The organism is Lampropedia hyalina DSM 16112, from assembly GCF_900129055.1.
Lineage (GTDB): Bacteria > Pseudomonadota > Gammaproteobacteria > Burkholderiales > Burkholderiaceae_C > Lampropedia > Lampropedia hyalina.
On sequence record NZ_FQUZ01000003.1, the window covers coordinates 57,358 to 115,028 of the forward strand.

Below are 57,671 nucleotides of genomic sequence, written 5' to 3' on the forward strand. Positions count from 1 at the left end.
GGGCACGGTGGAGAGCGTGTTCTCCCAGGCCACGGCCAGCGTGCTCAACGTCAATGATCTGCCTGAAGGCAACGTCACCATTACCGGCGACACCCGGCAGGGTGAAACCCTGACCGCCCGCAACGATCTGTCAGACCTCGATGGGATGCGTCTGGCACGCATCGGCTACCAGTGGCTGCGCGATGGCGAAATCATCGAAGGAGCCACGGGCAGCAGCTACACGCTCGCCCGCGCCGACGTGGGCAAGGCCATCAGTGTGCAGGCCAGCTACACGGACGATCTGGGCACCCGCGAGAGCAAGACTTCCGCAGCCACCGAAGCCGTCATTGCCACCCCTGGGCTGGAAACCAGCAATGCCGAATTCGTCGCCGACCTCTACCAGAACCTGCTGGTGCGCGAGCCTGATGCGGCAGGCCTGCAATACTGGCTGGAGCAGCTAGACGATGGCCGCATCACGCGCGCGGAACTGGCCGATGCCTTCAGCGAAGCCCCCGAAGCCCAGCAGTATGCCAAACCGGTGATTGGCCTGTACCTGTCGATACTGGGCCGCGTGCCGGATGCCGATGGTTTCCAGCACTGGGCACAGGCCTTGCGTGACGGGGGCTCGGTCGAACAGCTCAGCCTGAGCTTCCTGGAGTCGCAAGAATACGAGGAACGCTTTGGCAGCATTGCAGATGATGGCCAGTTCGTGGACGTGCTGTACGAGAAGATCCTGGGCCGTGAGGGCGATGGGCCGGGCGTGGCGTTCTGGAGCGAACAGCTTGCCAGTGGTGCGGACCGCATCGAGGTGGTCAGCGCGTTCCTGGCCTCTGCGGAGTTTGACGCGCAGGCCACGCTGAACACGCAACTGCTGCTGGGTTTCCTTGGCGAGAACGACCGCTTCCCCAGTGAAGAGGAGTTCCTGCAACTGCAAGACGGTGAGGGGGCGCAGCCGCAATCGGCAGCCGAGGAGCAGCAACTGGAGCGGCCACTGTCCGATTGGCTGTTCCAGGCCCTGTGGGCAGAGGGCGATGGGGAGCAGGAGCCGGGTGCGCAGGCGGGCGACGACCATGGTGCCAGCTTTGACGGCGCAGTGGTGGAGTTGAGCGGCCTGGGGCAGGTGGAGGACTGGGCTGTGGCCTGAGTTCCCGCACCTATCGGCTGCCATGCCGGGGTTGCCTCGGCATGGCAGCGTATCCAGAGAAGGTCATGCCCGCTGCATGGCAAACCCCTTGCCGCTTTCGGCCAGTTGCAGCAGCAGCGGGGCGGGTTGCCAGAACGCGGCATCGTCGTGCGGGTTGCGGGCGAAGCGGCGCATGGCCTGCACGACCAGGGGCAGGCCGATGGTATCGGCATGGTGCAGCGGGCCGCCGCGCCAGTAGGGGAAACCGTAGCCGTAGATGAAGACCAGATCGATGTCGCTGGCGCGCTGGGCAATCCCTTCTTGCAGAATGTGGGCGGCTTCGTTCACCAGGGCGAACACCAGCCGCTGGACGATTTCGTCATCGGCAATGGTGCGCGGGGTGATGCTTTGCGCTGTGCGGCTCTGGGTCAGCAGGTGGTGCACGGCATCGCTGGGATGGGGCTGGCGTTTGCGGTCGTCGGGCCGGTAGTCGTACCAGCCTGCATGGGTTTTCTGGCCAAGGCGATGTTGCTGCACCAGCAGGGCCGTGGCAGGGCTGTGGCGCAGGTCGGCTCGGGTACTGAGGTGGCGTTGCAGGATGGCCCAGGCAATGTCGTTGCCGGCGAGGTCCATCATGCGAAACGGCCCCATGGCAAAGCCGAAGGCTTCCATGGCGCGGTCCACCTGCTGCGGGGTCGCGCCTTCGTCCAGCAGCAGTCCGGCCTGGCGGCTGTACTCGAAGATCATGCGGTTGCCAATGAAGCCGTCACACACGCCAGCGACCACTGCGGTCTTGCGGATGGCCTTGGCCAGCGTCAGGGCGGTGGTCAGCACATCGGGGGCGGTGTGGGTGCCGCGCACCACTTCCAGCAGCTTCATGCGCGGTGCCGGACTGAAGAAGTGCAGGCCCAGCACATCCTGTGGGCGTTGGGTGGCGGTGGCAATGTCGTTCACATCCAGCGTGGAGGTGTTGGTGGCGAGGATGGCTCCGGGTCTGGCGTGTGCATCGAGTTGCGCGAAGACGGCTTTTTTGATGACTATGTCTTCGAGCACGGCTTCGATGACCAGATCGGCGGTGCGAATGGCGGCCAGTTCGCTGTGGGTGTGCAGCCGTGCCAGCGTCTGCGCCTGTTGCTCGGGGCTGATGCGGCCTTTTTGTTCCTGTGTGTGGTAGTGCGCCCGGATGGTGGCCATGCCGCGCTCCAGTGCCGCAGCCTGGTGATCGAGCAGCATGACGTTCAGCCCCGCATCCAGAAAAACGATGGCAATGCCACTGCCCATGGTGCCCGCTCCGACAATGGCGACGGATTCGATGGGTCGCGTGGGTGTGTGGGGTGGGATGTCGTGTACCTTGCCCGCCAGCCGCTCTGCCGCGAACAGGTGGCGCAGGGCATGGGATTCGGGGCTTTGCATCAGCCGCAGGAATATCGCCTGCTCCTGGGCCAGTCCGGTATCGAAGTCGGTGCTGCAAGCGGCGGCAATGGCATCCACCACGCACAGCGGTGCGGGCAGGTGGGGGCTGGTCTGGCGCACGGTATTGCGGGCGAACTCGAAATAGGCTTCGGCCTGGGGGTGTGCCGCGCGTCGGTCACGCAGGCGTGGCAGGGGGCGCAGCGCATGGATGGTGTGCGCCAGCTCTTCGGTGCGTGGCAGCAGCATGTCGGTCTGTGCCACGACGGCATCGAACAGCACCTGCCCTGGCAATGCGGCGAGGGCCTGGGCGGATACAGTCTGGCCGCTGACGATCAGGTTCAGTGCGCTTTCCACGCCGATGGCACGCGGCAGGCGTTGCGTGCCGCCCGCACCGGGCAGCAGTCCCAGCTTGACTTCAGGCAGGGCCACAGAGGCATTGCGCACGGCCACCCGGTAGTGGCAGGCGAGGGCCAGCTCCAGCCCACCCCCCAGCACATGGCCATGCAGCGCGGCCAGCACGGGCTTGCTCAATTCTTCGATGGTGGCCATCAGCGTGCGCAAATGGGGCTGCCGGTAGGCCTGCCCGGTCTCGAATTCAGCGATGTCGGCTCCTCCCGAAAACCCTTTGCCCGCGCCGGTGAGAATGACGGCCTGCACGGTGGCATCGGCTTGGGCCTGCTGCAATCCCTGCATGATGGCTTGCCGGGTCGCAAGGTTCAGCGCGTTGATGGGCGGGTTGTCCAGCGTGATGACCGCCAGTGGGCCATGCCGTGTGTAGTGTGCGGTCATGTCACAGCCTCCTTGTGGATATTGCCTGTGATGGCAAGACCATTCTTGCAGGATTGGTGAGACCGTGGGGATGGAAATGGCGGGGGGAAACCCTTGGGGCATGGAGAAACGAAAACGCCGGTGTCATGGCACCGGCGTGTGTGTGAGTCTCTGGGCGAGCCTGTTCAGCAGCGAGGCTTTCCCGGTGGTGCGGGGAACAGGCCGAGCGTGGCTTCGGGCATGTCCGTGCCGAAGCTGGCATCGGGGGGCAACTGTGCGCGTGCGTGCAGCAGCATGGATGGATGGCGGCGGATGCTGCTGCGCACCATGTCCGGCAGGTCGGCTGCTGGCTGCGGGTCGGCAGGCACGGGAATGTGCACTGCACCGATTGCATGGGCTTCCTGCCGGTGATTGTCGCCCTGGACGGAGCGTGTGCCGCTGCGCAGATAACGGGCGCGCATTTCGTTGCGTGGCAGAAAACGTGCCAGTTCCGTCAGTGCCATTTCATAGACACCGCGCTTGAACTCCACGACCACGTCCAGCGGCACCCAATAATCGTTCCACCGCCAAGCATCGAACTCGGGGTGGTCGGTGGCCCGCAGGTTCAAATCCCAGTCGTTGCCCATCAATTGCAGCAGAAACCAAATTTGCTTTTGGCCACGGTAATGGCCGCGCGAGTCGCGGCGGATGAAGCGGTCTGGCACCTCATAGCGCAACCAGTCACGGGTGCGGGCAATGATGCGCACATGGTGGGGATACAGCCCCACTTCCTCATGCAGCTCCCGGTACATGGCCTGTTCGGGCTTCTCGCCCCGGTCAATGCCGCCTTGCGGAAACTGCCAACTGTGTGTACGGATCCGTTTGCCCCAAAATACCTGATTCTTCTGGTTGAGCAAGATGATGCCGACATTAGGTCTGAAACCTTCCCTGTCAAGCATAATTGCACCTTCAATTGTGATTTCCTTGCATTATGCCCTGCCTGTCCTGTGTGGCAAATGGGCGCAACCCCCTAAAGCCCGAGAAAGCCCGAGTTTCCGCCATGAAAGCCTCCCAGTTCTTCGTCTCCACCTACAAGGAAGCACCCGCCGATGCGGAAGTCATCAGCCACAAGCTGATGGTGCGTGCGGGGATGATCCGTCGCCTCAACGCCGGCATCTACAGCTACATGCCAATGGGCCTGCGCGTCATCCAGAAGGTGCAGGCCATTGTGCGCGAGGAGATGAACCAGGCCGGTGCCGTGGAGCTGACCATGCCCGTGGTACAGCCGGGCGAGCTGTGGCAGGAGACTGGCCGCTTCGACAAGATGGGGCCGGAGCTGCTGCGGGTGCAGGATCGCCATGGGCGCGATTTCGTCATCCAGCCCACCAGCGAGGAAGTCGTCACCGACATTGCCCGCAGTGAGCTGCGCAGCTACAAGCAACTGCCCAAGAACCTCTACCAGATTCAGACCAAGTTCCGCGACGAACGCCGTCCGCGCTTTGGCCTGATGCGCGGGCGCGAATTCATCATGAAGGATGCCTACAGCTTCGACAAGGACAAGGACAGCGCGCAGATCAGCTACCAGACCATGCGCCAGGCCTACCGCAACATCTTCGACCGCTTTGGCCTGCGTTACCGCGCCGTGGCCGCCGACAGCGGTGCAATCGGTGGCGACCTGAGCGAGGAGTTCCAGGTGATCGCTTCCACCGGTGAGGATGCCATCGTGTATTGTCCCCAGAGCGAATACGCCGCCAACATCGAGAAGGCCGAGGCACTGGCTCCCGGCCAGCCACGTCCAGCCGCCAGCCAGCCATTGGTCAAGACCCCCACTCCCGGCCAAAGCACCTGCGCACAGGTGGCCGAGGGGCTGTCCATTGCACTGGCCACCACCGTCAAGTCGCTGGTGCTGGCCACCGATGTACAGGACGAGCAGGGCAACATCACCGGCAGCACCGTCTGGCTGCTGCTGGTGCGCGGCGACCATGACATGAACGAGGTCAAGGTCGGCAAGATCGCCGGGCTGGACAAGGGCTACCGCTTTGCCAGCGAGGCAGAGATTCTGGAGCACTTCGGCGCGAAGCCCGGCTATCTGGGGCCGGTGGGCTTGCGCAAGCCCCTGAAAATCGTCGCTGACCGCGATGTGGCTGTCATGGCCGACTGGGTCTGCGGAGCCAACGAAGTGGACTTCCACTACACCGGCGTGAACTGGGGGCGCGACCTGCCCGAGCCTGATGTGGTGGCGGACATCCGCAACGTCGTGGCAGGCGATCTCTCGCCCGATGGACAGGGCACACTGGAGATCGAGCGCGGCATTGAAGTCGGCCACGTCTTCTACCTGGGCACCAAATACAGCGCAGCCATGAACGCCACCTTCCTGGCGGAAAACGGCAGGCCCACGCTGTTTGAAATGGGTTGCTACGGCATCGGCATCACCCGCCTGCCTGCCGCCGCCATTGAGCAGAACCACGACGAGCGCGGCATCATCTGGCCCGATGCCATCGCGCCGTTCACACTGGTGCTGTGCCCCATCGGCATGGATCGCAGCCCGGCAGTGCGCGAAGCCGCCGAGAAATTGCACGATGCCCTGCTGGCCAAGGGCGTGGACGTGATTCTGGACGACCGGGGCGAACGGCCCGGAGCCATGTTTGCCGACTGGGAACTGATCGGCATTCCGCACCGGCTGGTGATTTCCGACCGTGGCCTCAAGGAAAACCAGCTCGAATACCAGCACCGCACCCAGACCGAAGCCGTGAAAGTGGCCGCCGATGACGTGCTGGCATTCCTGGCACAACAGGGCGTATTCCAGGAGCCGGGCGCGCAGGGCTGAGTGACCGTGCGGCAGGCCCTTCCCTCCAACCCATGACGACATCGCTGCCCGACTCCCGCCGCCGTACCGTGCTGACTGCGCTGCTGGCGGGTTCGTTGTGCGGCGGCCTGGGCGTGAGCGTGCGTGCGGCCCATGCCGGTGGGCAACTGGAAGAAGCACTGGTCGATTCGGTGCGGCTGGCCCTGAGTGCCGCCATCCGCCGTGCCGCACCACCGGAGCCGGTGTTTGCCGATGCCACTGCCGAGCTGCACTATCTGCGCTGGATGGCAGAGATGAGTGCGCGGCTGGAACGCCGGATGCCGAATGTGCTGATGCGGCACGAGTTCCTGCAAACCGTCTGGTACGAAAGCAAACGCGCCGGGCTGGAAACAGCCATGGTGCTGGGGCTGATCCAGGTGGAAAGCGGCTTTCGCAAACATGCCATTTCATCGGCAGGGGCGCGGGGTTACATGCAGATCATGCCGTTCTGGACGCGCGTGATCGGCGACGGCGACCCGGCCACACTGTTTCACATGCAGACCAATCTGCGCTTTGGCAACGTCATCCTGCGCCACTACCTCGACCGGGAAAAGGGCGACCTGTTCCTGGCCCTGGGCCGCTACAACGGCAGTCGCGGCCGCGCCACCTACCCGAATGCGGTGTTTGCCGCGCAGCGAAACTGGGGTTTCGCTGGTTAGGCCACGCCCTGGGTCGAATGGCACTTACTTAACGCCGTCATTCCGGCGCAGGCCGGAATCCAGTAACCCCTTGTGCCATTGGGCAATATCGGTGTTTGTTTCAATGTCGTCACTGGATTCCGGCCTGCGCCGGAATGACGGCAGTTTGGAATGAAAAGACAGTTGAAATAGCCGCATCCAAACGCCTACCCAAACATTCCGGACAGCAGTGGGTCAAGCCCGGAATGACGGGGAACAGGCTTAAGTAGGTGCCATTCTCCCTAGGTAAGGTCTGCAAAACCCGTTGCGCCGCCCGCATCCCGCCACTGGGTGCATCGCTGCGTTGGCTTTTGCGGTCAATAGCCCCGCTATTGACCGCAAAATCCGCCTTGCGCTGCATCCCATTGGCGGGCGCGGGCTTACCGCAAGAGTTTTGCAGACCTTCCCTGGCGTGGAATCCGCTCAGGCTGCCAGTGCATCCACGCCGGTGAGTTGCACGAATGCCCCATCGGTGCCCGCAGGATCCAGGGGCTGGAACAGGTCGGCTTCGCTGTCCTGCCATGCCTCCAGTGCGTCCTGGGTGTCCAGGTTCTGGAGCAGCCACCATGCGTCAGCGGTGTCGATGGTGTCGGCTGTGGTGGATGGGGTTGCTGCATGGTTTTCCAGCGTTTCCAGGGCTTCTGCCAGTTCCTGATTGCTGGGCAGGCGGCCTTCTTCGGTCAGGAAGCGCAGCACGGCGGTGGTGCTGTGTGGAACCTGGGTCTGGAACTCTGCCGATGCCACAAAGGCCTTGGTTACGTCGGTCAGGCTGCTGCCATTGTCCAGTTGCTGGAGCCAGAAAGCCAGTCCTTCGCTGTCGGCTGTACGCCCCAGGAGGTGCTGGTAGAGGTTATGGACGAATGCTTCCTGAACGTCGCCGGTGACAGGCTGGTTCTGGAATTCATCGGATGCCAGAATGGTTTCTGCCAGGGTTCCTGTGCTCAGGCCGCTGCGCAGGGCTTCTGACCAATACTGGTAGCCGCCTGCTTCCGGCACGCGCCCCAGCAGGGCGAGGTACAGGGCCACGACGGGCTTGAATTGCTGCTGCACTTCCGCCGAGTGGATGAACTGGGCAAAGACTTCGTCCCGACCGAGTTGGCCGCCTTCCAGGGCCGCACTCCAGTGGGCAAGGCCTTCGGTGTCGGGGTCGCGCTGGAGCAGGTTCTGGTAGAGGCTGTCCAGAAATTCTGCGTCGCTGTCGCCGTGGTTCTGCCCGAGGTTCAGTCCGATCAGCAGCGGGTTGTGGTCGCTGGAGCGGTAGGCATCGGATTGGTAGTAGTCGTTTCGCTGGTCGGCATTCTTGTATTCCTGGTTGTAGTCGAGCAGGCCGGGTTCTTCGGCATTGATCGCCCACTTCCATGAGCCGGTGATCTGCTGGGACAGGCTGCTGCTGGCGAGGGCATGGTCCAGCGAACCCCACAGGCCATCGAATGAGTAGGAGTGGCCTTGCGAGACTTTCTCGAATCCGTTGGCTTGCAGCCAGCTCAATGGGGTTTCTTGGCTGTAGGAGTTGAAGTCGCCTGCCAGCAGCACGTCGGGGTCGTCGCTGCCGGTGGGGTTGCCGTCCAGCCATGCCTTCAGTTGCTCGGCGGCTTTCAGGCGGGCGGCCACACTGCTGCCCTGGCCGTCGCCGCTGTCGGGGCCTTGCACACTGGTGGCACTGCCCTTGGACTTGAAGTGATTGGCGACCACGGTGAATTGTTCGCCGCTGGCCTTGGACTGGAAGGTTTGCGCCACGGGCACGCGGTTGCCGTAGGTGGCCGAGAAGGCATCGTACAGGTCGGTGTCGGGCACGGCGGCCTGGCCCACCAGCTCCACGGCATCGGTCTTGTAGAGGATGGCCACCATGATGGCATCGCCGCCTGCGGTGGCGGCCGTGCCGTTGCCAGTCTGGAACGGGCCTTTGACGAAGTCGTAGGTGCCTGCGCCCGCCTTGGCGTTGAGGGCATTCACCAGGGCCTGCAATGCACTGTCTGCGCCGTAGCCGTTGTTCTGGATTTCGTTCAGTGCCAGTACGTCGGCATCCAGCCCGAGGATGCCTTCGACGATCTTGGCTTCCTGGCGGGCGAATTCGCTGGCATTGCTGGCTCCACGCCCGCTGTGCGAGGTGCCCGCCGGTGTGGTGAAGCTGGTGGATCCCAGTGTGGTGAAGTAGTTGAGCACATTGAATGCACCCACCTTGATTTCGGCGTTGGCCACGGCATCGGGGATGTCGTTGGTGGTGGGGCGGTCGTCACCGGTGAAGTTCACGATGTCGGTGGGCTGGATGCGGTAGCTGGTTTCATGAACGCCTGCATCGGTGTCGATGAACTGATCGACGATGCCGACGATTTTCTCGACACTGTCACCGGCGCGCAGCGTGTTGTCGGCCGAGAGTGGTTGGCCGTTGCGTCCGTAGTGGCTGGCCGGGTTCTGCTGGCTGCTGAGGTCGTCCAGGATGATCTGGTCTTTCTGGATTTCGGCGTTGTAGGCATCAAAGCCATCCTGGTCCGGGGCATTGTGCTCGGTGAACTGGTACTGGATTTCGTCCGAGGTCAGGGTTACCTGACCATAGCGGCCCAGGTTGTAGTTGTCGGTGATGACGAGTGCGCCGCCATCGGTGGCGGAGGTGACTTCCACCCGCATGCCTTCGACGGATTCCCAGTCCATCAGGCTGGAGACCGGCAACCGGATGCCCACTGGCGCGGGCAGGTTGCCCGGGCCGCCGATGTTTACCACCTGGTAGTGGGCGGCCTGATTCACGATGAGCTGGGTTTGGCCCCGGTAGTCGCCGACGGTGCCGCTGATGCGCACGGTGTCGCCCACGCTGGCTTCGGAGAGGCCCGGAATCACCAGGCTGGTGCCGAAGTAGACGAAGATGCCTTCGGAGGTGCTGGCATCGCCGTCCGTGTCGTGGTCTTCTTCCTGCACATAGAAGCCACTGAGGCCGGGGGCATAGTGCGTCAGGATGCCTTCGATGGTGACACTGTTGCCATGCAGCGGCGAGGTGTCGCCGCTGCCTTGCACGGCGTGGATTTTGGTGATGCTCAGTTCGTCGTTGCGAATCACGCCTTCTGCGCTGGCACCAGCGATGTGAGTATCTGCACCAGGGTTGGTGAGGCCCACGGTGAAGCTTTCGTCCTGCTCGGCGGTGGTGTCACCTTGCACCTGGATGGTGATGGTTTTGCTGGTTTCTCCCACTGCGAACAGCAGACTGCCTGTGGGCCAGGTGTTGCCTGCAAAGTCCTCGGCTGAAGCCGGGTGGCTGCCCGTTCCGGTGACGGCCCAGTCCACGCTGCTGGCCAGTGTGGTGTCGCCTTTGCGGGTGACGGTGAAGGTGAAGTCGGTGCTGCCGCTGTCGCCTTCGGCCTTGTCGGCATCGGTGGCGGCGATGGAGAGCACGGAGCCGGTGTAGCTTTCCAGCTTGAAGTCATCGATGCGCCACTGCGAGGAGCTGCTGCCGCCTGTGCCGGAAGACTGGTACTGGAAGGCGAAGTACACGTTGCTGCCGCCGATGCCCGAGAGGTCGATCGCGCCCGAGTCCGTCCATTGCTGGCTGTCGGCGGGCGAGGAGGTGTAGTCCAGTTCCGTCCAGGTGGCGGTATCGGGGGAGCCGCTGCCGCTGTAGTCGCTGGAGTACAGCAGCTTCACTGCGGGGCCGTCCATGCCGTTGTCGGCAAAGCGCGTCCAGGTCTTGAAGCTGAGGTATTCCACGCTGGTGTCGTCCAGGTTGAATGCCTTGGAGATGAGCCAGTCGTTGGCGGCGGCGGCATCGCCGTAGCCATTGACTTCGGCAACACCATTGCCGTAGTACCAGGAGCTGGCTGCGTCGGCATCCACGCTGACCACGCTGAATTCGGCAAAGCCGCTGGCATCGTCGAAAGGCTGGTGGTAGCTGGGGGCATCGCCCACGCTGGCTTCTGGGGCACGGATGGCACCGGGCGAGCCGATGTTGTCGGGGCTGCCGGGTTGGGCGAATGCGCCGTTCTGTCCGGCCACGGCGGCGGTGTAATGCGGGTTGGCAGAGTCGATGCCGTCCCAGACCAGCGAAGCCGTCTTGCTGCCGCCCACAGCTTCCCCGGCGTGTCCACCGGCGGAGGTGGTGTCGCCACTCTGCACCAGGGGTTGCACTGTGGTGCCGTGGATGCTGAAGGCATTGGTGCCGTAGTTGATGCTGGCGGCCACGTTGCCGTTCGGGTCGAGCACGACCACGCCATCGTTGCCACCCAGGCCTGCGCTTTCTCCTGAAGCCGCTACCACGACCTGCACGGAGGCATCCAGCCCCCAGGCGGTCTTGAAGGCTTCGACGCTGCCATCGTTGATGACGACCAGCCGTTCGCCTGCCGCCAATGTCGTGTTGGCACCGAAGGTGGCGACCTTCGCGCCTTCCGAGTCCGTCCATTGCCAGCCGCTGAGATCGATGGGAGTATCGCCGTGGTTGTACAGCTCGAAGAAATCGGCAGGCTTGGCGTTGGAGTTCACTTCGGTAATCAGCAGCGCGGGGGGCGTGAATGGCGCGGCTGTCTGGAAGTTCAGGGTGTCGCTGTCGCTGATGCCGCCCCAGGCGTTGCCGTAGTGGTCGGTCACGGCACCGTCGCTGGCTTCGACGTAGTAGCCGCTGCCATGCGCCAGTGTGCTGGCAAAGTTCAGGGTGACGGTGTTGAAGGCCACGGTCAGCTTGCCGCTGTGGTGGGCCACGTCGATGCTTTCCACTACCGTGCCATCGGCCTGCTTCAGGGTGAAGCTGCCGACTGTGCCCAGCTTCACGCCTTCGTCGAAGCGCAGTACCAGCGGGGCTTGCGTGGCCACGTTGCCTGCATCATCGGCCGGGCTGCTGCTGGCCAGTACGGGGCCGTTGTGGTCACTGACCACACCGCCAAGCTGCACCCAGTTGCCGACGAATTGCTGCTCGCCTGCGGGCAGGTCTTTGGAGCCGCTGGTCTTGCCCTCCCATACGGTGTCGCCGTTGTCCTGCAACAGTTGCACCCAGGTGCCTTGTTCGGTGCTCAGCACATCGACGATGGTCTCGAAGCTGCCGCCGGTGGCATCGCGCAGTGCGTCCAGGTTCACGTCCAGTTCCACTGGTTCGCCGCTGCCGTCCCAGCGGAACAGGCGGAAGTCGTGGGTCACTTCGTCGCTCGCGCCACCGGCCGGGCCGGCCAGGATCAGGTAGCCACTGTCGTCGGCGGCTTTCTCGATGGAGCGAATGCCGCGCCCGCCGAGGTTGAGTTCGATCACCTGCTGGATGCCGCCGATGCCGGTGTCTCCCGCACTGGCTGTACTCAGTGCCAGTTCCACGATGATGGCCTTGTCGCGTGTCTGGGTGTCGGACTGTGGCGCACGAAAGCCCAGCAGCAGACCGTCGCCTGCCAGGTTCACGCTCAGACCTTCAATCGAGAAGCCATCCACGCGCTCCGGTGCCACACCTGCGCCAGAGCCTGTCGCAAAGCCGAACTTGCCACCGTTCTGGCTGTTGTCCCATTCCACCAGCGCGGCTTCCAGCCCCTCGGTCTTGCCGATCCAGTGGAACTGGGTGGCGGTGCCCGTGCCTTCGATCTTCACGGCAAACAGGTATTCGCGGCTGTCCTGTTCGTTGCCGCTCTTGTTGTTGCTGTGCGAGCCGCTGAAGTAATAGGTGTCGCCCACCAGCGTGCCGCCTTCGAGGTCGAGTTCACCGCCGTTGTTCAGGAAACCGCTGTAGTCCCACTCCACCAGGGCCTTGCCGCCTTCGCGGTGGTAGATGCGCAGTACGCTTTCCTCGTCATCGCCCACCACCATGTAGTTGGCATCCAGGGCCTGTGCGGTGGAGGTGTCGGAGCTGCCCCAGGCGGTGCCGTCCTTGGGCTGGAAGGCTTGCAGCGGGGCGTTCTCGCTGGCGAAGTCGATGCCCAGGTCGCTGCGGCTGCTGTGGGCGATGCCGCTGGCGGGCAGGGTGCTGAAGGCTCCATCCAGGAAGGTGAGGCCGATGTCGTTCAGATCGCTGTCGTGCGTCTCGGCCTGGCCGGTGAAGCGCAGTTCCAGGGTGTTGTCGCTGGTGCGTGTGAACTGGGCGGTCAGGCCGGCGGGCATCTTGTCGAGCTGGATGTGGCTGTTCAGGTCTGCGCTGAAGGTGTCGCCGTGGAGGGTGATGACGATGGCGCCATCGACCGAGCCATCGAAGGCGCGGGATTCGTTGAGCGTGACGGTGCTGAAGTGCAGCGACGGCTCGATGAAGTCGATGGACAGGTCGGTCTTGGTGGCGTTGAATACCTTGCTGGCCTGGCCGCTGGCAAAGGCCGAATCGGCGAATGCCACGCCCAGATTGGCAATGTCATCGGCATTCGCATGGGCGGCGGCAGTGCCGCTGAGGGTCAGCGTGGCGGTGTGGTCGCCGGTGCGTGTGAGCTGGGCGGTCAGACCCTCGGGCAGGTGGGTGATGGTGGCCCGGCCATCGAGCAGGTTCTCGCCTGCCGTGAAGCTGTCGCCGCGCAGTGTCAGCGTCACACTGGTGGTGATGCTGCCATCGTTGCTGGTGTTTTCGTTGAATGTGGTGGCACTGTAGCGGATGAACGGGCCACCGGGAGAGCCGGTTCCAGCGTTGTGGGTGTAGGCACCATCGATACCGGCCACCGAGCCGACGTATTCGGGTGCAGTGGTGGACTGGCCATCCCAGACGGCAGAGGTGTTGGCTGCGCCGCCTACCGATGGGCCGGCGTGGTTGGTGCTGGCATTCGTCCAGTCGAAGGCCGTGACCAGATTCGCATCGGCATCCACGATGCGAACGCTGTCTTTGTTGCCAAGGCCGGGGCCGTCCAGTGCCAGCAGCGGGAAGTCTTCCGGCAGGTCCCAGTCGGAGCGAAAGCGCGCCAGATCGGCTTCTGTGCCGATCACGACCACCAGCTTCTGGCCTGCTGCCAGCGTGGTGCCGCTGGCAAAGAAGGTGTTCGCACTGGTGTTGCTGTCCGTCCAGCTCCAGCCGCTGAGGTCGATGGTGCTGTCGCCGTGGTTGTACAGCTCGAAGAAGTCGATGCCATGACCAGCCGATTGGGAGAGCACTTCGCTGATGAGCAGGGTCGGAGCCGTTGCGGCATCCTCGCCGATGCGGAAGTTCACGTCTCTGAGCGGTGAGTGCTCGCTGGTGAGGAACGGAGCATCGGGCACGATGCCATCGTTGTCTTGATCGCCACCCGCATCCTGGGTCTTCCAGTGGGCCGCATGGTGGATGGCTGCCAGCGCGCTGGCCTTGTCGGCAAACTGGAAACCTCCTACCGCCGGATCGTAGGCCGCCACATCGGCCCCCGCATCGACGAGCGACAGGTCCAGTGCCGTTTCTCCTGCCACCAGACCGGTCTGGGCCAGAGAGCCGTTCTTGTCATTGAAGCCCGAATTGGCCAGCGCAGCCAGAAAGCTGAATTCGCCCGTTGTACCGTTTTCGGTACTGGTGTAGGCGTACAGCACCTCGTCGGAAGCGTTCAGGTTGAGGCTGCGCACCACCGTGACTTCGCCCACATTGGCGATGGCCGGGGAAGCACTCGTGGAAAGCAGTTCCACCACGGTGCCTGCCGCCAGCGTCGCACCGCTGGTGTTGCTCCAGCTCACCAGTCCTTCGCGCTCGTCGGCGAACTGGCTGCCGTTCCATTCGTCGTCACGGAAGTGGATGATCGTGCCCGCTGGAATGTCATCCAGTGCCACAAAGGCAAAACCGTCGTCGCCGTCTGCGTTGAAGCCCACCCATGCAATGCTGCCTGCTGTCAGTGCCATGCCAAAAACCCCTGAGAAATTGATCCAGAGGCCGACTGTTTCAGATTTTGGTTGCAGGATTGTGTCGGTGCTGTGATGGGCTGGGGCTGCGACTGTCGGACAATTCACCCCATGAAGAAGAATTCCGCAGTTTTTTCGTGGCTGTTGCTGGCCGTGTTGGCGGCCTTTTCGGTGGCAAGGGCCTGGACTGCCATCATCAGTATCGACACGGCCAGGGACTTGCATGTGGCCTTGCAGATCGTGCAGGGCCAGGCCTTGCCGCTGGAAGGGCCGGTGCTGGCCAGCCGTTTTCACCTGGGGCCGGTGTGGTATTACGCACTCGCCCTGTTGTGGTGGCTGGTGCAGCAGCCCATGGCCCTGGTGGTGTGCCTGTATGCGCTGGCGGCCTCCCAGTTGGTGGCGGCTTACTGGCTGGGCAGACAGTTGCAGGGCAACCGGCTGGGATTGTGGCTGGCCCTGATGGTGTCGCTGCCGTACTGGGGGCGTTTCGAGCAGGTGCTGCCTGCCCACCCGATGTTCGTGATGCCGCTGTCGCTGTGGATGTTGTTGTGCATGGTGAAGTACCTCCGGCACACGGGCCATCTGCATCCCGTTGCGGGTGGATCGGCCATCTCGCCTGAAGGAGGACAGGGGACATCTTCTGGCGTGTGGCATGGGCTTTACCTCGTGCTGGTATTCCTCTGCTTTGGGCTTGCAGTGCATGCGCACCCCACGGCCGTGGTCATGGCGTTTGCGCTGCTGGCGGTGTTGGCACGCAGGCTGACGCTGAAACGGGTGCTGTTTTATGCAGCGTTGCTGGCATTGCCGTTTCTGACGGTGCTCTACCAACTGTGGGCCAACCCCGCCGCTTCTTTGGCAGGACTGACGGCGTATTCGGCTGACACCCGCAGCGGGGTGGACTGGGGCAACTTCCCGCTGTTCTGGAAACAGGCGTTGTTCGATGGCTTCGATTATTGGTTGAAGGGCTATCTGATGCTCGATGGCCCGCTGCGGTGGTTTTTTCTTGGGGGCTATGGTCTGCTGATGGTGGCCGGAATGGCCTTGTTCATGGTGCGCCAGCGCAGGTGGCGCAAAAGCTTGCTGGCGGTGCTGGTGCTGGCCATGCTGGTGGTGTTTCGCATCCGTGCCGAAACCACTTTTTATATGCTCGATGCGGTGTTTCTGCTGTTCGTGCTGGTGCTGTCGCTGGGTTTTGCCAGTCTGCCGCCACGCTGGTTTTCATACGCTCTGGTGCTGCTGGCGGGCTGGGTGCTGTGCTTGCTGGCAGTGGATTGGCATGTGTCGCGCCAGCGGCATCCGCATGGAGAATTTGCCATGGCCTACCATCCGCTGATCGACATCAAGCAGCCGCACAGCCCGGCACAGGGCTACCAGTTCATGCGCTATGCCGATGTCCAGGCGGTCAATGACTGGCTGTGCCGGGGCCAGGGCAAGACCATTCATGGCAATCTGGGGCTGAATGTTCTGCACAATTACGCGCTGGGCCAGCAGCGGCAGTGTCCCGGTCTGTCGGTGCAGGTGGCGGGCTGGCGCGACGACGCATCCCACTGGGTGGGCCTGCCGCAGTCCCTGCACACGGTGCTGGGGCGTACCACGGCAGAGCAAACCGCCGGTATGGTGCTGTTGCCGGTGCGGGCCTACCATGGCGATTTTGTGCAGGCGCAACCCCAGTACATGCGCTATCCGCCGGTGCAGCAGGCCTACACCGAGGCTTCGGCGCGCACATTCACCCTGTCTTTGCGCAGTGGGGATTATTTTGTCGTGACGGACTATGCCTTCCCATTCCGGGCGGTGCAGCAGGTGCATGTGTCGGCAGCGGGGGTGGAGCGGGTGCACCAGGACGATGCCCAGTCCGTGTTCCTGTGCCGCTCGTGCGAGGGGGACGTGGAGGTGGTGGTGACCAGCCGCAGCCATGTGGTCTATGGGATTGCCGTTTTCTGAAGGAAGCCAATGAAGACAATCAGCATCGTGGTTCCGATGTTCAACGAAGAGAGCAATGTGGAGCCATTCTTCGCGGTTTTGCAGCAGAGCCTGGCGGCCCAGGCCGGTCAGTACGATTTCGAGTATCTGTGCATCAACGATGGCAGCCGCGATGCGACGCTGGACAGATTGCTCGCGCTCAAGCGTGGCGGGCTTGCCATCAAGATCATCAATTTTTCGCGCAATTTCGGCAAGGAAGCGGCCCTGACCGCCGGGCTGGACTTTGCGCAGGGCGATGCCGTCATTCCGATTGATGCCGATTTGCAGCATCCCCCCGACAAGATTCCGGAAATGCTGCGCCTGTGGGAGCAGGGACACGCGGTGGTGCAGGCCCGGCGCACCGACCGTCGGCACGAGACGCTGCGCAAGAGGGGGTTTTCCCATGCGTTCTACCGGCTGGCATCGGCCATTTTCGAGATGCCGATGGAGCGCGATGTGGGGGACTTCAGGCTGATGGATCGCAAGGTGGTGGATGCCATCAGGAACATGCGCGAGAAGTCGCGCTTCATGAAAGGCATCTTCGTCTGGCCAGGGTTCGAGGCCGTGGTGATCGAGTACGACGTCGCCCCCCGGCACCAGGGGCAGTCCAGCTTCGGATTCTGGAAGCTGTGCCGTTTTGCCGTGGACGGCATCACCAGCTTCAGCATCCTGCCCCTGCGCCTGTCCACCTACCTGGGGCTGCTGGTGTCCCTGCTGGCCATCGGCTACGGACTCTACATTCTCTGCAAAACCGTGCTGCTGGGTGTGGACGTGCCGGGGTATGCCTCCCTGATGATCGTGGTGCTGTTCCTCGCCGGGGTGCAACTGGTGGGCATTGGCGTACTGGGTGAATATGTGGGAAAAATCTACCAGGAGGTGAAGAATCGGCCCATCTATGTGGTGCGTGATGTTTTCTGAGAACGTGGTGTTCAGTAAGGCTTCAGGGCCAGAAACCGCGTTTCCACGAATCGGTAGGAGGCCATGGCGCACACCAGCGCGAGGGCGGAGCCAAGGCACAGAATCGCCCAGTAACCGTATTGCAGCTTGTACATGCTGAAATAAATCGGGTAGTGCCAGAGGTACAGGCCGTAGGAGATTCTGCCGATCTGCACCAGTGGCCCCACGGTCATGAGGTGCCGGAGCACACTGCGGCGGTTGTGGCAAAGGTCGAACACCATCCAGGCCGTCATGCCGGAGATGAGCGGAAATCCCACCGTGTACATCCACCGGTCGGTCCAGCGGGCCAGGAATGCCATGCCACACAGCGCGGCGAAACACAGCAGGGCCAGCCATGCCGTGGCTTGGCTGGCCTTCGCCGGTACTGGCGCAAGGTTGCGCACCAGTGCTGCCAGCAGGCAGCCGACCAGAATTTCGTCGATGCGGGTGTCCAGGCCGTTGTACAGGCGTTCGATGCTGGCTGCGTCCCATGCCAGGTGTGTGCGGTACCCGATGACCCATAGCACGAGGCCCAGTGCGAACAGGGCGATATGGCGGGGCTGGGTCGTGTGGCGCAGTACCAGCAGCAACAGCAGCGGCCAGAGCAGGTAGAACTGTTCCTCGATGGCCAGCGACCAGGTGTGCCCCAGGTACGGCATCTCGAAAAAGCCCCAGGCCCGCACCCAGTTGGAAACATAGAAAAGGGCGGCAAGGGCTTCGCGCAGGTTTTGCATGGCCTGGGGTGCGGGCAGAAGAAACAGGCTGCACAGGCCAAAAACCAGCAGCATCAGCAGCAGTGCCGGGGCCAGCCGCAGCAGGCGGCGGACATAGAAGCGGCGAATGTCGATGCGCTGCTTGCGGGCGTGTTCGGCCAGCAGCAGGGTGGTGATGAGGTAGCCGCTGATGACGAAAAACACATCCACCCCGATGAAGCCGCCGGGCAGCAGTGGCGTTTGGGAGTGGAACGCCATCACCATCAGCACGGCAATGCCGCGCAAGCCATCCAGTGCGGGATAGTGGGGCAGTGCCGGGGCGGTGGGGGCTTGCATCGGAACGGGACGAAGCAAGGTTCAGCCCTGGGTGAAGCGCGGCATTTCGCTCCACAGGTGCCAGGCAACGTTTTGCTCGTCCAGCAGGCCGTTGAAGCGGGTGAACAGGGCCTGTGCCATCGCTTCTTCGCTGGCAAATATGCCCAGCGGTTCGATGCGCAGAAACCGCCTGCCCGTCAGCAGGTTGATGCCGACGATGTAGAAGGTGACGGGAATGCGCTGCTCCACGGCCAGCTTGAGCATGCCGCGTGGCACATGGATGGCCTCTGGCCCCAGCCAGACGGGCAGGGAGGTGCTGGCCTGATCGGCGGGCACGTCGGCCAGAAACAGCACCTGTTCGCCCCGTGCCAGCGTTTTCAGCACGGGGCGCAGGCTTTTGGAAACGTCCACCGGTTGCTGCTGCAAGGCCTTGATGACCTGTTGCACCCGCGCCAGCGTGTAGCGGTAGAGCACCGGGCGGCCCTGGAAATAGGGGCTTTGTTTGTCCAGCGGCGCAATCAGTGCCACGGTGCGCAGGCCGTGCTGGCGTGCGTGGTACAGCCCCCACATGCCCGCGCCCCAGTGGAATGTGCAACTGATGCCTGCCTGCTCGGGGGCAGGCCATTGGCCCTGTACATCCAGATGGCGTGCCAGAAAGCGCGGGCCGTGGCGCAGGGACAGGTAGAGGTCGGCATGATCGACCAGCGTCACCAGCCGCCGCTGTGCCTGCCACCAGTGCGCCTCCTGCGGGCTGCTGCCCGTGCGCTGGCGTTGCCGGGCCTGTTCAAAGGCCCTATCGACCGCAGGCCGGTACAGCGAAGGAAGGTGAAATGCCGCCCAACGAAAGATGCGGAATGCCCACCGCCAGGGCAGGAACAGGGCAATGCCGGGCAGCAGCACCAGTTCCCAGAGGTCGCGCCGACTCTGGGCCGACAGGTATTCGCGCCATGCCACGGCCACTTCATGCCTCCCAGGTGTGGGGCAGTTGCACGATGCCGGGCCTGCTGTGGGCATAGTGCAGCCGGATGATCTTGTGCTGGAACCATTGGTCATAGACCAGCAGCCCCGATGCGTCGAACAGGTAGGCACTGAGCACGTATTCGCCGGTGTGCAGGCTGATGTCGGGATAGTACAGGGTGGCGCGCCACAGGCCGTTGCCCAGCGAATGGGGCTGCGTGTTCTCCCAGTGGGTGGCCACCGAGGTGATGCCCACGCCGTGGTGCTGCTCGATCATCACGCCAATCGATGGCACTTCGTCCGGGGGCATCTGCACGGTCACATGCACGCGCAGATCGTGCGATTGCAGCAGCGGTGGCTCGCTCGATTCGTCCAGCGAGTCGATGCGGAATTCGACAATTTCTGCCTTGTCGCTGGCCGCATGGCGGAAATCCGCCGGGGTGGCATCTGGGTCACCAGATGCTGTGGGTGCGAGAGAGATCGGTGCGCCGCTGACCTCCTGGTCGAGCTGGCGCAGGTGCTGCTCGTAGGCCACCAGCACGTCTTCGGTGGGGCCGAACATGCGTTGCTGGCCCTTGTCCAGCCACAGGGCCACGTCGCAGAGCTGGCGCACATGGTAGTTGCTGTGCGAGCAGAACAGGATGCTGCATCCCGCATCCCGAAAGGCCTGGATGCGGTCGATGCACTTTTTCTGGAAACGCATGTCGCCCACGGCCAGGGCTTCGTCCACGATCAGCACGTCCGGCTGCACGGCAGTGACCAGTGCAAAGCCCAGCCGCACCGTCATGCCCGATGAATAGGTGCGCACCGGGCGGTCGATGGCTTCGCCCAGCTCGCTGAAGGCCAGAATTTCTGGCTCCAGGGTGTGCAGTTGTTCGGCGGAAAGGCCAATCAGGCTGCCGCTGAAGTGCAGGTTCTGGCGGCCCGTGAAATCGGGATGAAAGCCTGCCCCCAGCTCCAGGATGGCGGTGATGCGGCCATCGACCGATACCGTGCCGGACGTGGGGCGAATCGTGCCCGTGACCAGTTTCAGCAGCGTGCTCTTGCCCGCGCCATTGCTGCCCACCACGCCCATGCACTGGCCGCGTGGCAGGCTGAAGGACACATTCTGCAATGCCTTCTGGCTGCGGTACGCTCCCTCGCCGGTCAGCAGGGTTTGCAGCCGTGCGCGCGGGCTGTCGTACAGGCGGTATTCCTTGCTGACATTCGAGATGCGCAGCACGGCTGCGGGGGAATGGTCGGGAGCAGATGGGGTCATGGATGGAGTGTGGTGCTGAATAGGGCGGCTGGCCGAAATTGTAGTGGCTTCCCCCGCTTCTGCCCTGAGCGGGTGCCCTGTGCCTGTCGTGGCGGTGTTTTCGTTGCACTGCTGGCAACATGCCAATAAACCCCTCACACGGGGGTTCTCTGCCTGCTTGCGTTTTCTCTTATGCTTATACAATCGGTGTTTTCACGCCAGTATCTCCTGGGGTGCCTTGTGTCTCCATTCGTATCCTTGATATGGCTTGGCGGCTGGCACGCGCTGGTTGTCGCATGACCCATGATTGTGCGCGCCACATTGGCAACTCCGTATCCATCAACGCCAGCCCTTGCGCCGGGTGTTGGAGGTCTGGCACTTGGCACTCTTCTATCATTCATCATCAAAGAATCGTCTGTATGCTTGGAAAGAATCTTTCGCTGCGCCTCTCTGCCCGTGGTCGTTCACGGTTGCTTTGTCACGCATTGGTGGCCTTGCTGGGGGTATCCGGCGGCATGGGCAGTGTGGCTGCATCGACTGTGCAGCAGTCGGTTTTCGATGAGGTTTCGCGCTTGCTGGAACAGGGCCAGCTGGATGTGGCCGAACGCCGCGTTGCCTTCCACCTGCAAAGTCATCCGGAAGATGTGCAGGTGCGGTTTCTGCAGGGGGTCATCGCCACCGAGCAAGGACACAATGTGCAGGCCATCGACATCTTCACCCGCCTGACGCACGACTATCCCAGCCTGCCGGAGCCGTTCAACAATCTCGCGGTGCTGTATGCGGCCTCGGGCGACGAGCGCAAGGCCACCGAAATTCTGGAAGCGGCCATTCGCACCAACCCCAGCTATGCCACGGCCCATGAGAATCTGGGCGACCTGTACGCCCGCCGTGCCAGTGCTGCTTACGCCAAGGCCCTGCAACTGGACGATTCCCGCCAGACACTGGCTCCCAAACTGTCTGTGATTACCCAGATTTTCACGGTTCAGGAAGGCGGCATGCCGCAGACCTGGGTGGCATCGGCCGGCCGGACGACGGCAGCTGCTCCTGCACCCGTGCAGGAAGCCGCAGCACCCGCACCAGTGGTGGTGGCAGATGCCACTGCGCCGGTGACCGAACCACTGGTGATCGAGGAGATGCCCGACACCCAGGTGGCCGCTGCGCCCGCACAGCCTGCCGTGCCGGTGGCCGCTCCTTCCGTCCCAGAGCCAGTGGCTGAGCCTGTACAGGTCGCGATTGCAGACGTGCCTGCGACCGAGATCACGGCTCCTGCTGCGGTCGAACCTGTCGAAGTCCTGCCACCCGCAGAGCCTGTGCTGGTGGTTCCGGCAGAACCTGCTGTGGTGGCTGTGACAGAAGCTCCAGCCACACCCGTGGTGGATGCCGAGCCTGCTGTGGATGCCAGCTTTGAGACCCAGGTGGCCGCCGCCGTCGAGGAATGGGTCGATGCCTGGTCCAACCGCGACCTGAACCGCTACCTGGCCGCTTACAGCGAGAACTTCCGTCCTGCCGATGGCACCTCGCTGGCGCGCTGGAAGGCACAGCGTGAGCAGCGCATCGTCGGACGCAACTCGATTACCGTGGCAGTGCGCAATATCGACATCGTGGCCAGTGCCGACCGGGCGACCGTGACATTCCGCCAGGACTACTCGTCCGATGCCTACAGCGACACGATGCGCAAGGAATTGCGCTTGCGCAATGAAAACGGTCAGTGGCGCATCGTTCACGAAGGCGCGGCGCGCTGACACAGAGGAAACAGTGGGTGCCAAGCCCGGATTGACAATGCTTGTATGAAAAGTGGTGGTGGGACGTGAACACAGCTTGGGGTCTTCGCAGATGGCACACAAATGCGTGCCTGGTGCTTTCGCTCTGCGGCGTGCTGGCCGGTCATGCGCAGGGCCGGGAAGGATGGATGGCATTGCCCGATGGCACGCGCCAGTCCGGCGAAGCCGAACATCGGCTGCTGGAAGTCTTCCAGAAGGTCGATTCCAGTGACCTCGATGGCGCGCTTGCTTCGGTGGAACGCCTGACCGACGATCTGCCACACTTCCAGGCAGCCCATCTGGTAGAGGCCGACCTGCTGGGTTTGCGCAGCGGCCTCTCGCCCTCCATCGGTTCGCAGGAATCGCTCTTGGGTTCGGGCCGCAGAGCCGAGGTGGTTCGCCTCCAGCAGTTGCAGGAAGAACTCAAGCGCAGGTTGCAGGCGCACCAGCGTCCACCCCATCAGGGCAGCGTGCCGCGTGAGTTTCTGCGTGTGAGCGACTCCGTGCGCCATGCGATTGCCATCGATGCCAGCAAATCCCGCCTGTACCTGTTTGCCAATGAAGGGCTGGGCTTGCGCATCATCGGCGACTACTACATCTCGGTGGGCATTCTGGGCGTGGACAAGCGCAGGGAAGGCGACCAGCGTACCCCGCTGGGGATTTACTTCACCAATGGACAAATTCCCGGCCAACGCCTGCCCGATTTCTATGGCAAGGGCGCACTGCCGCTGAACTACCCGAATGGCTGGGATCGTTCCCTGGGGCGTTCGGGCAGTGGCATCTGGCTGCACGGCACCCCGCCGGATCAATTTGCACGCACCCCGCTGGCCAGCGATGGCTGCATCGTGCTCTCCAACCCGGACATGCAGTTCCTGCTCGATACCGTGGACAGCAACACGCCCGTGCTGATTCGGGACAGCATCGAATGGACCGATGCCTGGCAGGCATTCCAGGAGAACCTGCGGCCCGACCCCTTCATGGAAACCGTGCGGGACTGGGAGCGCGTGCGTCGCGCCCAATCGGCACAGAAACTCGAAGCCGTTTATGAACCCGGCTTCCTGCGCGCACCCGGCAAGCGGCGGCAGTTGCAGCAATACAGCCAGCACTATGCTGCCAGCGATTTTGCCGTGCAGGAAGTCTCCGTGTACGGCTGGACGGATGCGCAGGGCGAGGTCAAGGTCGTCACCCACCACTCCACCAGCAGCGTCAGCCCGGATGGGCTGTCGGTACGCCAATACTGGCACCAGCGCGACGGGCAATGGAAGATTCTGACCGAGGATGTCCTGGCGCGTCCGCTGGGTTGAGTGCGGCCGTGCAGGCTCCATGCAATTTACCGTTTTGTCGGCAATTCTGCGTGGCTTGTAAAGGGATTGGCATGAACCTGCCACATAATGTTTGCTGATTTCGTTGATGCGGGAACCCTGGGCCGGCAGTTCGGGGTTCGTGAAATTTCTCTGTGCTCATTGTGGAGGCAATCTTGAAGAAACTCTATCCTTCTGCCGAAGAAGCCTTGAAAGACATCGTTGCCGATGGCCAGTTGCTGGCCGTGGGTGGTTTTGGACTGTGTGGCATTCCCGAAGCCCTGATCGACGCGCTCGCCGCTTCCGGGGTGAAAGACCTCACCGTCATTTCCAACAATGCGGGCGTGGACGGCTTTGGTCTGGGCAAGCTGCTGGAGACTCGCCAGATCAAGAAAATGATCTCGTCCTATGTGGGCGAAAACAAGGAGTTCGAACGCCAGTACCTGGCCGGCGAACTGGAGCTGGAATTCACCCCGCAGGGCACTCTGGCCGAGAAACTGCGCGCCGGTGGAGCTGGCATTCCCGCGTTCTATACCAAGACCGGCGTGGGCACCCTGGTGGCCGAAGGCAAGGAACTGCGCGAATTCGACGGGGAAACCTACGTCATGGAGCATTCGCTGGTGCCTGAAGTTTCGCTCATCAAGGCCCAGGTGGCCGACCATTCCGGCAACCTGCGCTTCAACCTCACGGCCCGCAACTTCAACCCTGCTGCGGCCACGGCAGGCAAGATCTGCGTGGTGGAAGTGGAAGAAATCGTCGAGACGGGAGCCATTGCCCCCGACGACGTGCACCTGCCGGGCATTTATGTGCACCGCATCGTCCACAACCCGAATCCTGAAAAGCGCATCGAGAAACGCACCATCACCGAGAAAGCTGGAGGCTGAACACCATGGCATGGACACAAGATCAAATGGCTGCGCGTGCTGCCAAGGAATTGCAGGACGGTTTTTATGTCAATCTGGGCATCGGCATCCCCACGCTGGTGGCCAATCACGTTCCCGCAGACATGGAAGTGTGGCTGCAAAGCGAGAACGGCATGCTGGGCATTGGCCCGTTCCCGACGGAAGACCAGGTCAATGCCGACCTCATCAACGCGGGCAAGCAGACCGTCACGACCTTGCAGGGATCCTCCATCTTCGGCAGCGACCAGAGCTTTGCGATGATTCGTGGCGGCAAGATCAATCTCTCCATTCTGGGAGCGATGCAGGTCACGGCCAAGGGCGATCTGGCCAACTGGATGATTCCGGGCAAGATGGTCAAGGGCATGGGCGGGGCCATGGACCTGGTGGCTGGAGTCAAGCGCGTGATCGTGCTGATGGAGCACGTTGCCAGAAAGCGCGATGGCACCACCGACCTGAAGATCCTCTCCGAATGCTCCCTGCCATTGACCGGTGTGGGGGTGGTGGACCGCATCATCACCGACCTGGGCGTGCTGGATGTCACACCGCAAGGGCTGAAACTGGTGGAGTTGGCCGATGGGGTCAGCTTTGAGGAAATCCAGAGCAAGACCGGCGTGGAGATTTTGCAATAAAACGCCAAAAATCCCTCAACTGCTCCCATCTACCACGATGGCAAAGCCTACAATTCAACGGTTATGGAACATTCAAACTTATCTTTTGAACAGCTCAGTGTGCGTGTGGATGCCCTGCTGGAGCGTTTGACCCAGTCTGTGCAAAACCAGCGGGAACTGCGTCAGCAGGTAGAGGAATTGCGCGGCGAACGCGATGCCTTGCAGGCACGTCTGGAAGCGATTCGCAGCTCGATTGATACGCCGCTGGATCGCCTGTCCCCATCGGCCCAGGCCACCCACTCGAATCCACAGGGAGATGCACAATGAAGCAGGTAGAAGTCCAGATATTGAAACAAAGTTACCTGCTCCGGTGTGCGAATGGAGAGGAAGACCGTCTGCTCGATGCCGTCCAGCAGGTCGATGCGGCCATGACCCGCATTTATGAAGAAGGCAAGATGCGTGGCCCCACGGATCGGATTGCCGTGCTGGCGGCACTGCATCTGGCCCAGGATCTGCTGGAAGTGCGCCAGCAACTGCGCGCGCTGGAGCAGTTGCAGGAAACCGGAGCGGCAACATCGGTCGATGCGCAGCCGCAAGCCGATGCCACAGTGACAGAGACAGCCGAACCTGCCGCACAAGCCGATGCAGCCGCCCAGGCCACAGCAGAGGAAGACGTTGCAACGCCTGCCGCTGCTCCTGACACTGATGCGGTGGCTGATGCGAATGTGGAAGAAACAGCAGATGCCACAGATGCCCTTGCCGTTGCTGCCCCAGTCGATGCCGAGGCACAGGCAGCCAAGCCTGTCGCAGAACCGCAAAACAAGGACCAGGATCAGCTTCGTGCCCTGATTGCACGGATTGACCAGGCCTTGCAGAAAATCGCCTGATTTTCCTGTCGGGGCATCCCTGCCTTTTTTCACTGTGGTGCAAAGTGCCCTTGCGGCCATAGGGCGGGGGTTGTGCGTATCTGCCGGGTCATTTTTCAGGAATGTCCCGGTTTTTCTTTGGGCGGAACATTCGTGTTCTTGGGATTGCCGGTGGGGAAAACGCGTAAAATGAATCCCGTCTGCCTCTCCATTGGGTCTTATATTTCCTTGAACCAATGCTCATAGAGCACGGGTTTGGTACATTGCCCGGTGAGCGTGATCGTCTCGCGTCAGATGAACCCAACGCCGGGCTGCCCTTACCCACCTGATCCTCCGGTTCAGGCTGCCGATCCAGTGGCTTCCGAGGCAGACACCTCTTTCTCTGCATCTGGCACTGGGTTGCCAGAATGTCCATGCCATGCGGCATTGCAGTTTTGCCTGCCAGTTGCCCATCCGCACAGATAATAGCTCCCATTGTTTGGAAACTACGATGCAGGAGGTTCGCATGTCCACATTGCCACTGGCAATCCATTTCAGCACCTGTGACTTTGGCGATGCGCACAAGGCCGCCACACCCCAGGCCGATTTCCGGGTTCTGCCCCCGGTGTTTCACAGCTACGGTGGCGTTGCGCACTTTTGCGGTCCGGTTCGCACCGTGCGATGCTTTGAGGACAATTCTCCTGTGAAGGCAGCGGTGGAGTCTCCCGGCAACGGAGCCGTGCTGGTGGTCGATGGTGGCGCATCACTGCGGCGCGCGCTGGTCGGTGGCAATCTGGCCGCTGCGGCGGCCCGAAATGGCTGGGCCGGTCTGGTGGTGGATGGAGCCGTGCGCGATGTGGCCGAGTTGCGCGAAGCACAAACCGGTATTCGCGCCCTGGCGTTGATGCCATTGCCCACGCAACGGGAAGTGCCCGGTTTTTCCGATGTGCCAGTGTTGATTCAGGGCGTGCCGGTTCAGCCGGGGGACTGGCTGTATGCCGACGACGACGGCATTGTGATCAGCAAAACTCCTCTGCACACGGCATGAATGCCTGGCTGAACGCATTGGGGCGGGCACTGCTGGATTGCCTGCGTCCCAAAATCATCGCCATCTCCCTGCTGCCCCTGGCGGTCATGCTGGCTTTGGTGCTGTTGCTGGGGTATTTCTACTGGACACCCGCAGTGCAGGCGTTTGGCCAATGGCTGGAAACCAGCATGGCATGGGGCTGGATTCAACCGGGTCTGGCCCAGTTGGGCATGGACAATGCAGCCACCTGGGTGGCCTCGACCTTTGTGTTTCTGGTGAGCAGTTCGCTGGTGGCCATTCTCAGTCTGGTGCTGGTGGCGGTCTTCATGATGCCGGCCATGGTTCAACAGGTTTCTGTGCGTCGCTTTCCCCAGCTTGCCAGCCTGGGAGAGCAGGGCTGGGTGCGCAGTCTCTGGTGGGGGCTGTGGGCTACTGTGCTGGCCGTGGCGGCATGGGTTCTGACCCTGCCGCTGTGGTTGATTCCCCCGCTCGCATTTGTGATTCCGCCGTTGATCTGGGGCTGGCTGGCCTACCGGCTGTTTGCATCCGATGCGTTGCTGGGCCACGCGAATGCGCAGGAGCGGCAACTGTTGCTGCAACAACACCGCTGGCCATTGCTCCTGATGGGGGTGGTTTGTGCCTATCTGGGAGCGGCTCCCAGTGTGGTGTGGGCATCGGGGATTGTGTTCGTGCTTGCATTCCCTGTGCTGTTGCCTCTGGGGGTGTGGATTTACACGCTGGTCTTTATCTTTTCGGCCCTGTGGTTCATCCACTACATGCTTCATGCGCTGCATGAGTTACGTCTGTCGCAGGGCTATGGCCTGGTGGACGTGGTGGAAGACCTCAAGGCAGAAGCCAGACCAACCCGTTCGACGGGAGCCGCCGTTGCTGAAGCATCGATTGGCAGTCTGTTGCCAAAACACGACAAGGATGCAAAGAATCCAGCCCAGTCTCCTGATTCAACGGCTTCTGACAGGTCTTTGCCCTGAATTTTCCCGACAGTAATGCAAACTCACCCAATCGTACGCCGAGCCTTGAACTGAACCGATGACGAACATGATGAATTTTCCGAAACCACAAGGGCCAAAATCTTCGCAGGGGCCGATGCGGCGATGGGGCCGTCTGGGTGGGCTGGGAGCCTGTGCCCTCTTGCTGGCAGCCTGTCAGACCACGCCCTTGCCGCAATGGCCGCCTGCCCCCATCGAGGATGGGACAGCATCACAGAATCAACCGGCTGTGCCGCGCTATGCACTGGCAGACTACAGCGATGCGATTGCAGCCCGCTACCCGGATCCTTCGGTACAGTATTACACGGCAGGCCTGTCGCCCGAGCGTTCTGTCTGGAGCAGCAATGGCGAGATTCTGTCGTTTCTCAACAATCTGGCAGAAGGCAGCGTGCCGGGGGTGCAATCCCAGGTCATCGGCATCGGCCGCTCCCAGAAAGGCGAGACGATTCATGCGATGCTGATCGGGCGTGACATTACGCCTTCACTGGGCGTAGCCGGATTCGCGAATTCAAAGAAGCCCACCATCTTGCTGGTGGGCGGCCAGCGCGGGGATGAACCTGTGGGCACCGAAACGCTGCTGGTGGCTGCCCAGCAGTTCATGCACGGCGAATGGTCGCGCTGGCTGGGGCAGGTGAATGTGGTGATTGTGCCGCGGCTCAACCCGGACGGTGCACAAACCGGTTCCGCCACGGTGGTGAACCAGCTCGATCTGGAACACGACCATTTGTTGCTGAGGACTCCTGAAGCACGCGCTCTGGCACAGGTGGCACGGGACTTCCGGCCACTGGTGGTCGTGGACAGCCAGGAATACCCGGTCAGCAATTACCTCCAGCCGCATTATCAGGGCATTGCGTTCTACGATGTCTTGCTACAGTACGGGCAGGCTCCCAATATGGGCAGTTTCATTGGCAAGGCCGGTCGCGAATGGTTTGTGGATCCGGTGGTGACGGCATTGCAGGCCCAGAACCTCAGTTCCCACTGGTATCACCATGCGGTGGGCAGTGAGCAGCGTCCGGGCGTGGGCATGGGCAATGCCCGCCCTGAAAGTCTGCGCAATGTGCAGGGTCTGCGCAATAGCATCGGCCTGGTGGTGGCCAGTCGCGGGGTTGGCTTGCAGAAGACCCATGCCCAGCGTCGTGTCCACAGCCATATCACGGTCTTGTCCAAGGTGCTGGAGCAGACGGCAACGCGTGCCGCCGATCTGGAGAAAGTACGCTCCTTCGTGACGCGCGAAGCTGCTTCACAAGCCTGCAAGGGTACGTTGGTGGTTCAGGCAGAAGCCAAGCAGGAGCAGCGCAGCGTGGTCTGGCTCAGCCCCGTTGCCGGAGAACGTCAGGAAGCCCAGCTACCCTGGGCATCCACCCTGGAATTGCGTACGCTGACACAGCGTCCGCGCCCATGCGGCTATCTGCTGGCGGCCACGGAAACCGATGCCGTCGAACGTTTGCAGTTGCTGGGGGTGAATGTATTGCGTGTGGCAGAGGAGGGTGCCTTGCAGGTACAGCGTTACAACGCCGTGCGCCAGCAGCAGGTATCGCCGCCAGCCGATCGCACGGGCATTGCCGAAAAAGCACCGGCCCGCACGCTGGTGGAGGTGGGGTTGCGCCCGCAACGGCTCAATGCCGCAGCAGGCAGCTACTACGTTCCGATGGGACAGGCCATGGCAAACTTGGCCTCCGCCGCCCTGGAGCCCGATACCCTCAGCAGCTTCTTTGCCAATCAGGTGACCCGCAGCCTTGACAGTGTGGCGCGTGTCGTCGAGCCACCCAAGCTGGTGTTTGAAGAGCTGGAATAAGCCATCGCCATGCCGGACTCGTGGCCTTCGTGGCAAGCCGATGCCGACCGCTGGGGCTGCATCACCCAGGTGATGGGCATCGAGGCTGGGCATTGCACACAACCGCATGGCCCCACCGGTTGTACGGTGCTGATTGCCCGAGACGGGGCCGTGGCCGGGGTGGACGTGCGTGGTGCGGCTCCGGGCACCCGCGAGACCGATCTGCTTTCGCCAGCCAATCTGGTCGAACGTGTCCATGCCATTGCGTTGTGCGGAGGCAGTGCCTGGGGGCTGGATGCCGCCAGCGGTGTCATGCAATGGCTCGATGAGCAGCGCATTGGCCTGGACGTGGGTGTGGCGCGGGTTCCGATTGTGCCCGCCGCCGTGCTGTTCGACCTGCTGGTGGGCGACCCCGGCATTCGCCCCGGTGCCCGCCAGGGCTATACCGCCTGCCAGCAGGCAGGCAAAACCCCACTGACCTGTGGCTCGGTGGGTGCTGGCAGCGGCGCGAGTGTCGGGAAGGTCTTTGGCATGCCTTGTGCCATGCGCGGTGGCATTGGCTCTGCGTCCCTGACGGTGCAGGGCGTGACCGTGGCCGCCGTGATTGCCTGCAATGCCCTGGGCGATGTCATTCATCCCGGCACCGGCTCGGTCGTGGCCGGAGCGCGCACCAGTCCTACCGGCCATGTGCTGCGCAATACCCATCAGGCTTTGCTGCGGGGCGAGTCACCGGTAGCCATTTTGCAAGGCAGCAATACCACGATTGGTGCGGTGGCCACGGATGCGGTGCTGAGCAAGTCCCAGGCACAGCGTTTGGCCACGGTGGCACACGATGGACTGGCGCGCAGCATCAGCCCGGTTCACACCATGTCGGATGGCGACACCCTGTTCGCATTGGCCACCGGCAAAGTGGCCCAGCATCCGGGTATGCTGACGCTCTCGGCCATGGCCACCGAAGTGGTGGCCCGTGCCACCGTGCGGGCCGTCTGGAGCGCGACCGCCTACCAGGATGATGCGGGCCTTTACCTCCCCGCAGTCACCGATGTGCGTTGCGGTGGCAATCGTTTTTGACCGATCTTCCTCCCAGACCAGTCATTCCAGCCAGCCGCCCAGTTGGCCTTCCACGATGCGTTGCAGCGCATTGATCCACTGGCTCTGGTCGTTCAGGCAGGGGATGTAGCCGAAGGTCTTGCCGCCGTTGGCGAGGAAGGCTTCGCGCACTTCCATGTTGATTTCTTCCAGCGTTTCCAGGCAGTCGCTGGCAAAGCCGGGGCAGATGACATCAACGCTGTGCAGGCCGTTGCGGGCCTGTTCTTCCAGGGTGGGCTGGGTGTAGGGTTGCAGCCACTGGGCGGGGCCGAAGCGCGACTGGAAGGTCATTTCCCAGGCATTCGGACTCAGGCCCAGCTTTTGCGCGAGTTGTTGCGAGGTGTGGCGGCACTGTATCTGGTAGGGATCGCCCAGATGGATGTTGCGCTGGGGGATGCCGTGGTAGCTCATGACCAGCTTCTGCGGCCTGCCATGTGCCTGCCAGTGGCTGCGCACGCTGTGGGCCAGTGCCTCGATGTAGTGGGGGTTTTCGGCGTAGCCGGTAGTCCAGCGCACCTCCGGCAGGTCGCGTTGCTGGCTACACCAATGGCCCAGGGCATCGAGCACGCTGGCGGTGGTGGTAGACGAATATTGTGGGTACAGCGGCAGGATCAGCACACGCCGGATGCCACGCTGGTGCAGCGCATCGAGTTGCTCGGACAGGCCGGGAGAGCCATAGCGCATGGCCGCCACCACGCTGATGTGGTGCTGGCCTGCGGCATGCAGCCGCTCTTGCAGCAGGCTGGCCTGGCGCAGGGTGTAGGCCAGCAGGGGCGAGCCTTGCTCCGTCCAGACCTGCTGGTATTTGCGCGCCGAGGCCCGTGGCCGGGTGCGCAGGATGATGCCGTGCAATACCGGCTTCCAGAGCAGCGCAGGCAGCTCCACCACGCGTGGGTCGCTGAGAAACTGCGCCAGATAGCGGCGTACCGCGCGCGGCGTGGGTGCGTCGGGCGTGCCCAGGTTGCACAGCAGAATGCCCACACCCGTGGCGGCGGTGGGAGGAGGGGATGCCGCCGCAGTGCGGTTGCTGACCTTGTGGAACGTGGGCAATGGGCTGTCAGGCATGGCAGTGGTGGTGGGTACCGGTCAGAGCAGGATTTCCCCCGCCACCAGGGCGGCGAAGTCGTCACGCTGGCGGATGCAGTGTGCGGTGCTGCCATCGACCAGGATTTCGGTGGCCTTGGGGCGGGTGTTGTACTGGCTGGCCATGCTCATGCAGTAGGCACCAGCGGAGCAGACGGCCAGCCAGTCGCCGGGGGCCACATGCAGGGCGCGGTCGCGTCCCAGCCAGTCGCCGCTTTCGCAGACGGGGCCGACGACGTCGTACACCACGGCCGCTGTGGCATCGGCCTCGCTGGCCTGCTGCACAGGCACGATGGCGTGGAAGGCTTCGTACATGGCCGGGCGGGGCAGGTCGTTCATGGCGGCATCGACGATGCAGAAGTTCTTTTCCTCACCGGGCTTGAGGTACAGCACTTCGGTGAGGCAGATACCGGCATTGCCCACCAGCGAACGCCCCGGCTCCACCATGAAGGCGCGGTCGGCAAAGCCCCGGGCCTGCGCCTTGGCGAACATTTTTTGCCACAGGGTTTCGGTGGCCGGAGGAAGCTGGTCGCTGTAGTGGATGCCCAGTCCGCCGCCGCAGTCGATGTGGTGGATGGGAATGCCTGCGGCTTCCACCTGCTCGACGATGTCCAGCAGCCGATCCAGCGCGTCCAGAAACGGGGCTTCGGTGGTGATCTGCGAACCGATGTGGCTGTCGATGCCCCGCACGCGCAGATGTGGCAGGCTGGCCGCCAGTGCGAAGGTGGCCACGGCATCCTGGTGGGAGATGCCGAACTTGTTGCCCTTCAGCCCGGTGGAGATGTAGGGGTGTGTCTGCGGATCGACATCGGGATTGACCCGCAGACTGATGGGGGCCTGTACGCCCAGCTCACCGGCGACCTGGTTGAGCACATGCAGTTCAGGCACACTCTCGACATTGAAGCAGCCGATGCCATGCGTCAGGGCCACGCGCATTTCGTGGCGGGTCTTGCCCACGCCGGAGAACACCACGTCCTCTGGCCTGGCCCCGGCGGCCAGCACCCGTTGCAGCTCGCCCAGCGATACGATGTCGAAGCCGCAGCCTTCGCGGGCGAAGAATTGCAGGATGGCCAGGTTGGAGTTGGCCTTGACCGCGTAGTGAATCTTGACCTGATGGCCCGCAAAACCGCGCCGGTAGCCATCGAGGGCGTGGCGCATGGCAGCCTGTGAGTACACGAACAGCGGTGTGCCGTATTGCGCGGCCAGCTGGGCCACGGATACGTCTCCGGCGAACAACTGGCCGTCACGGTACGCAAAAAAAGGATGCCCTGGAATGGCGGGCGCAGCAGAGGATGTCATGGAGGGAGGGCGGAAAAAAAGAGGGCGGGCCGTCAGGAAGCAGAGCCGGTTGCCGGGGCTTGTTGGGTGGCAGCGTCGGGAGATTGGGCGGGTTCGACCAGCCTGGGCGGACTGGCTTCTTCCGGCAGATACAGCGGGCCACGCTGGCCGCAACCGGTGGCCAGCAACAGGGCACTGCCGGAAACGGCGGTCAGGATTAGAATTCGGTAGATTTTCAACATGGGCAGATTGTAATGACAGACTTGGAATACTTGGATCACGCCGATGCACTGCTGTTGTCGGTAGAGCAATCGTGTGACCGCATCAACGATGAAACCGATGCCGACCTGGATGCCCAACGGGTGGGCGGCATGGTGACGATTGTGTTCCCGAATGGTTCACAGATCGTCGTGAACCAGCAAAAGCCCCTGCACGAAATCTGGCTGGCGGCCAAGGCAGGGGGCTTTCACTTCAGGTTCGATGGTGCGCACTGGCAGGACACCAAGGGCGAGGGCGAATTCTTCACGCTTCTCAGCCGCTTTGCCAGCCAGCAGTCGGGCCTCGTACTGGATTTTGCCAGTAGCCGCTAGGCCACGTCTGCCAGCGGGAGTCAAGGGGTGGATGCCGGGGCTGGTGTGCCAGCCGCTGGTACGCTAGTGGCGATTTCGTCGCGGAAGCGGCGCAATTGCGTCTTGATGACACGGGCATTGTCTGCGCCGATGCGCACCAGCACTTTTTGCCCGGCAGACAGCGATTCGAGCTTGGGATCGGCGAATTCGTAGCGCACCCAGGGCTGGCGCGATGCGTGTTCGCCCTTGACCTCTACCAGATGCACTTTGGCGAAGTCCGCTTCGGGGGTGCGCAGCAGGTGGTCGATGACGGTAATCAGCCGGTCGTTGAAATACTTGCCGGGGTAGCCCAGGTCTTCGTATGCCTGCTGGAACAGCGGGTAATAGCGACGGTAGTGGCTGGCCGCCTGCGCCATGTCCACGGACTGGGCAAACACCACAGCGGGCCGGTAGCGGGTGGCATTGGCAGCGGCAATCACCGTGTCCTGCCCGGCGGCATCGTCCTCCACTTCAAAGCGTGGCAGTGTGGGATTGACCGGCCAGCGGCTGATGGGGGCCGAGTTGCGCGGCAGGTTGTCCACCGTTGCCACGAAGCGGCGCACGAAGTCGTTGCTCTGCACGAAGTCGTAGGTGGGCTTCTTCCCCAGCCAGCCCACGATGGCTTCGCGCACCACGGGTTCGGCTTCATTCAATGGCGGCAGTTCGTCGGGTTCGGCGGGTGGCTCGATCAGGTTTTCCGGCTCGGTCGGAGTGTTTTCCAGCAGGTCGCCCTGGCCTTCGGAGAGTTCGCCCGACTGCACCAGGGCCGCATGGCTGGTGGCATCTGCGGAGCTGGACTTGGGCACGACATCGTATTGCTGCCAGAACCACCATGCACCGCCTGCCAGTGCGAGGGTGGCCACGCCCAGGGCCAGCCAGGGCAGGGTGCTGTTGCGCGGTGCGGGGGCCGGTCGTCCGGCGCGGATTCGGTCGCTCATGGTGTGGTCATCCTTGTGTCGCCGGTGCGGGTTCAATCCTGATCGGGTTCCACGCCCGCACCGAGGTAGATGGTAATGTCTGCGGCGGGTTGCTGGAGCAAATCCTGGTTGTTCTGCCCCGACCACAGCGGCGAGAAGTCGGTCTTGCCGACGGCCTCGGCCTGCTGGCGCAGGCGCGTCAGGGCACTGCCCGCCAGCGGGAAGGCCGGAGCCTTTGACTGCACGGCCGCCAGATCGGCCATGAGGCGGTTCACCAGTCCCCGTGCCGGGCGGCCGGTCAGTGTGCGCGTCAGGGCCGTGTGGTGCGCTCCTTCACCTTGCAGGGCCTGGCGGTGCAATGCGCTGGTGGTGGCTTCGTGCGCCAGCAGATAGGCCGTGCCTGCCTGCACGCCCGCTGCACCCAGTGCCAGTGCGGCGCGAGCCGTGTGGCGGCCTGCCACGCCACCGGCGGCAATCACCGGAACCTGCAAATGCTTGGCCAGCAGTGGAACCAGCGCGAACGTGCCCGTTTGCAGACTCAGGTCGTCCGACAGAAAGTGCCCCCTGTGCCCTCCGGCTTCCAGCCCCTGGGCGATGACGGCATCGGCCCCGTGCGCCTCCAGCCACAGCCCTTCTTCCACCGTGGTGGCCGACGACAGCACGATGGCATCCCAGCTTTTCACATACTCCAGCAGTTTGGCATCGGGCAGGCCGAAATGGAAACTCACCACCGGTGGGCGAAAGGCCGCCAGTGTGTCGGCCACGTCGGCATTGAAGGGCTGGCGTGCCGGTTGCAGCGGCAGCAGCGCGCTGGCATCGATGCCGTATTCATCGAAGTAGGGCTGCAAATGCGCCAGCCAGTCGGCTTGCTGCTGCGCGTCGGGCACGGGTTGGGCATGGCAGAAGCAATTGACGTTGTAGGGCTTGTCCGTGCCCTGCTGGAGCAGGCGCAGTTGCTGCTCCAGCTCCGGCAAGCTGAACTGGGCCGCAGGCAGGGAACCCAGCCCGCCCGCTTCGCTGACGGCAATGGCCAGACGGGCATCCTGCACCCCTGCCATCGGTGCCTGGATGACGGGAAGGTGGATGCCCAGCATGGATTTGAGGAATTGGTGTTGGGACACGATGGGCCTTTCGGATGGGTGAGAGGCCACCTTCCCCACAGAGCGGGAGGCAGGTGGCGGTTGCAATCAATGCTTTCTACAAACCAGGGGCGATTGTGTCAAGGGATTGATTGCATGCGATGGGAGATGAGAAGATTGCCTTATTGATTTTTTGATGAATGCAAATAACTTTTATAAATATTAGAAGTTTATAATTTCATTCCGGGAGCTGCCTGTGACGGCAGTGTTCCCGTTCAACAGCCAGCCAGATCGAGGGCTTCTGCCGCTCCAGTTCCAGCCAGCCAGTGGTTTCATGCACATGCAGGAATGTCTGTTCCTGTGGAATTCAAGGAAATTGCTGTGCCATTACACAGAAAAAATGAAAAAGTTTCGGCGTGGCCTGTGCTGCCGGAGGGTGGGGTTTCGAGGGTTGCGGCGGCGGTACTGGGCGTGCTGGCCCTGTCCTTGTCGGTTCATGACGCACGCGCACAAGCAATGCCGGATGGCCATGCGCAGCACAGCCCCATCATGGAATTCGACATGCCCGCCCAGCCACTGGCAGCGGCATTGCGCACCTTCAGCGAAAAGGCACCGGCACGCATGCACCTGGTGTATGACAGCGCGTGGCTGGCAGGCAAACAGGCCCCGGCATTGCGCGGCAGCTACAACCCGCGTGATGCCTTGGATCGATTGCTGCAAGGCAGCGGTATTGTGGTGGTGCAAGCCGCGCAGGGAGTCATCGAGCTGGGGCTGGCCGATGCAGCGCAATCCCATGCTGCTGCGCACTTGCCTGCCGATAACCGGAGCGTGGCTGTCTTGCCGCAGGTGACCGTACTGTCGGCGCATTTGCCAGGGCAGACGGAAAACACCGGTTTGTACACACCCGAGGCCGTCACTGTAGGGGGCAAGGTCGAGCAGTCTCTGCGTGAAGTGCCGCGCTCCATTTCCACCATCACGCGCACGCAACTGGACGATCAGGGCATCACGACCCTGGAGGACGCGCTGGAGCAACTGCCCGGTGTGACCATCTCCCCAGCAGACCATTTCAGTGCGGCTACCTATACCGCACGCGGTTTTACCATCCAGAAGATTTTGGTGGACGGCAGCATTGTGGGTGGGCATGACGGCATGGACAGCTCCGTCAATACCAGCCTGGCCATGTACGACAACGTGCAGTTGCTGCGCGGGCCGGATGCACTGTTCTCCGGCCAGGGGTTGCCGGGTGCCAGTATCAACCTGACGCGCAAGCGTCCGACCCAAGGCTTCCAGGCCAAGGCCGCACTGTCTGCCGGTTCATGGAGCAATTACCTGGGCGAAATGGACATCAGCAGCCCGCTCAATGCCAGTGGCAGCATCCGTGGGCGTGTGGTGGCTTCCTACAACGACAAGGAGCAGTTCTGGGACAACGCCGAAAGCAAACGCTCGCAGTTTTATGGCGTGGTGGATGTGGACCTGGCCCCGCGCAGCACCGTGACCCTGGGGGCCAGCAAAACCCGTCAATGGGGCACCGGCGGCATCAGCAACCCTGGCCTGCCGCGCTACACCAATGGCGATCCGCTGCCGATACCGCGCAGCATGGGCACGACGCTGTATGACCACCGCAATACGGATTCGGAGAGCTATTTCGCATCGCTCCAGCACCAACTGGAGAATAACTGGAAGCTCAAGCTGAGCGCGGTACATACGGAAAGCCTGACCGATCTGCGGATTTCCCGCTACCAGGGTGCAGTGACACCCGGCATGACGACGGGATCGACACTGGCCATGTGGGGGGGCAATACCGAAAACCGTGTCAATACGCTGGATTTCAACCTCAGTGGTGATTTCAACTGGCTCGACCGCAGCCACAGCTTTGTGGTGGGCGGCGACTACCGAAAAACCAAGAACTACAACGACCGTGGGCCTTATGGCACGGTTGCCAGAATCGATTGGGCCACATGGGACCCCTCCGCTCCATTCACGCTGCCTGCCTGGTCGGCCCGCCAAGGGTGGAACAATGACATCACCGACCAGAAGCTGTATGGCTACGGAAAATTCCAGCTTCATGGCCCCGTCAGGCTGGTGCTGGGCGGGAGCTACTCCAACTACAAGGTCGATCAAATCCATATCTCTGATGTCGTGACGGGACACCAAAGAACCACCGGCACGTTCACACCCTATACCGCATTGATGGTGGATGTTGCCCCGCAATGGACGGCCTGTTTCACCACGGCGCGAGGCATTCAGGATCAGAGCGACTACTACACGCCCGCCTATGAACCCATGTCCGAGGCCAAAAGCCGCAGCTATGAACTGGGCCTGAAGGGTGAACTGATGGATGGTCGGCTCAACACCAACATCACCTTCTACGACATGCAGCGCGATAACGTGGCAACCCGGCTCTACAACGATGCCAATTTCGACGAAGAAGGTCATTATTGCTGCTACGTCGGGGCCGACGCACAGAGTTCACGCGGGGTGGAAATCGATGTCAGCGGTGCCATCACGCCGAGCTGGCAGGTCAATGCAGGCTACACGTTCGATGACAATCAATCGGAATACGGTTCAGAAGATGGCAATCGCTATGCCAGCTTCACGCCCCGCCATACGCTGCGTCTGTGGAGCAGCTACCGCCTGAGTGGCGCGGCCAGCGGTTGGCGTGTGGGCGGTGGCATCAAGGCCCAATCCAAGGCATTCAGCAGCGGCACCGTCAGAACCTGGAATGAAGCCACGCAAGACTACACCGGCCCTGCCGTACCGTATGACTTCTTCAGTTCCGGGCGTGCGGTGTACAGCCTGTTTGCGCAACACCAGATTGCCAAAGACTGGCAACTGGCCCTGAACGTGGACAACCTGTTCGACAAAAAATACTTCATGACAACCGGCTCGACTTCCACGGGCAACTTCTACGGTGCACCGCGCAGCTTCCGCGTGACCTTGCGTGGCACGTTCTGAGCAAGGTGGCCACATGAACGATCAGAACCGCCAAACCAACCAGCCAAGGCGTGCCTTCCTGCGTCTGGGGGCCGCCGCCGGGCTGGCCGTGCCCGCCACGCTGTACGCGCAGCACAACCACAACGCCGCACCCGCATCCGCCACAGCCCAGAACGCAGGGGCAGGGTCAGCCGGTGGCAACCGACCGCGCGGTATGCAGATGGCCAATCACGGCCACAGCAGCAGCCGTGCGGCAACGCCTGCCTACACCGGCTCCAGCCAGTTGGCGGATGCTTCCGTGCTGCCCACGGGCCGCCCACTGCCGCCTTTGCAGAAGCTGGCCAACACCAGCAAAGAGCGTGGCAAGTTTGTCGCCACCTTGCGGGCGCAACCCGAACAGCGCGACTGGGTTCCCGGCCACTCCACCACCGTCTGGTGCTACAACCACAGCATCCCCGGCCCATTGGTGGACGTGACCGAAGGCGATACCGTCGAAATCCAGTTCGAGAACCACCTCGCGCAGGAATCCACCGTCCACTGGCATGGCGTGGCCACGCCGCCCGACCAGGATGGCAACCCGCCCGACATCGTCTTGCCCGGAGCCAGCCGCCAGTACCGCTACACGCTGCCGTCCGACTCGGCCAGCACCAACTGGTACCACCCGCATCCGCACGAGATGACCAGCGAGCAAGTCTCGCACGGACTGGCCGGGCCATTCATCGTACGTCCCGCCAACGACCCACTGGCGCACCTGCCCGAACAGCACCTGTTCATCACCGATCTGCGGCTGGCCGACGATGGCAACATCCCGCCCAACACCCGGCGCGACTGGATGTTCGGGCGCGAAGGGCAATTCACCCTCATCAACGGCGAATACCGCCCGCACATCCACGTCGATGGCACGCAACGCTGGCGCATCTGGAACGCCTGCAACGCCCGCTACCTGCGCCTGACGCTGGGTGGCCAGCCCTTCACCCTGGTGGGAACCGATGGCGGCCTGCTGCAACAGCCCGTGCATGGCCTGACCGAGCTGCTGCTCACCCCCGCACAGCGCGCAGAAATCATCGTCCACCCGCCCGAAGGCGGCGGCAGCACCGAGCTGCGCAATGCTGCCTACGACCGGGGAGCCGGTGGGCGCAACCGCCAGAGCGATCAGCCACTGGCCAGCCTCACATTTGCCAGGCAACCAGAATTGCGCCCGGTTCCCGACACCCTGCGCACCATCACCGCGCTGGGCGAACCCCAGGCGTTCCACACCATCTTCATGACCGAGTTGATGGACATGGACGTGATGCGCAACAACAGCGGCAACACCCCGTATGCGCGTCCGCAAGGCCTGTACCTCATGCTCAACGGCCAGATTTACGACATGAACCGCACCGACATCACCGCCCGGCAAGGGCAGGTCGAGCAGTGGCAAGTCACCAATCTCTCGGGCATGGGCATGGATCACCCCTTCCATGTGCATGGCGAACCGTTTCAGGTGGTGGAGCGCGAGTTCCAAGGCCAGCGCACCCCCGAGCCACTGCTGGCCTGGCGCGACACCATCAACGTCCGAGCCGGGGAAACCGTGCGCTTTCGGATGGTGCAAAAACACATCGGCCTGCGCATGTTCCACTGCCACATCCTCGAACACGAAGACCTGGGCATGATGGGCAATTTGATGGTGCTTGCGCCGTCGTGAGAGGGAACCCGCTTTGTTGTGGGCGGGATTCTTGCAGGAAGCACACGAGCCAAGCGTTTGCGGGTATAGACTTTGATGCCGCGTGGTTGGTTTTCAATGCACGTGCATGTGAATGTGCTTTCAAGCCATATTTTCAAGGTTTTTCACAGGAGGTTTCTATGGTTCGAGTGTCCCGTCCATCCATCGCTTTGGGTACTTTGGCTGTTTGTGTGGCAACAGGCATGGCTGCGCATGCGGCAGGGGATTCGCTGGCCGACAAGCTCAAGGCCAGGGCGAATTCGGAGCTGGCAACTTCTGCAGAAAATCAGACGGCTGGCACGGCTGCTGCGGCAGCGGCGGGTGCGCAAGCCGTGACCGGGCAGGCTCAGACGCCAAATGATGCGGCCACCAATGCCTTGCAGAAACTGACCGGCAAAGAATCCACCGGGCTGACATCGTCCGGCTCGAAGGCGAGTGGTTTGGGGGCCGCTGGCGCAGGTGCTGGTTTGCTGGGCGGTGCTTTGGGTGGTTCCGCGTCAGGTGCCTTGAGTGCTTCTGCATTGAGTGGTCTGGGCCTGCCCAGCATTGCCAGCGGCTCGGCGGGTAATGTGGCTGGGGTGCTGGAGTATTGCGTGAAGAACAATTACCTGAAGAAGGCGAATGTCAGCACCATCAAGGACAGTCTTTTGAGTAAAGCGGGTTTGGGCAAGGCCGAACCTGAGAAAGATACGTCTTATGCCAGCGGCCTGAGCGGCATTCTGTCGGGCGGTGATGGCCAATCGTTCAACCTGGGCGGTATTCAAGACAACATCAAGGAAAAGGCTTGCGATTATGTGCTGGATAACGCGGCATCGCTGCTGTAATTTGCAGACATGACGCAAGACACGACGAATCCGCAGGCGGCATACATCGCGGCCGTTGAACTGGAGAAAGCCTATCGGCTGATCAATCATGGCCCGACGGTTTTGGTGTCTGCCAGCCACGATGCAGTGGTGGATGTGATGGCCGCATCCTGGGCTTGCGCGCTGGACTTTGCGCCGCCCAAATTGACGGTAGTGCTGGATAAAAGTACCCGCACGCGTGAACTGGTGGAGCAAAGCAGTCAGTGGGTCGTTCAGGTGCCAACGCTGGCCCAGATGCAAATGGTGCATGCGGTGGGCACCCACAGCCTGCACCAACAACCCGATAAATTGCAGCGGGCAGGTGTGGGCTTGGTTGGGATGCCGGAAAGCACTTTGCCGTTTGTGCAAGGCTGTTCGGCCTGGCTGGCTTGCCGACTGGTGCCCGAGCCGCACAACCAGCAAGCCTACGATCTTTTCATTGGCGAGGTGACAGGCGCATGGGCCGATACCCGCGTGTTTGCCCATGGGCACTGGCATTTCGAGACAGCCGGGCCGCAATGGCGCAGCCTGCACTATGTGGCCGGTGGCCAGTTCTATGCCACGGGCGAGGCTTTTTCGTCAGGCGATGGGCCGTGACCTTGTGATGCTCAGCCCTTCTTGTCGGCGTGGCTTTGCACCAGTTGGTGCAGGGCCTGTGCCAGCGTGTCGTCGTCGCTGTGTGGTTCCAGTTGCGTGGCGAGTGCGGACAGGGCGGCCGCGCCCTGGGTCTTGAGGGCTTTGACGGCATCGCCTGCCTCGCGGCCTGTGGCGTAGGCCTTGCTTTGCAGCAGCAGTTGGCCCTTGGCACTGGTGAGCTTGAAGTAGAACTGGCCGTCGCTCTCGCGGTATTGCTTGATCTGCGGTGGCTCTTCGGCAGCGGGGTGTTCTGGCGCGGGGGCGTGGTCGGCACTGTGGCTGTGCGTCAGCTTGCGCAGGCCCACGGCGTGGCGCAGTTCGGCGAGGTAGGGCACGGCAATGGCGCGTGCGCGTTCGGCTCCCTGCTGGAGGATGTGCTCGATGGCGGCGGGGTCGGCCATCAGGGCGTTGTAGCGTTCGCGCAGCGGGGCGATTTCCTGCTCGACGCGCTCGAACAGTTGCTGCTTGGCATCCCCCCAGCCAATGCCATCGGCGAAGGCTTGGCGCATGGCGGCGGTTTCTGCGTCGCTGGCGAATGCCTGGTAGAGCTGGAACAGGGCACTGCCTTCGGTGTCCTTGGCTTGGCCGGGTGCGCGTGAGTCGGTGGTGATGCCTTGAATGAGCTTGCGCAGTTGCTCGCGCGGCACGAACAGCGGGATGGTGTTGTGGTAGCTCTTGCTCATCTTGCGGCCATCCAGCCCCGGCAGGGTGGCGACGTTTTCATCGATGACCGCTTCGGGCGGCACCAGCAGTTCCTGGCCGTTGCCGTAGAGGTGGTTGAAGCTGGCGGCCATGTCGCGTGCCATTTCGACGTGCTGAATCTGGTCGCGCCCCACGGGCACGCGATGGGCCTGGAACAGCATGATGTCGGCGGCCATCAGCACCGGGTACATGAACAGTCCGGCGGTCACGCCATCGTCGGGTTCGCTGCCGCTGGCGGTGTTCTTGTCCACGGCGGCCTTGTAGGCATGGGCGCGGTTGAGCAGGCCCTTGCCGGTGACGCAGGTCAGCAGCCAGCTCAGTTGCGGGATTTCCGGGATGTCGCTCTGGCGGTAGAACGTGACTTTGGCCGGGTCGAGGCCGCAGGCCAGCCAGGAAGCGGCAATTTCCAGTGTGGAGGTGTGGGTCTGCTCGGGGTTCTGTGCCTTGATGAGGCTGTGCAGATCGGCCAGGAAGTAGAAGTTGTCCACGTCCGTGGCGGACTGGGCGCGCACGGCGGGCCGGATGGCTCCGGCGTAGTTGCCCAGGTGCGGGGTTCCCGAAGGGGTGATGCCGGTGAGGTAGCGAATGGTCATGGCGAGAGAAGGGGAAGAAAAGAGAGGAGGCCGATGGGGTTCAGCCCAGCAGCCAGGCCAGCGGTTGCAGCAGGATGGCCTTGCCCAGATCGACCAGCGGGCGCAGCCAGAAGCGATCGAGAATGCCCATCAGCAGCAGGCCCATGATGATGAAGAATCCGTAAGGCTCCAGCCGCGCCAGGAAGCTGGCGGGCTTGTAGGGCAGCAGCCCCACGGCAATGCGCCCACCATCCAGTGGCGGCAGCGGAAACAGGTTGAGCACGGCCAGCACCAGATTGATGACGATGCCCGCGCTCACCATGCCCATGAAGAAGGTCTCCCGGATGCCCATTGCCAGCAGCAGGCCCAGCAGCAGCGTCCAGATGATGGCCTGGGCGATGTTGGAAGCCGGCCCGGCCAGCGCGATCCAGATCATGTCGCGCCTGGGGTTCTTGAGGTTGCGGGTGTTGATGGGCACGGGCTTGGCATAGCCGAACATGAACGCGCCACTGGTGGCAAAGTACAGCACCAGTGGAATGACGATGGTGCCGATGGGGTCGATGTGCTTGAGCGGGTTGAGCGTGATGCGCCCCAGCATCTGGGCGGTGTTGTCGCCGAAGTGCCGTGCCGCATAGCCATGCGCGGCCTCGTGAATGGTGATGGCCAGCAGCACCGGCAAGGCCATGATGAGGATGTTCTGGATGATGTCGGGATTCATGCCGGGCATTGTCGCAGAGATCGATGCAGCCCGCCCTGCTGTCCGGTACTGCCGCATGGGCAAGGGGGCCGCCTTCAGTATGTGGTGGTGTGCTGGTGCAGGAAGCGGCTGTGGCCGAGTTCGTCCGGGAACACCAGTTGCAGCAGGGTTTGCAGCACGCTGGACTGGCTGTCCTGCCGGTACACCATCAGCAGGTCGATTTCGGGTTGTTCGTCCTCGAACTGGCGGATGCAGACCGAGTGGCTGGCCATGTTGGCGGCGTAGGCGGGCAGCAATGCGTAGCCGATGCCCGCACCCACCAGATTGACGTTGAGCAGGATGTTGGAGGCTTTCTGCACGACCAGGGGCGTGACCCCGTGGCCCGTCAGGAAGGCATCGACCAGATCGTGCACCGGGCTGGAGAAGTTCGGGTCGGTGGCGATCAGCGGCTCGCCATCGAGCAGCCTTGCCGGGATGCGCCGCAGGGTGGCCAACGGGTGGCTGGCGGGCAGGAACAGGCGCAGCGGTTCGGTATAGACGACCTTGCTGACCAGTTCGCTGGAATGCACAGGGGGGCGCATGAAGGCCACGTCGATGTCGCCGCGCAGCAGGGCCTGCTCCTGTTCGCTGGTGTTGAGGCTGTGCAGGATGATGTCCAGCGTGGGGTAGTGCATGCGCAACTCCGGCAGGATGAACGGGAAGACCCGCACTTCCGCCGAGGGCACGAAACCGACGGTGAGGTGCAGGCCGCCGTGCCGCCCCACTTGGCGTGCCCGCGTCAGGGCGTTGTCGGCCTGCATCAGCACCAGCCGGGCTTCTTCCAGGAACACTCGACCGACTTCGGTCAGTTCCACTTTGCGCTTGGTGCGCTGGAACAGCGCGAAGCCCACTTCCTCCTCCAGGCCGATGATCTGTTGGCTCAGCGAGGGTTGCGAGGTGTGCAGGCGTTGTGCTGCACGGGTGAAACTTAAATCATTCGCAACCGCAATAAAATACTTCAGATGTCTTAATTCCATAATGTAATTGATCGTTTTATCGTCTTAATCCAGAGAAAACAAGTATTTTACAGGGCCGCCTGCGTTGCTGAAAATCCGTCTCCAGCACATTGACATGACTCAAGTGTGAAGCCTACGCCAACAGGAGACAAGACATGACCGCAAGCACGATCAAAGACATCGATGCCTTGGTGGACGCACGCCATGGCCGCGTCACGCCATCCATTTACACCGACCCAGACATTTACGATCTGGAGCTGGAGCGCATTTTTGGCCGCTGCTGGCTGTTTCTGGTGCACGAGAGCCAGATTCCGAAGGCGGGGGATTTTTTCAATACCTATATGGGTGAGGATCCGATCGTGGTGGTGCGCCAGAAGGATGGCTCCATCAAGGCTTTCCTCAACCAGTGCCGCCACCGCTCCATGCGCGTGAGCTTTGCCGACTCCGGCAACACCCGTGCCTTCACCTGCCCGTACCACGGCTGGTCGTACGGGGTCAATGGTGCGCTGGTGGATGTGCCGCTGGAATCGCGCGCCTATCCGCAGGGGCTGTGCAAGGAGAAATGGGGCTTGCAGGAAGTCACCCGTGTGGCCAGCTACAAAGGCCTGGTGTTCGGCAACTGGGATGCCACCGCACCGTCGCTGGAAGACTACATGGGCGACATTGCCTGGTACCTCGATGGCGTGCTGGATCGCCGCGAGGGGGGCACCGAGATCATCGGCGGCGTGCACAAGTGGGTGATCGAGTGCAACTGGAAATTCCCGGCCGAGCAGTTCGCCAGCGACCAGTACCACGCCCTCTACACCCACGCCTCGGCGGTGCAGGTGCTGGGAGCCAAGGCCAACGATGCCGCCGACAAGGCCCTGGGGGCAGGGCAGACGGCACGCCCGGTCTGGGAGACCGCCAAGGACGCGCTGCAATTCGGGCAGGACGGCCACGGCAGCGGTTTTTTCTTCACCGAGAAGCCCGATGCCAACGTCTGGGTGGATGGTGAGGTGTCGCAGTATTTCCGCGATACCTACCCGGAGGCCCTGGAGCGGCTGGGCGAGGTGCGCGCCCTGCGCCTGGCCGGGCACAACAATATGTTTCCCACCATGTCCTGGCTCAATGGCACGGCCACCTTGCGGGTGTGGCATCCGCGCGGCCCCAATCAGGTGGAGGTGTGGGCCTTCTGCATTGCCGACAAGGCCGCGTCGCCGGAGGTGAAGGCGGCATTCGAGCGCAGTGCCACCCGTGCCTTCGGGCCTGCCGGGTTTCTGGAGCAGGACGATTCGGAGAACTGGATCGAGGTGCAGAAGGTACTGCGCGGCAAGCGTGCCCGCAGCAGCAGGCTGTGCCTGGAAATGGGGCTGGGGCAGGAACGCCAGCGCGGCGACGGCATTCCCGGCGTGACCAACTACATTTTTTCCGAGACCGCCGCGCGGGGCATGTACCGCCGCTGGGCCGATCTGCTGCTGTCCGACTCCTGGGACGAAGTGCAGCAGCGCACCCGCCAATACACCGAGGAGCTGCTGAAATGAACACCGTGGCCGAAACCCCCGCATCCCTGCCCCCCCTGCTGGCCGTGCCGCTGGAGCTGCACCACGAAATCACCCAGTTCCTTTACCACGAGGCCGAACTGCTGGACGACTGGGAGTTCCGCGACTGGCTGGCCCTGCTGTCGGAAGACATCGAATACACCATGCGCACCACCGTGAACGCGCAGACCCGCGACCGCCGCCGCAGCGTGCAGCCGCCCACCACCTGGGTGTTCAACGACAGCAAGCAGCAGCTCGAACGCCGCATTGCCCGGCTGGAAACCGGCATGGCCTGGGCAGAGGAGCCGCCTTCGCGCACACGCCACAGCGTGGCCAATGTGCGCATCAGGCCCGGAGAACAGGCGGGCGAATACGACATCCGGCTCAATTTCATCCTCTACCGCACCCAGAAGGAACGGGACGAAACCCTGTATGCCGGCATGCGCCAGGACCGGATTCGCCAGGTCGATACGCCACTGGGCTGGCATATCTGCCGCCGCCACATCACCCTCGACCAGGTGGTGTACACCTCCCACAACCTCAGCATTCTGTTCTGACCATGGCCCGTATCCACGTCTGTTCCGAAAGCGATCTGCCCGATGGCGAGGCCATCAAGATCGACTCGCCCCTCAGCCCCATTGCCGTCATCCGCTCCGGTGGCGACCTGTATGCCGTCACCGACCGGTGCAGCCACGGCAATGCCTCCATGTCGGAAGGCTATATCGAGGACGATGGCACGGTGGAATGCCCGCTGCACGCGGCGCGTTTCTGCCTGAAGACCGGCGCGGCCCTGTGCCAGCCAGCCACCGATCCGCTCAGCACCTATCCCGTGGTCGTCGAAGAAGGGGCGATCTATGTGGAATTGCCGGAGACTGTGTAATGGGATGGCTGCAAGACGAAAGCATTCTGGTCACGGGCGGCGGCTCGGGTCTGGGGCTGGCACTGGTGGAGCGTTTTCTGCAAGAGGGCGCGCAGGTGAGCGTGCTGGAGCGCGTGCCCGAGAAGGTGGACGCATTGCGCCAGCGTTTTGGCGATGCGGTGCTGGCCGTGCAGGGCGATGTCACGGTGTATGCCGACAACCAGCGCGCAGTGGCCGCAGCGGTCGAACGCTTTGGCAAGCTGGACGGTTTTGTGGGAAATGCCGCCATCTGGGATCACGGCTCCAGCCTGCTGCAACTCGCTCCCGAGGCTCTGGCGCAGGGCTTTGACGAACTGTTTGCCGTGAACCTCAAGGGCTATCTGCTGGGCGCGAAGGCGGCGGCTCCTGCCCTGCTGGAGTCGCGCGGCAACATGATCTTCACGCTCTCCAACTCGGCGTTCTACCCCGGTGGTGGCGGGCCGCTGTACACCGCCAGCAAGCACGCGGCGGTGGGCCTGATCCGGCAACTGGCCTACGAGCTGGCCCCCAAGGTGCGCGTCAATGGCGTGGGGCCTTGCGGCATGGCCAGCGATCTGCGCGGGCCGGTGTCGCTGGGGCAGGGTGACTTGCGCATCATGGATTCGCGCAGTCCCGAGGCGATTGCCAGCATCCTGCCTTTGCAGTTTTTTCCGCAGGCGGCGGATTTCACCGGGCCGTATGTGTTGCTGGCATCCCGTGCCAACAACCAGGTGCTCAGTGGCGTGATGATCCAGGCCGATGCCGGGCTGGGGATTCGCGGCATCCGCCATGTGGCGGGCGGGCTGGAGCTGTAGCCTTCGGGCCGGTTTTTGCAGAGCGGCCGCTGGCAGCGCATGGCACACGGGTGGAGCGCGCCATCTGGCCACAGAGAAAAAGAACGAAAAAGCCAACAGGCAGGAGACAACGGAATGGACATTTCCAGCATCGTGATCGTGGGTGCGGGGCAGGCCGGGGCCGGCGCAGTGGCACAACTGCGGCTCAAGGGCTATGCCGGTCGCATCGTGCTGGTCGGGGACGAATCGCACCCGCCCTACGAACGCCCACCCCTATCCAAGGACGTGCTGTTGCAGCCCGAGCGCACCCGCTGCACCATCCACCCCAGTGATTTCTATGAGACGCACCGGGTGGAACTGCGGCTGGGCACGCGCGTGACGGCCCTTGATGCCGCCGCGCGCCGCCTCACCCTGTCCGATGGCAGCACACTGGACTATGACCGGCTGCTGCTGGCCACCGGGGCCACGGTGCGCCGCCTGCCGCTGCTGGACGCGCTGGGCCAGGGCGTGTACACCCTGCGCACCCTCGACGATGCCCGCGCACTGCTCCAGGAGTTGCGCCCGGGTCGCCGCATTCTGCTGGTCGGCGGCGGCGTGATCGGACTGGAGCTGGCATCTTCTGCCGTGGAACTGGGGGCACAGGTCAGTCTGGTGGAGCAGGCGGCGTTGCCGATGGCCCGCACCGCACCGCCGCTGCTGAGCGAATACCTGTGCGACGTGCATCGGGCGCGGGGCGTGGCACTGCATCTGAATGCGCGGCTGGCCTCGGCCACGCGCGAAGGCGACACGCTGGTGCTGACCTTGCAGGACGGCACGCGGCTGCAAGGCGATGCCATCGTCTACGGCATCGGGGTCGAGCCCGATGTGGCACTGGCGCGGCAGGCCGGGCTGGTTGTGGACAACGGCATCTGCGTGGATGCGCACTGCCGCAGCTCCGACCCATCCATTTATGCGGCAGGCGATGTGGCCGCACAGGGCGGCCTGCGGCGCGAAACCTGGGAGAACGCCAACCATCAGGCCAGCGTGGCAGCCCATGCCATGCTGGGGCTGGAGCCGCCCGCCGACCCCGTGCCGTGGTACTGGACCGACCAGTGCGACTTGAACATCCAGTTTGCGGGCGACATGGCCGCACGGCACTGGCTGGTGCGCGGCACACCGGGAATGCCCCCGTTCATGCTGTTCGGTCTGGACGACGAGGGGGTGCTCACCGCCGCCATCACCATCAATCAGGGACGTGACATGCGCAGTGCCAAGGAACTGATGGCCCGCCGTGCCCGGCTGCCCGCTGAAGTGCTGACCGACCCGCAGCAGAGCCTGCGCAACCTCAGCCGCCACCTGCCAGAAGCCTGACAGATCGCTGTCACAGCCGATTTGCGCTGCTTGTGGCCGAGACCCACCGGCAGAGTGCCGCGCTGGCCTTGCCTGTGCTCGACTGTGCACGCCAGCCACCGATCCAACCCGAAAGAGCCGCACACCAGCGTGCCTGCACCATACCCCAAGGAGACCCCAAGCCATGACCGCCCGCCTGCAATGCCTGTCCCACACGCCCCTGGTCGGCCATGTGGACCCCGCCCAAGACGTGCTGCACGAAGTGCGCCAGACCATCGCCGAGGCCCGCGACTGGATCGCCACGTTCGACCCGGAACTGGTCGTGTTGTTTTCGCCCGATCACTTCAACGGCTTCTTCTACGACACCATGCCGCCGTTCTGCATCGGCATGCAGGCCCACGCCATCGGCGACTTCGGCACACCGGCCGGGCCGCTGAACGTGCCTCAGGAGCTGGCGCGCGATTGCGTGCAGGCCTTGCTGGAAGACGGCGTGGACGTGGCCATGTCCTACACCATGCAGGTCGATCATGGCTTTTCGCAGCCGCTCGATGAGCTGCTGGGCGCAATCGATGCCCGTCCGGTGATTCCGGTGTTCATCAACGCCGTGGCCGCGCCCCTGCCCACCTTTGCCCGCGCCAGGGTGCTGGGCGAGGCCATCGGACGCTTTGCCCGCAGCCTGAACCGGCGCGTGCTGTTTGTCGGATCGGGCGGGCTGTCGCACCAGCCGCCCGTGCCGGAACTGGCCACCGCGAACGAGCACATCCGCGACCGTCTGCTGGGCAGTGGCCGCAACCTGCCACCCGCCGAGCGCGAGGCGCGCCAGCAGCGCGTCATCCATGCCGCCCTGCGCTTCATCGAAGACCAGCACAGCCTGCACCCGCTCAACCCGCAATGGGATCGGCACTTCATGGAGCTGCTCTCGCAGGGCCGTTTCGCCGAACTCGATGCCTTGCGCAACGATGAGGTCTCGCGTCTGGCCGGACGTTCCACCCACGAGGTCAAGACCTGGGTGGCAGCCTTCGCCGCGCTCTCCAGCTTTGGAGCCTACGAAACCCGCGCACCCTACTACCGTCCGATTCCCGAATGGATTGCCGGTTTCGGGGCCATCGGTGCGCAGACCCAGACCGGTGTGGCCGTGGCATAAAGAAACGCTGATTCATTCCGCCCGAGTCGCCGCGCGCCCTGTCGGGATGGGCTGCAAGGCGGTTTTTGGGGTCAATAGTGGTGCTATTGACCCCAAAAGCCAACGCAGCAGACCGCCCGAGAGGGGGATGCAGCGGCCGGGCGGAATGATTCAGCGTTTCCATAAGCCGCGCTGCATCCTTTTCCCCCACTGACCGACCCTATCAGAAAGCAGAGACAATGACCACGACCCCCTTGACCATCACCGAAGCATCGACCAGCCGTTTCGCCCGCCTGCTGGACGAAGGCCGGGAACTGCAAATCCACTACAACGACATCGGCCAGGGGCCGCAGACCGTGGTGATGCTGCACGGCTCCGGCCCCGGCGCGACCGGTTGGGCCAACTTCCACCGCAACATCCAGCCGCTGGTGGATGCGGGCTACCGCGTCATCCTGATGGACTGCCCCGGCTGGGGCAAGAGCGATTCCATCGTCTGCACCGGCTCGCGCTCCGACTTGAACGCTCGCGTGCTCGATCGCCTGCTGGAATCGCTGGGGCTGGAGCAGGTGCACATTCTCGGCAACTCGATGGGCGGGCACAGCGCGGTGGCACTGGCCCTGCAACAGCCGCAGCGCGTGGGCAAACTGGTGCTGATGGGCGGTGGCACCGGCGGCGTCAGCCCCTACGCACCCATGCCCACCGAAGGCATCAAGCTGCTGCAAGGGCTGTACCGCGACCCCAGCATCGAGAACCTGAAGAAGATGATGGCAGTGTTCGTCTTCGACAGCAGCGACCTGACCGAGGAGCTGTTCCAGACCCGCCTGGACAACATGCTGGCGCGGCGCGACCACCTGGAAAACTTCGTCAAGAGCCTGGAAGCGAACCCGCGCCAGTTCCCCGACTTCGGGCCGCGCCTGGGCAGCATCCAGTCGCCCACGCTCATCATCTGGGGCCGCAACGACCGATTCGTGCCCATGGACACTGGCCTGCGCCTGGTGGCAGGCATTCCCCAGTCCGAACTGCACGTCTTCAACCACTGTGGCCACTGGGCGCAGTGGGAACACGCCCCGCGCTTCAACCGCATGGTGCTGGACTTTTTGCAGCACTGACATGGCACGGCTTCTTTCTTTTTCCCTTCCCCTTGCGAGGAAATCCGCATGAACCCCCATCTACCAGAGCACACACTGGAGCAGTGGGCGCGCGCCTTGCGCGACGCCGAAGCCACCGGCCAGCCCATTGCGCCCTTGCGCGAACACATCGGCCCCACCAATGGCGCGGCCGCCTACGCCATCCAGCGCATCAACACCGAACACGCCAAGGCCAGCGGGCGGCGCATCGTGGGGCGCAAGATTGGCCTGACCAACCCCAGGGTGCAGGCACAACTCGGGGTCGATCAGCCCGACTTTGGCGTGCTGTTTGCCGACATGGCCTGGGGCGACAACCAGGCCCTGCCGTTCCATGCCGTGCTGCAACCCAAGATCGAGGCGGAAATCGCCCTGCTGCTGGAGCGCGATCTGCCGCATCCCGAGACCGGCTTTGCCGAGGTGCTGGCGGCCACCGGCTGGGTGCTGCCCGCACTGGAAATCGTCGGCAGCCGGGTGCGCGACTGGGACATCCGCTTTGCCGATACCGTGGCCGACAACGCCTCCAGCGGCCTGTTCGTGCTCGGTGGCCCGGCGCGCCGTCTCGACAGTCTGGAGCTGCGCGAAGCCACCATGCAGATGACGCGCAATGGCGAGCCGGTCTCCAGTGGCAGCGGTGCGGAATGCCTGGGCCATCCCGTCAATGCGGCGGTGTGGCTGGCGCGCACGCTGGCCGCGCTGGGCGAGCCGCTGCAAGCGGGCGACATCGTACTCACCGGCGCGCTGGGGCCGATGGTGGCGGTGCAGCCCGGCGACCAGTTTGAAGCCCGCATTGCCGGCCTGGGCAGTGTGCGGGTACTTTTCGACCATCCACAAGGAACCTGACCCATGAAGAAACTCAAGGCAGCCATCATCGGCCCCGGCAACATCGGCACCGATCTGATGATCAAAATCCTGCGCCACGGCCAGCACCTGGAAATGGGTGCGATGGTTGGCATCGACCCCACTTCCGACGGGCTGGCCCGCGCCGCCCGGCTGGGCGTCGCCACTACCCACGAAGGCGTGGAAGGGCTGGCGCGGCTGGACGTATTCCAGGACATCGACTTCGTCTTCGATGCCACTTCTGCCGGGGCGCATGTGCGCAACGATGCCTTTCTGCGCAGTCTCAAGCCCGGCATCCGCGTGATCGACCTGACCCCGGCGGCCATCGGCCCGTACTGCATTCCGGTGGTGAATGGTCAGGCGCATCTGGATGCGACCAATGTGAACATGGTCACCTGCGGCGGGCAGGCGACCATTCCGATGGTGGCCGCCGTCAGCCGCGTGGCCAAGGTGCACTACGGCGAGATCATCGCCAGCATCTCCAGCAAGTCTGCCGGGCCGGGCACGCGCGCCAATATCGACGAGTTCACCGAGACTACGTCCAAGGCCATCGAAGTGGTGGGAGGCGCAGCCAAGGGCAAGGCCATCATCATCCTGAACCCGGCCGAGCCGCCGCTGATGATGCGCGACACCGTCTATACCCTGAGCGAGCCGGTGGACGAAGCCCTGATTGCCGAATCCGTGGCCCGCCAGGCCGAGGCCGTGCAGCAGTATGTGCCCGGCTACCGCCTCAAGCAAGCTGTGCAGTTCGACCGCATCAGCCCGGATCGTCCCATTCACATTCCCGGCGTGGGGCCGCGCATGAGTGGCCTGAAAACCTCCATTTTCCTGGAGGTGGAAGGCGCGGCCCATTACCTGCCTGCCTACGCGGGCAACCTCGACATCATGACCAGTGCCGCCCTGCGCACTGCCGAGAGCATGGCCCAGCGCATGCTTGCCCAAGCCTGAGGAGCAGACCCGATGAGCAAGAAACTGTATATCTCCGACGTGACCCTGCGCGACGGCAGCCACGCCATCCGCCACCAGTACAGCCTGGAGCAGACCCGCCAGATCGCCCGTGCCCTCGACGAGGCGGGAGTCGATTCCATCGAGGTAGCGCACGGCGACGGCTTGCAGGGCGGCAGCTTCAACTATGGATTCGGGGCGCACACCGATCTGGAGTGGATCGAGGCCGTGGCCTCGGTCGTCAAGCGCGCGAAGATCACCACACTGCTGTTGCCCGGCATCGGCACGGTGCATGACCTCAAGGCCGCCTACGATGCGGGCGCGCGCGTGGTGCGCGTGGCCACGCACTGCACCGAGGCCGATGTATCGAGGCAGCACATCGAATATGCCCGCCACCTGGGCATGGAAGCGGTGGGCTTCCTGATGATGAGCCACATGACCACCCCACAGGAGCTGGCGCAACAGGCCAAGCGGATGGAGGGTTACGGCGCGACCTGCTGCTATGTGGTCGATTCCGGCGGCGCGCTGAACATGAACGAGGTGCGCGACCGATTCCGCGCCTTCAAGGACGTGCTCCTTCCTGAAACCGAGACCGGTATCCACGCCCACCACAACCTCAGTCTGGGCGTGGCCAATTCCATCGTTGCGGTGGAGGAGGGCTGCGACCGCGTCGATGCCAGTCTGGCGGGCATGGGCGCAGGGGCGGGCAATGCACCGCTGGAAGTGTTCATTGCCGCTGCCGAACGGCTGGGCTGGAACCACGGCTGCGATCTGTACAAGCTGATGGATGCGGCCGATGACATCGTGCGCCCCTTGCAGGATCGCCCGGTGCGGGTGGACCGCGAAACCCTCGCGCTGGGCTATGCCGGGGTCTATTCCAGCTTCCTGCGCCATTCGGAAGCGGCAGCGGCCAAGTACGGCCTCAAGACCGTGGACATTCTGGTGGAGCTGGGGCGGCGGCGCATGGTGGGCGGTCAGGAGGACATGATCGTCGATGTTGCGCTCGATTTGCTGCAACGCCAGTGCGCTGATTAGGGCGTGTCATTCATCCAGACAAGAAACCGAAAGGCCCGCCCCAATCCGTCACGGTGGCGATGCGGCGCGGCCTTCCCCGCCATCCAAGGCCGGAGAGAGACAAACATGAACGAACAACAACGCAAGATTCACCGCAACCCCAAGCTGACCGAGCTGGTGCGGACGCGGCAACGCCTCGCCTGGGGGCTGACCACTGCCGTACTGGGCAGTTTTTTCTGCTACCTGATGGTGGGCATTCTGCGCCCCGACTGGCTGGCGGCTCCCGTGGTGGGCGATTCCATCATCGGCCTGGGCTGGCTGCTGGGCGCAATCATCATCGTCCTGTCCTGGCTGGCCACGGGCCTGTACGCCTGGCGTGCCAACAGCCACTTTGACCGCCTCAGCCGCGAAATCCTGGAGGAATCCGTATGACTGCACATATTCCGCGCATGGTCGTGGGCACTTTCAGGCCCTGGACGGCATTGTCACTGGCGGTTTTTGCCCCCGTAGCGGTGGCCGCACCTTCCGCAGGCGGGCAGGGGCTGAACAGCACGGCCATTCTGATGTTCCTGCTGTTTGTCTGCATCACCCTGGGCATCACCTGGTGGGCGGCCAGCCGCACCCGCAGTGCCTCGGACTTCTATACGGCGGGCGGTGGCCTGACCGGCTTCCAGAACGGGCTGGCGATTGCGGGTGACTACATGTCGGCTGCCACGCTGCTGGGCATCTCCAGCATTGCCTACTTCCGGGGCTACGATGCCTTGCCGTTCGCGGTGGGCTTTTTCGTGGGCTGGCCGATTGTGCTGTTCCTGTTGGCAGAGCGGCTGCGCAACCTGGGCCGCTTCACCGTGGCAGACATCGTTTCCTACCGGTTGGATGCCACCCGGATGCGCATCCTCACCGCCCTGGGTTCGCTGACGGTGGTACTGTTCTACATGATCGTGCAGGTCGTCGGGGCGGGGCAGCTCATCCAGTTGCTGTTCGGCATCGATTACCTGTATGCCGTGTTCATCGTCGGCATTCTGATGGTGGTGTATGTGATGTTCGGCGGCATGATCGCCACCAGTTGGGTGCAGATCATCAAGGCCACGCTGTTGCTGCTGGGCGGTACGCTGATGTTGCTGCTGACCATGCGCCACTTCGATTTCAGCTTCAGCACCATGCTGCAAACCGTGGCGGCCACGCACAAGGACGGCGCGGCCATTCTGCAACCGGGGCGCATGCTGTCCGACCCGGTTTCCACCATCTCGCTGTCGCTGGGCATGATGTTCGGCATTGCCGGCCTGCCGCACATCCTGATGCGCTTCTTCACCGTCACCAATGCCAAGGAAGCGCGCCGCTCGGTGTTCTATGCCACCGGCTTCATCGGCTATTTCTTCCTGATCGTCGTCACCATGGGTATGGCCTCGATCGTGATCGTCGGGACCGATGGCCGCTTCTTCGTCGATGGCGACACTGGCGGGGCCTTGCTCGGTGGCGGCAACATGGCCATCATGCACCTGGCCAATGCCGTGGGCGGCAGCCTGATGCTGGGCTTCATGTCGGCAGTGGCCTTTGCGACCATTCTGGCCGTGGTCTCCGGGCTGGCACTGGCTGGGGCCTCGGCCATCTCGCACGACCTGTATGCCATGGTGCTGCACAAGGGCAAGGCCAACGAGGAGCGCGAAATCCGCATCTCCAAGATCGCTACGCTGTGCATCGGGCTGGTGGCGATTGTGCTGGGCCTGCTGTTCGAGAAGATCAACGTCGCTTTCATGACCGCGCTGGCCTTTGGCGTGGCGGCATCGTCCAACTTTCCGGTGCTGATTCTGGCAATTGCCTGGAAGGGCCTGACCACGCGCGGCGCGCTGTGGGGCGGCCTGAGCGGCCTGGTGGTGGCCGTGGTGCTGGTGGTGCTCTCGCCCGCCGTCTGGCAGACCGTGCTGGGGCACGAAAAAGCCATCTTCCCGTATGACCACCCAGCCCTGTTCTCCATGCCGCTGGCGTTCCTGGTGTGCTATGTGGTTTCCAGACTCGATCGCAGTGCCAGTGTGCAGCGCGAACGCGAGGGCTTTGACCGGCAGTTCATTCAGGCGCAGACCGGCCTGGGGATTGCCGCTGCCGCCAAGCATTGATTCCATGTAGGGGCGGCAGGGGGAGGGGAAAAGGCCGCCCTCAGCCCTCCAGCCCCAATGCCGCCAGACTGCCCAGCCCCTCGCGCAACACCGTGGGGCTGCCGCCGTTTTCCATGCTGGTCAGGTCGAGCACGGTGGTGGGCTGCAAGGGCGTGGCTCCGGCATCGACCACTCCAGCCAGCAGGTGGCCGATGCGTTCGTCAATCTCGTGGGCATCGTTGAGCGGGTCGTCGTCACCCGGCAGGGTCAGGGTGCTGGCCAGCAGCGGGGCGTTGTGCAGCTCCAGCAGGGCGCGGATGACGGCGTGATCGGGCACGCGCAGGCCGATGGTCTTGCGCTGGGGATGGCTGACGCGGCGCGGCACTTCCTTGCTGGCTTCCAGCACAAAAGTGTAGGCTCCGGGCGTGGCCTGCTTGAGCAGGCGGAACTGGCGGTTGTCTACGCGCGCATAGCTGGAGAGTTCCGAAAGGTCTTTGCAGATCAGCGTGAGCAGGTGCTTGTCGTCCATCTGGCGAATCTGGCGCAGCCGGTCCACGGCGGTCTTTTCGTCCAGTTGGCATACCAGCGCGTAGCTGGAGTCGGTGGGCACGGCCAGCACGCCGCCTTGCTGGAGCAGGCGCGCGGCCTGCTGAAGCAGGCGCGGCTGGGGGTTCTGGGGGTGAACGTCAAAGTATTGGGCCATGACAGTGGGCAGGCTGGAGGATGGGGAAAACGGTGAGCAAGAATACACCGAAATAAAGTGGTGTATTGCCGCACTTTGTGAACTTATGCCGCTGCGTCATTCCGGCCTGCGCCGGAATGACCAGTGGGGGCGGAAATGGAGTGGGGAACATTTTCTGCCACTCCCCGCACCTCTCAGGGCTGTGCTGCCTGCTGTTCCCGGAACGCCTTGGCCGCGCTGAAATGCCCGCAGCCGATGAAGGGGCGTGGCGGGCGCAGGGCCGACAGTGGTGAGGGGTGATTGGCCAGCAGCACCAGATGGCCTTTGTCGGCGGGAATCAGTGCCCGCTTGGACT

48 protein-coding genes (2 of these 48 only partly in view) are annotated in these 57,671 nt (G+C 63.2%); 32 read left to right on the top strand and 16 right to left on the bottom strand.

The features are described 5' to 3' along the window. Window positions 1–1,123 carry the 3' portion of a DUF4214 domain-containing protein gene (locus BUE21_RS01825; protein ID WP_073354030.1) on the top strand. Its footprint begins 4,457 nt before the window's first position, so only the last 1,123 of its 5,580 coding nucleotides appear in the window; the start codon falls outside the window, past its left edge; the stop codon is at window positions 1,121–1,123. A gap of 63 nt (window positions 1,124–1,186) precedes the next feature. On the opposite strand, the gene BUE21_RS01830 is transcribed toward BUE21_RS01825, so the two are convergent. Then, window positions 1,187–3,304 carry a 3-hydroxyacyl-CoA dehydrogenase NAD-binding domain-containing protein gene (locus tag BUE21_RS01830; RefSeq protein WP_073354033.1) on the bottom strand — a complete coding sequence of 706 codons (2,118 nt, stop codon included), beginning with the start codon at window positions 3,302–3,304 and terminating at the stop codon, window positions 1,187–1,189. Window positions 3,305–3,468: 164 nt separating this feature from the next. After that, window positions 3,469–4,221, bottom strand: a complete 753-nt coding sequence (locus tag BUE21_RS01835) for an RNA pyrophosphohydrolase (protein WP_073354035.1) — start codon at window positions 4,219–4,221, stop codon at window positions 3,469–3,471. A 101-nt stretch (window positions 4,222–4,322) separates the two neighbouring features. On the opposite strand from BUE21_RS01835, the gene BUE21_RS01840 reads away from it, so the two are divergent. Next, entirely contained in the window at window positions 4,323–6,089 is a 1,767-nt protein-coding gene (locus BUE21_RS01840) for a proline--tRNA ligase (RefSeq protein WP_073354038.1), read from the top strand. Between the two features lie 32 nt (window positions 6,090–6,121). Beyond that, window positions 6,122–6,766, top strand: a complete 645-nt coding sequence (locus BUE21_RS01845; RefSeq protein WP_073354040.1) for a lytic transglycosylase domain-containing protein — start codon at window positions 6,122–6,124, stop codon at window positions 6,764–6,766. 441 nt (window positions 6,767–7,207) lie between these two features. Here BUE21_RS01845 and BUE21_RS01850 read toward each other — a convergent pair whose 3' ends face one another. Beyond that, entirely contained in the window at window positions 7,208–14,503 is a 7,296-nt protein-coding gene (locus tag BUE21_RS01850) for an ExeM/NucH family extracellular endonuclease (protein ID WP_073354042.1), read from the bottom strand. A 111-nt stretch (window positions 14,504–14,614) separates the two neighbouring features. On the opposite strand from BUE21_RS01850, the gene BUE21_RS01855 reads away from it, so the two are divergent. Both BUE21_RS01855 and BUE21_RS01860 read left to right on the top strand, forming a co-directional pair. Continuing rightward, complete coding sequence (locus BUE21_RS01855) at window positions 14,615–16,444, top strand: hypothetical protein (RefSeq protein ID WP_073354045.1); 1,830 nt, start codon at window positions 14,615–14,617, stop codon at window positions 16,442–16,444. Window positions 16,445–16,453: 9 nt separating this feature from the next. After that, the gene (locus BUE21_RS01860; protein WP_073354048.1) at window positions 16,454–17,380 is read left to right on the top strand and encodes a glycosyltransferase family 2 protein; all 927 of its coding nucleotides are present in this window, start codon (window positions 16,454–16,456) and stop codon (window positions 17,378–17,380) included. 11 nt (window positions 17,381–17,391) lie between these two features. Here BUE21_RS01860 and BUE21_RS01865 read toward each other — a convergent pair whose 3' ends face one another. From BUE21_RS01865 to BUE21_RS01875, 3 genes are read right to left on the bottom strand one after another with little or no spacing between them, the layout of a single operon-like run. Next, the gene (locus tag BUE21_RS01865) at window positions 17,392–18,447 is read right to left on the bottom strand and encodes an acyltransferase family protein (RefSeq protein WP_073354052.1); all 1,056 of its coding nucleotides are present in this window, start codon (window positions 18,445–18,447) and stop codon (window positions 17,392–17,394) included. Window positions 18,448–18,468: 21 nt separating this feature from the next. Next, entirely contained in the window at window positions 18,469–19,380 is a 912-nt protein-coding gene (locus BUE21_RS01870; RefSeq protein ID WP_143164374.1) for a hypothetical protein, read from the bottom strand. 7 nt (window positions 19,381–19,387) lie between these two features. After that, window positions 19,388–20,641, bottom strand: coding sequence for an ABC transporter ATP-binding protein (locus BUE21_RS01875; protein WP_073354057.1), 1,254 nt, complete (start codon window positions 20,639–20,641; stop codon window positions 19,388–19,390). 398 nt (window positions 20,642–21,039) lie between these two features. Between BUE21_RS01875 and BUE21_RS01880 the strand changes: the two genes are divergently transcribed. The 10 genes from BUE21_RS01880 to BUE21_RS01925 all read left to right on the top strand — a co-directional run bounded on the left by BUE21_RS01880 (window position 21,040) and on the right by BUE21_RS01925 (window position 30,915). Further along, a complete protein-coding gene (locus tag BUE21_RS01880; RefSeq protein ID WP_200796674.1) occupies window positions 21,040–22,362 on the top strand; it encodes a L,D-transpeptidase Cds6 family protein in 1,323 nt (440 codons plus the stop codon). 167 nt (window positions 22,363–22,529) lie between these two features. Next, window positions 22,530–23,684: a L,D-transpeptidase family protein gene (locus tag BUE21_RS01885; protein ID WP_143164375.1), complete on the top strand. Its 1,155-nt coding sequence runs from the start codon at window positions 22,530–22,532 to the stop codon at window positions 23,682–23,684. Between the two features lie 173 nt (window positions 23,685–23,857). Next, window positions 23,858–24,565 carry a CoA transferase subunit A gene (locus BUE21_RS01890; protein ID WP_073354204.1) on the top strand — a complete coding sequence of 236 codons (708 nt, stop codon included), beginning with the start codon at window positions 23,858–23,860 and terminating at the stop codon, window positions 24,563–24,565. A 5-nt stretch (window positions 24,566–24,570) separates the two neighbouring features. Next, a complete protein-coding gene (locus BUE21_RS01895) occupies window positions 24,571–25,212 on the top strand; it encodes a 3-oxoacid CoA-transferase subunit B (RefSeq protein ID WP_073354062.1) in 642 nt (213 codons plus the stop codon). 63 nt (window positions 25,213–25,275) lie between these two features. Further along, window positions 25,276–25,518, top strand: coding sequence for a hypothetical protein (locus tag BUE21_RS01900; RefSeq protein ID WP_073354064.1), 243 nt, complete (start codon window positions 25,276–25,278; stop codon window positions 25,516–25,518). Continuing rightward, window positions 25,515–26,078 (top strand): cell division protein ZapA, encoded by a 564-nt coding sequence (locus BUE21_RS01905; protein WP_073354067.1) that lies wholly within the window; start codon window positions 25,515–25,517, stop codon window positions 26,076–26,078. The genes BUE21_RS01900 and BUE21_RS01905 overlap by 4 nt, the downstream gene beginning before the upstream one ends. A gap of 484 nt (window positions 26,079–26,562) precedes the next feature. Continuing rightward, window positions 26,563–27,084, top strand: coding sequence for a ribonuclease E activity regulator RraA (gene rraA, locus BUE21_RS01910; protein ID WP_073354207.1), 522 nt, complete (start codon window positions 26,563–26,565; stop codon window positions 27,082–27,084). Further along, entirely contained in the window at window positions 27,081–28,052 is a 972-nt protein-coding gene (locus BUE21_RS01915; protein ID WP_073354070.1) for an EI24 domain-containing protein, read from the top strand. The genes rraA and BUE21_RS01915 overlap by 4 nt, the downstream gene beginning before the upstream one ends. 70 nt (window positions 28,053–28,122) lie before the next feature. After that, complete coding sequence (locus BUE21_RS01920) at window positions 28,123–29,865, top strand: M14 family zinc carboxypeptidase (RefSeq protein ID WP_159435783.1); 1,743 nt, start codon at window positions 28,123–28,125, stop codon at window positions 29,863–29,865. A gap of 9 nt (window positions 29,866–29,874) precedes the next feature. Continuing rightward, the gene (locus BUE21_RS01925) at window positions 29,875–30,915 is read left to right on the top strand and encodes a P1 family peptidase (RefSeq protein WP_073354073.1); all 1,041 of its coding nucleotides are present in this window, start codon (window positions 29,875–29,877) and stop codon (window positions 30,913–30,915) included. A 21-nt stretch (window positions 30,916–30,936) separates the two neighbouring features. On the opposite strand, the gene hemH is transcribed toward BUE21_RS01925, so the two are convergent. Genes hemH through lptM form a run of 3 tightly spaced genes read right to left on the bottom strand, consistent with a single transcriptional unit; the run spans window position 30,937 to window position 33,536 of the window. Further along, entirely contained in the window at window positions 30,937–31,998 is a 1,062-nt protein-coding gene (hemH, locus tag BUE21_RS01930; RefSeq protein ID WP_073354076.1) for a ferrochelatase, read from the bottom strand. Between the two features lie 21 nt (window positions 31,999–32,019). Then, window positions 32,020–33,315 (bottom strand): diaminopimelate decarboxylase, encoded by a 1,296-nt coding sequence (gene lysA / locus BUE21_RS01935; protein ID WP_073354078.1) that lies wholly within the window; start codon window positions 33,313–33,315, stop codon window positions 32,020–32,022. A 32-nt stretch (window positions 33,316–33,347) separates the two neighbouring features. Beyond that, complete coding sequence (lptM, locus tag BUE21_RS01940) at window positions 33,348–33,536, bottom strand: LPS translocon maturation chaperone LptM (protein WP_073354081.1); 189 nt, start codon at window positions 33,534–33,536, stop codon at window positions 33,348–33,350. A 12-nt stretch (window positions 33,537–33,548) separates the two neighbouring features. On the opposite strand from lptM, the gene cyaY reads away from it, so the two are divergent. Next, on the top strand, window positions 33,549–33,884 hold the full coding sequence (cyaY, locus tag BUE21_RS01945) for an iron donor protein CyaY (RefSeq protein ID WP_073354084.1): 336 nt from the start codon (window positions 33,549–33,551) through the stop codon (window positions 33,882–33,884). A gap of 20 nt (window positions 33,885–33,904) precedes the next feature. On the opposite strand, the gene BUE21_RS01950 is transcribed toward cyaY, so the two are convergent. Continuing rightward, complete coding sequence (locus tag BUE21_RS01950; RefSeq protein ID WP_073354086.1) at window positions 33,905–34,840, bottom strand: DUF3014 domain-containing protein; 936 nt, start codon at window positions 34,838–34,840, stop codon at window positions 33,905–33,907. Window positions 34,841–34,872: 32 nt separating this feature from the next. Next, on the bottom strand, window positions 34,873–35,913 hold the full coding sequence (locus tag BUE21_RS01955) for an NAD(P)H-dependent flavin oxidoreductase (RefSeq protein WP_073354088.1): 1,041 nt from the start codon (window positions 35,911–35,913) through the stop codon (window positions 34,873–34,875). Window positions 35,914–36,414: 501 nt separating this feature from the next. On the opposite strand from BUE21_RS01955, the gene BUE21_RS01960 reads away from it, so the two are divergent. The 4 genes from BUE21_RS01960 (at window position 36,415) to BUE21_RS01975 (ending at window position 41,973) form a co-directional block, all read left to right on the top strand. Further along, the gene (locus BUE21_RS01960) at window positions 36,415–38,853 is read left to right on the top strand and encodes a TonB-dependent siderophore receptor (protein ID WP_073354090.1); all 2,439 of its coding nucleotides are present in this window, start codon (window positions 36,415–36,417) and stop codon (window positions 38,851–38,853) included. Window positions 38,854–38,866: 13 nt separating this feature from the next. After that, window positions 38,867–40,516 (top strand): multicopper oxidase family protein, encoded by a 1,650-nt coding sequence (locus BUE21_RS01965; protein WP_073354093.1) that lies wholly within the window; start codon window positions 38,867–38,869, stop codon window positions 40,514–40,516. 158 nt (window positions 40,517–40,674) lie between these two features. Beyond that, the gene (locus BUE21_RS01970; RefSeq protein WP_234971019.1) at window positions 40,675–41,358 is read left to right on the top strand and encodes a DUF2501 domain-containing protein; all 684 of its coding nucleotides are present in this window, start codon (window positions 40,675–40,677) and stop codon (window positions 41,356–41,358) included. Between the two features lie 9 nt (window positions 41,359–41,367). Then, a complete protein-coding gene (locus BUE21_RS01975) occupies window positions 41,368–41,973 on the top strand; it encodes a flavin reductase family protein (protein ID WP_073354096.1) in 606 nt (201 codons plus the stop codon). A gap of 11 nt (window positions 41,974–41,984) precedes the next feature. Here the strand turns inward: BUE21_RS01975 and BUE21_RS01980 are convergent, their stop codons facing one another. The 3 genes from BUE21_RS01980 to BUE21_RS01990 all read right to left on the bottom strand — a co-directional run bounded on the left by BUE21_RS01980 (window position 41,985) and on the right by BUE21_RS01990 (window position 44,999). Next, window positions 41,985–43,307 carry a tryptophan--tRNA ligase gene (locus BUE21_RS01980; RefSeq protein WP_073354098.1) on the bottom strand — a complete coding sequence of 441 codons (1,323 nt, stop codon included), beginning with the start codon at window positions 43,305–43,307 and terminating at the stop codon, window positions 41,985–41,987. Between the two features lie 40 nt (window positions 43,308–43,347). Then, window positions 43,348–44,013, bottom strand: a complete 666-nt coding sequence (locus BUE21_RS01985) for a site-2 protease family protein (RefSeq protein ID WP_073354099.1) — start codon at window positions 44,011–44,013, stop codon at window positions 43,348–43,350. A 65-nt stretch (window positions 44,014–44,078) separates the two neighbouring features. Then, complete coding sequence (locus BUE21_RS01990; RefSeq protein WP_073354102.1) at window positions 44,079–44,999, bottom strand: LysR substrate-binding domain-containing protein; 921 nt, start codon at window positions 44,997–44,999, stop codon at window positions 44,079–44,081. Window positions 45,000–45,133: 134 nt separating this feature from the next. Here BUE21_RS01990 and hcaE point away from each other — a divergent pair, with 134 nt between their 5' ends. From hcaE to BUE21_RS02050, 12 genes are all read left to right on the top strand, one after another. Then, window positions 45,134–46,498 (top strand): 3-phenylpropionate/cinnamic acid dioxygenase subunit alpha, encoded by a 1,365-nt coding sequence (hcaE, locus tag BUE21_RS01995; protein ID WP_073354105.1) that lies wholly within the window; start codon window positions 45,134–45,136, stop codon window positions 46,496–46,498. Beyond that, entirely contained in the window at window positions 46,495–47,052 is a 558-nt protein-coding gene (hcaF, locus tag BUE21_RS02000) for a 3-phenylpropionate/cinnamic acid dioxygenase subunit beta (protein WP_073354107.1), read from the top strand. Before hcaE ends, hcaF begins: the two co-directional genes overlap by 4 nt. A gap of 2 nt (window positions 47,053–47,054) precedes the next feature. After that, window positions 47,055–47,375, top strand: coding sequence for a 3-phenylpropionate/cinnamic acid dioxygenase ferredoxin subunit (gene hcaC / locus BUE21_RS02005; RefSeq protein WP_073354110.1), 321 nt, complete (start codon window positions 47,055–47,057; stop codon window positions 47,373–47,375). After that, complete coding sequence (hcaB, locus tag BUE21_RS02010; RefSeq protein WP_073354113.1) at window positions 47,375–48,187, top strand: 3-phenylpropionate-dihydrodiol/cinnamic acid-dihydrodiol dehydrogenase; 813 nt, start codon at window positions 47,375–47,377, stop codon at window positions 48,185–48,187. Before hcaC ends, hcaB begins: the two co-directional genes overlap by 1 nt. Before the next feature lie 114 nt (window positions 48,188–48,301). Next, window positions 48,302–49,516, top strand: a complete 1,215-nt coding sequence (gene hcaD / locus BUE21_RS02015) for a 3-phenylpropionate/cinnamic acid dioxygenase ferredoxin--NAD(+) reductase subunit (protein ID WP_073354212.1) — start codon at window positions 48,302–48,304, stop codon at window positions 49,514–49,516. Window positions 49,517–49,679: 163 nt separating this feature from the next. Further along, on the top strand, window positions 49,680–50,639 hold the full coding sequence (locus BUE21_RS02020; protein WP_073354116.1) for a 3-carboxyethylcatechol 2,3-dioxygenase: 960 nt from the start codon (window positions 49,680–49,682) through the stop codon (window positions 50,637–50,639). A gap of 218 nt (window positions 50,640–50,857) precedes the next feature. After that, on the top strand, window positions 50,858–51,727 hold the full coding sequence (locus BUE21_RS02025) for an alpha/beta fold hydrolase (RefSeq protein WP_073354117.1): 870 nt from the start codon (window positions 50,858–50,860) through the stop codon (window positions 51,725–51,727). A 48-nt stretch (window positions 51,728–51,775) separates the two neighbouring features. Next, entirely contained in the window at window positions 51,776–52,585 is an 810-nt protein-coding gene (gene mhpD / locus BUE21_RS02030; protein WP_073354119.1) for a 2-keto-4-pentenoate hydratase, read from the top strand. A 3-nt stretch (window positions 52,586–52,588) separates the two neighbouring features. Then, entirely contained in the window at window positions 52,589–53,530 is a 942-nt protein-coding gene (locus tag BUE21_RS02035; RefSeq protein ID WP_073354122.1) for an acetaldehyde dehydrogenase (acetylating), read from the top strand. A 12-nt stretch (window positions 53,531–53,542) separates the two neighbouring features. Beyond that, on the top strand, window positions 53,543–54,562 hold the full coding sequence (gene dmpG / locus BUE21_RS02040; protein WP_073354125.1) for a 4-hydroxy-2-oxovalerate aldolase: 1,020 nt from the start codon (window positions 53,543–53,545) through the stop codon (window positions 54,560–54,562). Window positions 54,563–54,667: 105 nt separating this feature from the next. Further along, the gene (locus BUE21_RS02045; protein ID WP_073354127.1) at window positions 54,668–54,973 is read left to right on the top strand and encodes a DUF485 domain-containing protein; all 306 of its coding nucleotides are present in this window, start codon (window positions 54,668–54,670) and stop codon (window positions 54,971–54,973) included. Continuing rightward, entirely contained in the window at window positions 54,970–56,655 is a 1,686-nt protein-coding gene (locus BUE21_RS02050) for a cation/acetate symporter (RefSeq protein ID WP_268767816.1), read from the top strand. Before BUE21_RS02045 ends, BUE21_RS02050 begins: the two co-directional genes overlap by 4 nt. Before the next feature lie 40 nt (window positions 56,656–56,695). Here BUE21_RS02050 and BUE21_RS02055 read toward each other — a convergent pair whose 3' ends face one another. Continuing rightward, the gene (locus BUE21_RS02055; RefSeq protein ID WP_073354129.1) at window positions 56,696–57,337 is read right to left on the bottom strand and encodes an L-threonylcarbamoyladenylate synthase; all 642 of its coding nucleotides are present in this window, start codon (window positions 57,335–57,337) and stop codon (window positions 56,696–56,698) included. A 173-nt stretch (window positions 57,338–57,510) separates the two neighbouring features. Then, a protein-coding gene (locus BUE21_RS02060) for a uracil-DNA glycosylase (RefSeq protein WP_073354132.1) crosses the window boundary here: on the bottom strand, window positions 57,511–57,671 show its 3' end. It continues 547 nt past the right edge of the window; only the last 161 of its 708 coding nucleotides appear in the window; its start codon lies beyond the right edge, outside the window — the gene reads right to left on this strand; the stop codon is at window positions 57,511–57,513.

Bases quoted from the DNA above. Each gene is read 5' to 3' on its own strand.
- rraA (WP_073354207.1), top strand. From the start codon at position 26,563: ATGTCCACATTGCCACTGGCAATCCATTTCAGCACCTGTGACTTTGGC.
- BUE21_RS01965 (WP_073354093.1), top strand. From the start codon at position 38,867: ATGAACGATCAGAACCGCCAAACCAACCAGCCAAGGCGTGCCTTCCTG.
- cyaY (WP_073354084.1), top strand. From the start codon at position 33,549: ATGACAGACTTGGAATACTTGGATCACGCCGATGCACTGCTGTTGTCG.
- BUE21_RS01920 (WP_159435783.1), top strand. From the start codon at position 28,123: ATGAATTTTCCGAAACCACAAGGGCCAAAATCTTCGCAGGGGCCGATG.
- BUE21_RS01850 (WP_073354042.1), bottom strand. From the start codon at position 14,503: ATGGCACTGACAGCAGGCAGCATTGCATGGGTGGGCTTCAACGCAGAC.
- BUE21_RS01955 (WP_073354088.1), bottom strand. From the start codon at position 35,913: ATGCTGGGCATCCACCTTCCCGTCATCCAGGCACCGATGGCAGGGGTG.
- BUE21_RS01915 (WP_073354070.1), top strand. From the start codon at position 27,081: ATGAATGCCTGGCTGAACGCATTGGGGCGGGCACTGCTGGATTGCCTG.
- BUE21_RS01865 (WP_073354052.1), bottom strand. From the start codon at position 18,447: ATGCAAGCCCCCACCGCCCCGGCACTGCCCCACTATCCCGCACTGGAT.
- BUE21_RS01885 (WP_143164375.1), top strand. From the start codon at position 22,530: ATGGCATTGCCCGATGGCACGCGCCAGTCCGGCGAAGCCGAACATCGG.
- BUE21_RS01970 (WP_234971019.1), top strand. From the start codon at position 40,675: ATGGTTCGAGTGTCCCGTCCATCCATCGCTTTGGGTACTTTGGCTGTT.
- BUE21_RS01835 (WP_073354035.1), bottom strand. From the start codon at position 4,221: ATGCTTGACAGGGAAGGTTTCAGACCTAATGTCGGCATCATCTTGCTC.
- BUE21_RS01980 (WP_073354098.1), bottom strand. From the start codon at position 43,307: ATGACCATTCGCTACCTCACCGGCATCACCCCTTCGGGAACCCCGCAC.
- hcaE (WP_073354105.1), top strand. From the start codon at position 45,134: ATGACCGCAAGCACGATCAAAGACATCGATGCCTTGGTGGACGCACGC.
- BUE21_RS01990 (WP_073354102.1), bottom strand. From the start codon at position 44,999: ATGGAATTAAGACATCTGAAGTATTTTATTGCGGTTGCGAATGATTTA.
- BUE21_RS01840 (WP_073354038.1), top strand. From the start codon at position 4,323: ATGAAAGCCTCCCAGTTCTTCGTCTCCACCTACAAGGAAGCACCCGCC.
- BUE21_RS02055 (WP_073354129.1), bottom strand. From the start codon at position 57,337: ATGGCCCAATACTTTGACGTTCACCCCCAGAACCCCCAGCCGCGCCTG.
- hcaF (WP_073354107.1), top strand. From the start codon at position 46,495: ATGAACACCGTGGCCGAAACCCCCGCATCCCTGCCCCCCCTGCTGGCC.
- BUE21_RS01905 (WP_073354067.1), top strand. From the start codon at position 25,515: ATGAAGCAGGTAGAAGTCCAGATATTGAAACAAAGTTACCTGCTCCGG.
- BUE21_RS01895 (WP_073354062.1), top strand. From the start codon at position 24,571: ATGGCATGGACACAAGATCAAATGGCTGCGCGTGCTGCCAAGGAATTG.
- BUE21_RS01875 (WP_073354057.1), bottom strand. From the start codon at position 20,641: ATGACCCCATCTGCTCCCGACCATTCCCCCGCAGCCGTGCTGCGCATC.
- BUE21_RS01985 (WP_073354099.1), bottom strand. From the start codon at position 44,013: ATGCCCGGCATGAATCCCGACATCATCCAGAACATCCTCATCATGGCC.
- BUE21_RS01960 (WP_073354090.1), top strand. From the start codon at position 36,415: ATGCCGGATGGCCATGCGCAGCACAGCCCCATCATGGAATTCGACATG.
- hcaC (WP_073354110.1), top strand. From the start codon at position 47,055: ATGGCCCGTATCCACGTCTGTTCCGAAAGCGATCTGCCCGATGGCGAG.
- hcaD (WP_073354212.1), top strand. From the start codon at position 48,302: ATGGACATTTCCAGCATCGTGATCGTGGGTGCGGGGCAGGCCGGGGCC.
- BUE21_RS02045 (WP_073354127.1), top strand. From the start codon at position 54,668: ATGAACGAACAACAACGCAAGATTCACCGCAACCCCAAGCTGACCGAG.
- BUE21_RS01950 (WP_073354086.1), bottom strand. From the start codon at position 34,840: ATGAGCGACCGAATCCGCGCCGGACGACCGGCCCCCGCACCGCGCAAC.
- BUE21_RS02035 (WP_073354122.1), top strand. From the start codon at position 52,589: ATGAAGAAACTCAAGGCAGCCATCATCGGCCCCGGCAACATCGGCACC.
- BUE21_RS01925 (WP_073354073.1), top strand. From the start codon at position 29,875: ATGCCGGACTCGTGGCCTTCGTGGCAAGCCGATGCCGACCGCTGGGGC.
- BUE21_RS02050 (WP_268767816.1), top strand. From the start codon at position 54,970: ATGACTGCACATATTCCGCGCATGGTCGTGGGCACTTTCAGGCCCTGG.
- BUE21_RS01860 (WP_073354048.1), top strand. From the start codon at position 16,454: ATGAAGACAATCAGCATCGTGGTTCCGATGTTCAACGAAGAGAGCAAT.
- dmpG (WP_073354125.1), top strand. From the start codon at position 53,543: ATGAGCAAGAAACTGTATATCTCCGACGTGACCCTGCGCGACGGCAGC.
- lysA (WP_073354078.1), bottom strand. From the start codon at position 33,315: ATGACATCCTCTGCTGCGCCCGCCATTCCAGGGCATCCTTTTTTTGCG.
- hemH (WP_073354076.1), bottom strand. From the start codon at position 31,998: ATGCCTGACAGCCCATTGCCCACGTTCCACAAGGTCAGCAACCGCACT.
- mhpD (WP_073354119.1), top strand. From the start codon at position 51,776: ATGAACCCCCATCTACCAGAGCACACACTGGAGCAGTGGGCGCGCGCC.
- BUE21_RS02025 (WP_073354117.1), top strand. From the start codon at position 50,858: ATGACCACGACCCCCTTGACCATCACCGAAGCATCGACCAGCCGTTTC.
- BUE21_RS01845 (WP_073354040.1), top strand. From the start codon at position 6,122: ATGACGACATCGCTGCCCGACTCCCGCCGCCGTACCGTGCTGACTGCG.
- BUE21_RS01855 (WP_073354045.1), top strand. From the start codon at position 14,615: ATGAAGAAGAATTCCGCAGTTTTTTCGTGGCTGTTGCTGGCCGTGTTG.
- hcaB (WP_073354113.1), top strand. From the start codon at position 47,375: ATGGGATGGCTGCAAGACGAAAGCATTCTGGTCACGGGCGGCGGCTCG.
- BUE21_RS01880 (WP_200796674.1), top strand. From the start codon at position 21,040: ATGCTTGGAAAGAATCTTTCGCTGCGCCTCTCTGCCCGTGGTCGTTCA.
- lptM (WP_073354081.1), bottom strand. From the start codon at position 33,536: ATGTTGAAAATCTACCGAATTCTAATCCTGACCGCCGTTTCCGGCAGT.
- BUE21_RS01830 (WP_073354033.1), bottom strand. From the start codon at position 3,304: ATGACCGCACACTACACACGGCATGGCCCACTGGCGGTCATCACGCTG.
- BUE21_RS01975 (WP_073354096.1), top strand. From the start codon at position 41,368: ATGACGCAAGACACGACGAATCCGCAGGCGGCATACATCGCGGCCGTT.
- BUE21_RS02020 (WP_073354116.1), top strand. From the start codon at position 49,680: ATGACCGCCCGCCTGCAATGCCTGTCCCACACGCCCCTGGTCGGCCAT.
- BUE21_RS01900 (WP_073354064.1), top strand. From the start codon at position 25,276: ATGGAACATTCAAACTTATCTTTTGAACAGCTCAGTGTGCGTGTGGAT.